Annotated in this window: 47 protein-coding genes and 2 tRNA genes (1 of these 49 running past the window's edge); 16 read left to right on the forward strand and 33 right to left on the reverse strand. The window is 72.4% G+C overall.

What is annotated here, in order from left to right; genetic code table 11:
* Nucleotides 1-901 precede the first annotated feature (901 nt).
* Nucleotides 902-1,294 (forward strand): hypothetical protein, encoded by a 393-nt coding sequence (locus HHX41_RS23130; protein ID WP_182907704.1) that lies wholly within the window; start codon nucleotides 902-904, stop codon nucleotides 1,292-1,294.
* Nucleotides 1,295-1,311: 17 nt separating this feature from the next.
* Here HHX41_RS23130 and HHX41_RS23135 read toward each other — a convergent pair whose 3' ends face one another.
* Nucleotides 1,312-2,907, reverse strand: a complete 1,596-nt coding sequence (locus HHX41_RS23135) for an ABC transporter substrate-binding protein (RefSeq protein WP_182907705.1) — start codon at nucleotides 2,905-2,907, stop codon at nucleotides 1,312-1,314.
* A gap of 174 nt (nucleotides 2,908-3,081) precedes the next feature.
* Here HHX41_RS23135 and HHX41_RS23140 point away from each other — a divergent pair, with 174 nt between their 5' ends.
* Together HHX41_RS23140 and HHX41_RS23145 are read left to right on the forward strand one after the other, a co-directional pair.
* Entirely contained in the window at nucleotides 3,082-5,094 is a 2,013-nt protein-coding gene (locus HHX41_RS23140; RefSeq protein WP_169987083.1) for a nitrate- and nitrite sensing domain-containing protein, read from the forward strand.
* Nucleotides 5,091-5,462 (forward strand): DUF742 domain-containing protein, encoded by a 372-nt coding sequence (locus HHX41_RS23145; RefSeq protein ID WP_310742132.1) that lies wholly within the window; start codon nucleotides 5,091-5,093, stop codon nucleotides 5,460-5,462. Before HHX41_RS23140 ends, HHX41_RS23145 begins: the two co-directional genes overlap by 4 nt.
* A 6-nt stretch (nucleotides 5,463-5,468) precedes the next feature.
* Here the strand turns inward: HHX41_RS23145 and HHX41_RS23150 are convergent, their stop codons facing one another.
* The 20 genes from HHX41_RS23150 to HHX41_RS23245 all read right to left on the reverse strand — a co-directional run bounded on the left by HHX41_RS23150 (nucleotide 5,469) and on the right by HHX41_RS23245 (nucleotide 29,193).
* Entirely contained in the window at nucleotides 5,469-7,178 is a 1,710-nt protein-coding gene (locus tag HHX41_RS23150) for a hydantoinase B/oxoprolinase family protein (RefSeq protein WP_182907706.1), read from the reverse strand.
* Nucleotides 7,175-9,193: a hydantoinase/oxoprolinase family protein gene (locus HHX41_RS23155; protein ID WP_182907707.1), complete on the reverse strand. Its 2,019-nt coding sequence runs from the start codon at nucleotides 9,191-9,193 to the stop codon at nucleotides 7,175-7,177. The genes HHX41_RS23150 and HHX41_RS23155 overlap by 4 nt, the downstream gene beginning before the upstream one ends.
* Before the next feature lie 43 nt (nucleotides 9,194-9,236).
* On the reverse strand, nucleotides 9,237-10,703 hold the full coding sequence (locus HHX41_RS23160) for a helix-turn-helix domain-containing protein (RefSeq protein WP_182907708.1): 1,467 nt from the start codon (nucleotides 10,701-10,703) through the stop codon (nucleotides 9,237-9,239).
* Nucleotides 10,687-11,643, reverse strand: coding sequence for an ABC transporter ATP-binding protein (locus tag HHX41_RS23165; RefSeq protein ID WP_182907709.1), 957 nt, complete (start codon nucleotides 11,641-11,643; stop codon nucleotides 10,687-10,689). Before HHX41_RS23165 ends, HHX41_RS23160 begins: the two co-directional genes overlap by 17 nt.
* Entirely contained in the window at nucleotides 11,640-12,458 is an 819-nt protein-coding gene (locus HHX41_RS23170; protein ID WP_182907710.1) for an ABC transporter ATP-binding protein, read from the reverse strand. Before HHX41_RS23170 ends, HHX41_RS23165 begins: the two co-directional genes overlap by 4 nt.
* Nucleotides 12,455-13,312, reverse strand: coding sequence for an ABC transporter permease (locus HHX41_RS23175; RefSeq protein ID WP_169987092.1), 858 nt, complete (start codon nucleotides 13,310-13,312; stop codon nucleotides 12,455-12,457). The genes HHX41_RS23170 and HHX41_RS23175 overlap by 4 nt, the downstream gene beginning before the upstream one ends.
* Nucleotides 13,309-14,325, reverse strand: coding sequence for an ABC transporter permease (locus tag HHX41_RS23180; RefSeq protein ID WP_169987094.1), 1,017 nt, complete (start codon nucleotides 14,323-14,325; stop codon nucleotides 13,309-13,311). The genes HHX41_RS23175 and HHX41_RS23180 overlap by 4 nt, the downstream gene beginning before the upstream one ends.
* Before the next feature lie 2 nt (nucleotides 14,326-14,327).
* Complete coding sequence (locus HHX41_RS23185; RefSeq protein ID WP_169987096.1) at nucleotides 14,328-15,959, reverse strand: ABC transporter substrate-binding protein; 1,632 nt, start codon at nucleotides 15,957-15,959, stop codon at nucleotides 14,328-14,330.
* Nucleotides 15,960-15,976: 17 nt separating this feature from the next.
* On the reverse strand, nucleotides 15,977-17,524 hold the full coding sequence (locus HHX41_RS23190; protein ID WP_182907711.1) for a hydantoinase/oxoprolinase N-terminal domain-containing protein: 1,548 nt from the start codon (nucleotides 17,522-17,524) through the stop codon (nucleotides 15,977-15,979).
* The gene (locus HHX41_RS23195; RefSeq protein WP_182907712.1) at nucleotides 17,521-18,588 is read right to left on the reverse strand and encodes a DUF917 domain-containing protein; all 1,068 of its coding nucleotides are present in this window, start codon (nucleotides 18,586-18,588) and stop codon (nucleotides 17,521-17,523) included. The genes HHX41_RS23190 and HHX41_RS23195 overlap by 4 nt, the downstream gene beginning before the upstream one ends.
* 118 nt (nucleotides 18,589-18,706) lie before the next feature.
* Nucleotides 18,707-19,966, reverse strand: coding sequence for an FAD-binding oxidoreductase (locus tag HHX41_RS23200; RefSeq protein ID WP_182907713.1), 1,260 nt, complete (start codon nucleotides 19,964-19,966; stop codon nucleotides 18,707-18,709).
* Nucleotides 19,967-20,081: 115 nt separating this feature from the next.
* Nucleotides 20,082-21,611, reverse strand: coding sequence for a CdaR family transcriptional regulator (locus HHX41_RS23205; protein ID WP_182907714.1), 1,530 nt, complete (start codon nucleotides 21,609-21,611; stop codon nucleotides 20,082-20,084).
* Between the two features lie 107 nt (nucleotides 21,612-21,718).
* Nucleotides 21,719-21,795 (reverse strand) — tRNA-Met (locus HHX41_RS23210).
* Between the two features lie 147 nt (nucleotides 21,796-21,942).
* Nucleotides 21,943-22,305, reverse strand: coding sequence for a hypothetical protein (locus tag HHX41_RS23215; RefSeq protein ID WP_182907715.1), 363 nt, complete (start codon nucleotides 22,303-22,305; stop codon nucleotides 21,943-21,945).
* On the reverse strand, nucleotides 22,286-22,948 hold the full coding sequence (locus tag HHX41_RS23220) for a DUF433 domain-containing protein (protein ID WP_310742133.1): 663 nt from the start codon (nucleotides 22,946-22,948) through the stop codon (nucleotides 22,286-22,288). The genes HHX41_RS23215 and HHX41_RS23220 overlap by 20 nt, the downstream gene beginning before the upstream one ends.
* 285 nt (nucleotides 22,949-23,233) lie before the next feature.
* Nucleotides 23,234-23,310 (reverse strand) — tRNA-Met (locus tag HHX41_RS23225).
* 82 nt (nucleotides 23,311-23,392) lie between these two features.
* On the reverse strand, nucleotides 23,393-26,359 hold the full coding sequence (locus HHX41_RS23230; protein ID WP_310742152.1) for a UPF0182 family protein: 2,967 nt from the start codon (nucleotides 26,357-26,359) through the stop codon (nucleotides 23,393-23,395).
* Nucleotides 26,360-26,565: 206 nt separating this feature from the next.
* Nucleotides 26,566-27,612, reverse strand: coding sequence for a PDZ domain-containing protein (locus tag HHX41_RS23235; RefSeq protein ID WP_182907717.1), 1,047 nt, complete (start codon nucleotides 27,610-27,612; stop codon nucleotides 26,566-26,568).
* Nucleotides 27,613-27,640: 28 nt separating this feature from the next.
* Nucleotides 27,641-28,066: a molybdenum cofactor biosynthesis protein MoaE gene (locus HHX41_RS23240; protein WP_169987110.1), complete on the reverse strand. Its 426-nt coding sequence runs from the start codon at nucleotides 28,064-28,066 to the stop codon at nucleotides 27,641-27,643.
* Between the two features lie 56 nt (nucleotides 28,067-28,122).
* A complete protein-coding gene (locus HHX41_RS23245; RefSeq protein WP_310742134.1) occupies nucleotides 28,123-29,193 on the reverse strand; it encodes an NAD-dependent epimerase/dehydratase family protein in 1,071 nt (356 codons plus the stop codon).
* A gap of 82 nt (nucleotides 29,194-29,275) precedes the next feature.
* Between HHX41_RS23245 and HHX41_RS23250 the strand changes: the two genes are divergently transcribed.
* From HHX41_RS23250 to HHX41_RS23260, 3 genes are all read left to right on the forward strand, one after another.
* Nucleotides 29,276-30,556, forward strand: coding sequence for a zinc-dependent metalloprotease (locus HHX41_RS23250; RefSeq protein ID WP_396706168.1), 1,281 nt, complete (start codon nucleotides 29,276-29,278; stop codon nucleotides 30,554-30,556).
* A gap of 30 nt (nucleotides 30,557-30,586) precedes the next feature.
* Nucleotides 30,587-31,129 (forward strand): NUDIX hydrolase, encoded by a 543-nt coding sequence (locus HHX41_RS23255; RefSeq protein ID WP_182907719.1) that lies wholly within the window; start codon nucleotides 30,587-30,589, stop codon nucleotides 31,127-31,129.
* 66 nt (nucleotides 31,130-31,195) lie between these two features.
* Nucleotides 31,196-32,194 (forward strand): endonuclease/exonuclease/phosphatase family protein, encoded by a 999-nt coding sequence (locus tag HHX41_RS23260; protein ID WP_182907720.1) that lies wholly within the window; start codon nucleotides 31,196-31,198, stop codon nucleotides 32,192-32,194.
* 16 nt (nucleotides 32,195-32,210) lie between these two features.
* Here HHX41_RS23260 and HHX41_RS23265 read toward each other — a convergent pair whose 3' ends face one another.
* On the reverse strand, nucleotides 32,211-32,786 hold the full coding sequence (locus tag HHX41_RS23265; RefSeq protein WP_182907721.1) for a DUF2064 domain-containing protein: 576 nt from the start codon (nucleotides 32,784-32,786) through the stop codon (nucleotides 32,211-32,213).
* A complete protein-coding gene (locus HHX41_RS23270; RefSeq protein WP_169987119.1) occupies nucleotides 32,783-33,298 on the reverse strand; it encodes a M48 family metallopeptidase in 516 nt (171 codons plus the stop codon). Before HHX41_RS23270 ends, HHX41_RS23265 begins: the two co-directional genes overlap by 4 nt.
* Before the next feature lie 200 nt (nucleotides 33,299-33,498).
* On the opposite strand from HHX41_RS23270, the gene HHX41_RS23275 reads away from it, so the two are divergent.
* The 3 genes from HHX41_RS23275 (at nucleotide 33,499) to HHX41_RS23285 (ending at nucleotide 37,273) form a co-directional block, all read left to right on the forward strand.
* Nucleotides 33,499-34,587, forward strand: coding sequence for a ThiF family adenylyltransferase (locus tag HHX41_RS23275; RefSeq protein WP_182907722.1), 1,089 nt, complete (start codon nucleotides 33,499-33,501; stop codon nucleotides 34,585-34,587).
* A gap of 245 nt (nucleotides 34,588-34,832) precedes the next feature.
* Nucleotides 34,833-35,732, forward strand: coding sequence for a nitrilase-related carbon-nitrogen hydrolase (locus tag HHX41_RS23280; RefSeq protein ID WP_220504358.1), 900 nt, complete (start codon nucleotides 34,833-34,835; stop codon nucleotides 35,730-35,732).
* A gap of 197 nt (nucleotides 35,733-35,929) precedes the next feature.
* Nucleotides 35,930-37,273, forward strand: a complete 1,344-nt coding sequence (locus HHX41_RS23285) for an AarF/ABC1/UbiB kinase family protein (protein ID WP_169987123.1) — start codon at nucleotides 35,930-35,932, stop codon at nucleotides 37,271-37,273.
* 3 nt (nucleotides 37,274-37,276) lie between these two features.
* Here the strand turns inward: HHX41_RS23285 and HHX41_RS23290 are convergent, their stop codons facing one another.
* From HHX41_RS23290 to HHX41_RS23315, 6 genes are all read right to left on the reverse strand, one after another.
* The gene (locus HHX41_RS23290; protein WP_182907723.1) at nucleotides 37,277-37,753 is read right to left on the reverse strand and encodes a hypothetical protein; all 477 of its coding nucleotides are present in this window, start codon (nucleotides 37,751-37,753) and stop codon (nucleotides 37,277-37,279) included.
* Between the two features lie 251 nt (nucleotides 37,754-38,004).
* Nucleotides 38,005-38,187 (reverse strand): hypothetical protein, encoded by a 183-nt coding sequence (locus HHX41_RS23295; protein ID WP_169987078.1) that lies wholly within the window; start codon nucleotides 38,185-38,187, stop codon nucleotides 38,005-38,007.
* A 40-nt stretch (nucleotides 38,188-38,227) separates the two neighbouring features.
* Complete coding sequence (locus HHX41_RS23300; protein ID WP_079315495.1) at nucleotides 38,228-38,491, reverse strand: WhiB family transcriptional regulator; 264 nt, start codon at nucleotides 38,489-38,491, stop codon at nucleotides 38,228-38,230.
* Between the two features lie 120 nt (nucleotides 38,492-38,611).
* A complete protein-coding gene (locus HHX41_RS23305; RefSeq protein ID WP_169987127.1) occupies nucleotides 38,612-38,893 on the reverse strand; it encodes a hypothetical protein in 282 nt (93 codons plus the stop codon).
* A gap of 119 nt (nucleotides 38,894-39,012) precedes the next feature.
* The gene (locus HHX41_RS23310) at nucleotides 39,013-39,909 is read right to left on the reverse strand and encodes an acyl-CoA thioesterase II (protein ID WP_169987267.1); all 897 of its coding nucleotides are present in this window, start codon (nucleotides 39,907-39,909) and stop codon (nucleotides 39,013-39,015) included.
* Nucleotides 39,910-39,933: 24 nt separating this feature from the next.
* A complete protein-coding gene (locus HHX41_RS23315; RefSeq protein ID WP_396795049.1) occupies nucleotides 39,934-42,003 on the reverse strand; it encodes an ATP-dependent DNA helicase UvrD2 in 2,070 nt (689 codons plus the stop codon).
* A 117-nt stretch (nucleotides 42,004-42,120) separates the two neighbouring features.
* On the opposite strand from HHX41_RS23315, the gene HHX41_RS23320 reads away from it, so the two are divergent.
* Together HHX41_RS23320 and HHX41_RS23325 are read left to right on the forward strand one after the other, a co-directional pair.
* Nucleotides 42,121-43,131 (forward strand): alpha/beta hydrolase, encoded by a 1,011-nt coding sequence (locus tag HHX41_RS23320; protein ID WP_310742136.1) that lies wholly within the window; start codon nucleotides 42,121-42,123, stop codon nucleotides 43,129-43,131.
* Nucleotides 43,132-43,207: 76 nt separating this feature from the next.
* Nucleotides 43,208-43,447 carry a mycoredoxin gene (locus HHX41_RS23325; protein WP_169987133.1) on the forward strand — a complete coding sequence of 80 codons (240 nt, stop codon included), beginning with the start codon at nucleotides 43,208-43,210 and terminating at the stop codon, nucleotides 43,445-43,447.
* A 21-nt stretch (nucleotides 43,448-43,468) separates the two neighbouring features.
* Here HHX41_RS23325 and nudC read toward each other — a convergent pair whose 3' ends face one another.
* The gene (gene nudC, locus HHX41_RS23330; RefSeq protein WP_396706225.1) at nucleotides 43,469-44,368 is read right to left on the reverse strand and encodes an NAD(+) diphosphatase; all 900 of its coding nucleotides are present in this window, start codon (nucleotides 44,366-44,368) and stop codon (nucleotides 43,469-43,471) included.
* A gap of 128 nt (nucleotides 44,369-44,496) precedes the next feature.
* Between nudC and HHX41_RS23335 the strand changes: the two genes are divergently transcribed.
* The 4 genes from HHX41_RS23335 to HHX41_RS23350 are packed head-to-tail and all read left to right on the forward strand — an operon-like array spanning nucleotide 44,497 to nucleotide 50,059.
* On the forward strand, nucleotides 44,497-45,660 hold the full coding sequence (locus tag HHX41_RS23335; protein WP_182907725.1) for an acetyl-CoA carboxylase biotin carboxylase subunit family protein: 1,164 nt from the start codon (nucleotides 44,497-44,499) through the stop codon (nucleotides 45,658-45,660).
* Nucleotides 45,645-47,264, forward strand: a complete 1,620-nt coding sequence (locus HHX41_RS23340; protein ID WP_259401236.1) for an IucA/IucC family protein — start codon at nucleotides 45,645-45,647, stop codon at nucleotides 47,262-47,264. The genes HHX41_RS23335 and HHX41_RS23340 overlap by 16 nt, the downstream gene beginning before the upstream one ends.
* Nucleotides 47,265-47,267: 3 nt before the next feature.
* Nucleotides 47,268-48,908, forward strand: a complete 1,641-nt coding sequence (locus HHX41_RS23345) for an IucA/IucC family siderophore biosynthesis protein (protein ID WP_182907726.1) — start codon at nucleotides 47,268-47,270, stop codon at nucleotides 48,906-48,908.
* Nucleotides 48,905-50,059: a type III PLP-dependent enzyme gene (locus HHX41_RS23350; RefSeq protein WP_259401237.1), complete on the forward strand. Its 1,155-nt coding sequence runs from the start codon at nucleotides 48,905-48,907 to the stop codon at nucleotides 50,057-50,059. The genes HHX41_RS23345 and HHX41_RS23350 overlap by 4 nt, the downstream gene beginning before the upstream one ends.
* A 4-nt stretch (nucleotides 50,060-50,063) precedes the next feature.
* Here the strand turns inward: HHX41_RS23350 and HHX41_RS23355 are convergent, their stop codons facing one another.
* The gene (locus HHX41_RS23355; protein WP_182907727.1) at nucleotides 50,064-50,795 is read right to left on the reverse strand and encodes a hypothetical protein; all 732 of its coding nucleotides are present in this window, start codon (nucleotides 50,793-50,795) and stop codon (nucleotides 50,064-50,066) included.
* A gap of 435 nt (nucleotides 50,796-51,230) precedes the next feature.
* Between HHX41_RS23355 and HHX41_RS23360 the strand changes: the two genes are divergently transcribed.
* On the forward strand, nucleotides 51,231-51,968 hold the full coding sequence (locus HHX41_RS23360; protein WP_182907728.1) for a Uma2 family endonuclease: 738 nt from the start codon (nucleotides 51,231-51,233) through the stop codon (nucleotides 51,966-51,968).
* Here the strand turns inward: HHX41_RS23360 and HHX41_RS23365 are convergent.
* Nucleotides 51,943-55,212 carry an ATP-dependent DNA helicase gene (locus HHX41_RS23365; RefSeq protein ID WP_182907729.1) on the reverse strand — a complete coding sequence of 1,090 codons (3,270 nt, stop codon included), beginning with the start codon at nucleotides 55,210-55,212 and terminating at the stop codon, nucleotides 51,943-51,945. The genes HHX41_RS23360 and HHX41_RS23365 overlap by 26 nt on opposite strands.
* On the reverse strand, nucleotides 55,206-57,671 hold the 3' portion of the coding sequence (locus HHX41_RS23370; protein ID WP_310742137.1) for an ATP-dependent DNA helicase. Its footprint extends 786 nt past the window's final position; only the last 2,466 of its 3,252 coding nucleotides appear in the window; its start codon lies off the right edge, out of view; it ends in the stop codon at nucleotides 55,206-55,208. The genes HHX41_RS23365 and HHX41_RS23370 overlap by 7 nt, the downstream gene beginning before the upstream one ends.

The raw sequence follows: 57,671 nt of genomic DNA on the forward strand, positions 1-57,671 counted from the left end.
TTCAAAGGAATCCGTCACCAACACCGAAGTGCTGTCATGACGGGGTCATGCATGATTTCATGCACTGGCTTTTAGCACACTGTTGAGTTCTCAAGAAACGGACGCGACCACCATCACCCAGAACCCGTCACCAGGCCCTGCACTCCGGGGCGTTTCGCTTCGTTCGTTGTGTCTTAATCCTTCCCGACCCGCTGTTTCTTGTCAAATCCGCCCCACCGGGACCAACTTGACCCGAAACCCGCCAATCGACAGGAATTCGACCACCCCGTTTCCGGGGCAACCCCTCTAACTTACCCGAACCCCCAGCCCGGCGCAAAACCACCGACCCAGACAACCCGGAAAGAGAGAAGGACACCGGCGACCAGCCCGCGCACAGCCAAGACAACCACCGAAGTGATCGAAGAGGAGTGCGCCGAACCGCGCCGACACCACAAGATTACCAGGGTCCGGCACTGCCATGACCCGGTTCGAGTACAACGCCCCCGTCGCCGGCGCTATTCCCGGCGACGCCGGCCTGGGCGGCGCGGCGTCGCCTGTTGCGACACACCGGCCGGCCGCGAGTGTTCCCGCAGGTCACGGCCGGGAGCGCCCTCCGCGTCCGGGGTGCGGCAAAACGTACGAGCGGGCAGGGACAACCAGATCCGGCTCTCAAGCATCTACTTAGCGCCGCGGCGATCACGTCGGCATGGCACGGACTATCGGGGAGGCACGAGGTGAGGGACGAACGCCGTGAGCGGCTGTCGTCCCCGTGCCGCACGACGGCTCTGACAGGCCGTCGTCTTCCCACGCAACCGAACGTCAAGCCACTCGCAATCGCCCCGCGCTACGAACATGATGCGGAAGTCCCCGTACGGCGCCAACCCGGCCGCCCGGACTTCCGTCGCTGGAGGTGGCCATCATCATGCGGTCGGAGTTCGACGACATCCGTGCCCACATCACCGCCGAGCCGCCGCGCCCGGGCGACCTGCTCGAGCTCGCGCACTCCCTGCTCGACGACCTGGAGCTGTTGCGTACGCGCGAGGCGATCCTGCGCTCGCACTACCTCGCGTTGCTGACCGCCGCTCGCGCCTCCGTGGCCGCGGACGGCGCCGGCCATCCGGCGCCGCTCACCTTCCTCCAGCACGAGCTGGCCGAGCACGGGCAGCTTCCCGACGGTGAGCAGGCGCAGCGGATTCTGTCCGACGCCACGGCGGCGCAGGCCATGTTGACCAACCTCGACGAGCCCACGCCCCGGCGGCCCCGCACCGCGCGCGGCCCTCACTGTGGCGGGGTCAGCCGCAGGCTGCGGGGCTGACCCCCGCGGCCTGCGGCTCAGCCGCCGGGGATGAGCTCGTGCACGAAGACGACGTTGGGGTAGGCCGGGTTGTCGGTGAACCCCTGGACGTTGCCCAGATAGGCCCGTTGATAGGTCAGCACCCACGGCACGGCCACCACCGCCTTCTCCTCGATGAGGCTGCGCTGGAGGTCGGCGTACGCCGTCTCGGCAGCGGAGCGATCGTTCGTCCCCAGTGACGGCAGTCGGTCGATCTTGGCGTCGATGTCTTTGTTCTTGAGGTAGGTGAGGTTGAAGGACACCGGCTCGGCGCTGTGGAAGACGTTGAGGAACCACGAATAGGCGTCGGCGTAGTCGGGGTACCAGTACATGACGAAGATGTCCTGGCGCTTGGCCGGGTCCGCGGCCTTGCCCCGGTCCCACTGGTCGTTCCACGGCATGGCCTTGGCGTCGAGCTGGACGTTCAGCTCTGCGAGCGTGCGCTTGAGCCTGCGCACCAGCAGTTCCTCGTCGTCGTCCCCCTCCGCGTAGGTCAGCGTCAGGCGCAGCGGGTTGCCGCCCGGGCCGTACCCCGCCTGGGTGAGCAGCGCGGTGGCCCCGGCGAGGTCCTGCTTTTGGGTCAGGCCGGGAGCGTGACCGAGCAGGCCCTCGGGCACCAGGCCCGAGGCGGGCGCCGCCGCCCCCTTCAGCCCGGAGACCAGGCCGTCGTAGTCGATGGCCTTCTGCACCGCCTTGCGCAGCCGTATGTCGGCGAGGGGTCCGGAGGCGGTGTTGAACAGCACGAGCAGGTTCTGGAACGACGGCACCTGCAGGGTCCGCACGCCCGCGGTCGCCCGGGCCCGGTGGAACAGATCGGGGTTCAGCCGCTGCACGTAGCTCGCCTCGCCGCGCAGCAGCAGCCGGTACGCCCGGTCGGGGTCGGGGGTGACGCGGAACTCGATGTTCCGGTAGTGCGGACCCTCCCAGCCGCCCCAGTAGCGGTCGAAGGCGCGCAGCACCAGTTCCTTCTCGCGCCCCTTCTTCCAGCTCGCCACCGTGTACGGCCCCGAGCCGGCGTCCCGGCCGGCCTGGAACCACTTCTTGAGGTCGCCCGAGCCCGCCGCCTGCGTGTCGTAGATGAACGCCGCGTAGTCGGCGGAGGCGATCAGGTCGAGCGGGGCGGCGTACTTGAGCCGGAACTCCACGGTCAGCGGGTCCTTGACCGTGATCTGCTGCACGGGGTCCCAGATGTAGGCCGCGCCGGCGCCAATCCGCTTGGTGCGCTCGATGGACGCCTTCACCGCGGCGGCGTCCAGCGGCCGTCCGGTGTGGAAGACCACGCCGCCGCGCAGGGTGAACGTCCAGACCTTGCCGTCGGACGACGTCTGCCAGCGCTCGGCCAGGCGGGGCGCCGCGCGCCGCGTCCTGGGGTTGTACTTCGTCAGCGAGTCGTAGATGTTCTCCATCGCGACGACCTCGTTGGAATACGAGCTCGCCGGGTCCCAGTCGGTGACGATGTCGAGATGGTGCAGGTAGACGAAGGTGGAGTCCTTGGCCGACGGCAGGTTCGCGGCCGAGATCTCTCCGGCCTCACCGCCGCCGCAACCTGCCAGGGCCAGCACGGCCAGCACTCCCAGCACGAGGAAACGGCGCATGCGTGCGGGTCCTTTCCGTGTCTCCCATGATCGACGCTACTGCAAGATCACGATTGGACACGATATCTCCCGATAATTGATCACAGGGCCCTCATCCGGCTCGCCTCACTGCTAGTCTCTTGCTCTGTCTCAAAAAGGTCTTATGTGAGGCTTGTTCCTCACTGGCGAGGTGCCATGAGTCCGCGTAGGCGCGACCGGCCGATCCGGTCCCGGCTCATCGGCCTGCTCCTCGTCCCTCTCTTCTCGCTGGTCGTCCTGTGGGTGGTCACCGCCGGCGTCACCATCGGCGAGAGCCTGAGCCTGCGTACGTACAACACCTTGTGGTCCACACTGCGGCGGCCCGCCGACTCCCTGATCGTCGAGCTGCAGGCGGAGCGCCTGGCCACGGCCCGATACCTCGCCGCGCGCCAGAAGAACAGCCGCGACGCCATGGTCCTGCAGCGCCAGCGGACCGACAAGACCAGGGAGAAGGTCCGCACGCTGGCCCTGTCCGACTCGTCCCGGTCGGCCACCACCGCCGCGATGCGCACACAGGTCGACGAGATGCTGGCGGGGCTCAGCCGGATCGACGAGATCCGTGCGGAGATCGACGAGGGGCTGTCGGAGCGTCTGCGCGTCATCGAGACCTACAACCTGGTCAGCGACTCGATCTACCGGATGCACTACAGCCTGGCCCTGATCGACGACATCCCGATCTACCAGCAGTCGCGTGTGGTGATCTCGCTCGGGTACGCCAAGGAGCTGCTGACCCGGGAGCAGGCGCTGGCGGCGGCCACGGGGGCGTCCGGCGGCCTCACCGACGAGGAGCGCAAGCTGTTCACCCAGCTCGTGGGCAACCGCCGGTTCCTCATCGACCAGGGACTGCCCGAGCTGGACGCGGGCCTGCGGCAGCTCCACGTCAACCTGATCACCACCCCGCTCTACCAGCGGCTGCGGCTCCAGGAGGAGCAGATCATCGCGGCGCCCACGATCTCCGCGCGTACGCAGCGGGTGTGGCAGTCGACCTCCGACGACCTGGCCGACTCGTTCCAGAAGGCGCAGACCGAGGCGGCGGCCCTGCTCGCCCAGCGCGCCGCGCCGATCGCCGACTCGATCCTGCGCCGGGCCGTGCTGGTCGGGGGCTTCGGTCTTCTGGCGGTCCTCGCCTCGATCCTGATCTCGCTGCGGGTCGGCGGACGCCTCGCCCGTGAGCTGGCCGATCTGCGGCAGGCCGCGCTCGACCTGGCCAACACGCGGCTGCCGGGAATGCTGGTCAAGCTCAAGCGGGGCGACGACGTGGACGTGGCCACCGAAGCGCCCCCGATCCAGACGGCGGGCGGGACCGCCGAGATCCAGGACGTGGGACGGGCCTTCTCGACCGTGCAGAAGACCGCGGTGGAGGCCGCCATCGGGCAGGCCCGCCTGCAGCGGGGTGTCAGCCAGGTCTTCCTCAACCTGGCGCGGCGCAGCCAGACACTCCTGCATCGGCAGCGGACCCAGCTGCACGGCATGCAGCGCCACACGACCGACCCGGACATGCTGGAGGAGCTGTTCCGGCTCGATCACCTGACGACCCGCATGCGCCGCCACGCCGAGGGCCTGATCATCCTGTCCGGCAACGCCCCCGGCCGCGCCTGGCGCAAACCCGTCCCGATGTACGACGTCGTACGCGGGGCCGCGGCCGAGGTGGAGGACTACGCCCGGGTGAACGTGCTGCCCATGGAGGACCACGGGATCGACGGCGCCGCGGTGGCCGACGTCATCCACCTCATCGCCGAACTGATCGAGAACGCCACCATCTTCTCGCCGCCGCACACGTCCGTGTCGGTACGCGGCGAACTCGTCGGCACGGGCTTCGCGGTCGAGATCGAGGACCGCGGGCTCGGCATGACCAAGGAGCGGCTCGCCGAACTGAACGAGCGTCTGGCCGCTCCGCCGGAGTTCGACATCGCGGACACCGAGCGCATGGGACTGTTCGTCGTCGCGCGCCTGGCCGCGCGGCGGGACATCCGCGTGACCCTGCGGTCCTCGGCCTACGGAGGAACGACCGCCATCGTGCTGCTCCCATCCGCGCTCATGGTCGGCCCCAAGGATCCCGACCTCGCCCGTCTCGCCGCGGGAGAGGTCACCCCGGAGGACATCATCCTCGCCTCGCTGAAACGGGGGCCGCAGGACAACGAGAACACCGGCGAGGAGGACGAAACGTGACGGAGCGCATGCAGGACCAGTGGCTGGACGAGGAGGCCGGGCCGATCGTGCCGGCCTACGCCCTGACCCGCGGACGCGTGCGGCCCTCCAGCCGGGAGATCGACCTCGTCGCGATCGTCACCGCGGTCGGCGGGCCCACGCCGGTGAGCCTCGGTCCCGAGCAGTGGATGATCCTCAGCCTGTGCGCACGCCCGGCGTCGCTGGTCGACATCGCCGCAGCCATCGACCTGCCCCTCGGCGTCGTACGGGTGCTGGTGGGCGACCTCCACGAGCAGGGTCTCGTGAAGGTGCGCCCGCCCGCCAACGTCGCGCGCTTCCCCGCCGAGAAGCTCCTCGGCGAGGTGATCAGCGGCCTGCAGGCCCTGTGAGCGCCCTCACAGCGCGTGGGGATAGTGCCGCCGGGCGTGCTCGCCGGTGATGTAGCCCTCCCGCAGGTCCGCGCGCACGGCCTCGGGGTCGCGCTCACCGGGCGGGCCGTACCCGCCGCCGGAGCCGGTGCGCAGGTGCACGACCGCGCCCTTGGGCAGGAAGATCCGCGTCTTCAGCGAGAAGTCCTCGACGCGCCCGTCGGGATACTCCACGGTGAGCCGGTTGGGCCGGCCGGGCAGGCCGCCCTCCAGGCCCCACGGCGCCAGCGCGGTCCTGGCCAGGCCCGATGTGAGGTACTGGTCCTCCAGCACGCGGAAGGACAGGTCGAGTCCCAGGCCGCCGCGGTGACGGCCCGGGCCGCCGGAGTCCTCGGCCAGGGCGAGCCGCTCGATCCGCCAGGGGTTGCGCGCCTCCCACACCTCGGCGGGGGTGAAGCGGGTGGCCGACTCCGAGATGTACATGAGCGCGCTCGCGCCGTCGGCCGACCGTGAGGCGCCCTGGCCCACCGGGTGCGGCGCGCCGTCCGCCCACGGCTCGCCGGTCGCCTCGCGGTTGCCCCACCACACCAGTGCGTTGATGTCACCGCCGCTGGCGGCCGGCACCGATCCCGGCACGGCCTCGGCCAGCGCCCTGATGATCAGTTCGATGGCGTGGTCGGAGGGGATGCCGTACATGAAGCAGGGCGCGGGCCGTACGGGGTGGAAGAGCGAGCCGAGCCGGGTGACCAGCTCCAGCGGCCGGAAGTGGCCCTCGTTGGGCTGCTCGCCCGCACCCGCGAGGAAGGCCACCGCGATCCTGACGGCCGCCACGGTGGACGGGAGCGGGCAGTTGACCGGCCCGCCGACCTGGTCGGGGCAGTCGGTCAGGTCGACGGTCACCGACGAGCCGTCCACGGCGACCTCCACGCCGAACGGGATCGGCGTGCCGTTCACCCCGTCGGAGTCGATGACGCTGGACGCCCGGTAGACCCCGTCGGGCAGGCGCTCGAACCAGTCGCGCACCAGCGCCTCGCCGTGGGCGTACATCCGGGCGACGCAGCGGCGGAAGGTGTCCAGGCCGTGCCGCCGCACCAGCGCGCCGAGGGCCTCGGCGCCGGTCCGCGCCCCGGCCACCATGGCGTTGATGTCCCCGATGACCATCTCCGGCATCCGGCTGTTGGCCAGGATCATCCGGTAGACGTCGCTGACCAGCCGCCCGGCGTCGTACAGCTTGACGCCGGGGAAGATCGTCCCCTCCTGGTGGACGTCGATCGTGTCGGTGCAGTAGGGGTCCTTGCCGCCGATGTCGAGCCAGTGGGCCTTGATCGCCGAGTAGGCGACGAGCGCGTCCTCGTGGAAGATCGGCACCACCATCGCCGCGTCCTGGGGGTGGGAGCCCGTGCCGTACGGGTCGTTGTAGAGGATGACGTCGCCGGGGCTGAGCGCGGCGGGACCGCCGACGCCCTCGACGGCCTCCCGCACGCAGAAGCCGAGCGTGCCCATGAACGCCGGCAGTGTCGGCGCCTGCGCCAGCATGCACATGTCGGCGTCGTAGAAGGCGACGGCGAAGTCCAGCGCCTCGTAGATGATCGGCGAGAACGCGGTGCGGATCAGCGACTGCTTCATCTGGTCGGCCGCGGCGCTGAGCCCCTGCCGGATGATCTCGGTGGTCACCGGGTCCGCGCCGTCGCCCAGCCCCGGATGCACCTCGGTGTAGCGGGTGCGGACGATGGTCATGGCCGGTCCTTCCGTGTGATCAGGAGGCAGCCGCTCTCGTGCGCCTCCACCGCGAAGCCGGCGTCCACGTAGGCGGTCGCGGTCGGCTCCACCACCAGCAGCGGGCCCTCGGCCACGCCGGTCAGGTCCTCTCGGCGTACGACCGGGGCATCGGTCCAGGCGCCCCGGCGGAACGACCACAGCCGCGTCGTCCCCGCCTCGTCCTCGCCCTCGCCCGCGGACGGGGCCGGCACCAGGGGGCGCTCGTCGTCGAGCACGACCCGGCTGGTCGCCCGTACGGTGACGATCTCCAGCGGGTCGGGCAGGGTGTGGCCGAAGGCCCGGTGGTAGGCCTCGGAGAAGCGGGCGGACACGGCGGTCAGGTCGTCCTCGCCGAGCCGCACGGGGATCGTCAGCGTGTGCTCCTGTCCCCGGTGGCGCAGGTCGAGGTCCACCTCGCGTACGGCTCCGGGCCGCGCGAGCCGTTCGAACAGCGATCGCGTCACGTCGTCGACCGCCGGCAGCGCCGCGTCGTCCAGGGGGCGCACCATCGTGCGGGCGGCCGAGCGTACGACGTCGGTCTGCACCAGGCCGACGGCGGAGAAGTTGCCCGCGTTGGGCGGCACCACCACGGTGTCCACGTCGAGCTCGTCGGCGAGCAGGCAGCCGAACACGGGACCGGCGCCGCCGAAGGCGACGACGGCCGCCCCGCGCGGGTCGACGCCCCGCTCGACCGTCACGCCGCGCACGGCCTGGGCCATGTGCGCGGCGGCGATCCTGACGACGCCCACCGCGACGGCGTCCACGCCGTCGATGCCGGTCGGGGCGGCCAGCGGCGCCAGCGCGCGGGCCGCCTCCTCGGCCGACAGCTCGATGCCGCCGGAGATGCGCCCGCGGGGGATCATGCCCAGGTGCAGGGCGGCGTCGGTCACCGTGGGCTCGGTCCCGCCCCGCCCGTAGCAGGCGGGCCCGGGATCGGCGCCCGCGCTGCGCGGGCCGACCCGCAGCAGGCCGCCCGCGTCGGCGTACGCGACCGAGCCGCCGCCCGCGCCCACCGACCGCACGTCCACCCACGGGCTCTGCAGCGGCAGGCCGACGACCTCGCCCTGGTACAGCAGCGGGAGCCGCCCGTCCTCGATGAGCGCGGTGTCGAAGCTGGTGCCGCCCACGTCGGCGGCGACGGCCGTGCCGAGCCCCAGGGAGTGGCCGAGGGAGGCGGCCAGGCGCGCGGTGGCGGCGGCCCCGGCCACCGGGCCGGACAGGATCGTCTCGAACGGCCGGGCCGCGGCCTCCGTCAGCGCCAGCGCGCCGCCGCCCGACCGGGTCACGAGCAGCTCGCCCGCGAACCCTCTGGCCCGCAGCTCGCGGTCGAGGTTGTGCAGGTAGGGACCCATGCGGTGACGGACGAAGGCGTCCACGACCGTGGTGCAGGTGCGCTCGTACTCCCGGTACTCCCCCGAGACCTCGTGCGACAGCGAGACCGGCCCGGCGAACCCGGCCCGCCTGAGCAGCTCGGCCACCCGCGCCTCGTGCCCGGGGTTGGCGTAGGAGTTCACCAGCACGATCGCGACGGCGTCCACGCCTTCGGCCGCGAACGTCTCGGCGGCCCGCCGCACGTCCTCCGGCTCCAGGTCGCGTACGACCGAGCCGTCGGCGGCCACCCGTTCGGCCACCTCCAGGCGCAGCCGCCGGGGCACGAGCGGCGGCGGCGGGGTCCAGGACAGGTCGTAGGGGTCGTCGCGGTCACCCCGGCGGATCTCCAGCACGTCGCGGAACCCGGCCGTGGTGATCAGGCCGACGGTCGCGCCGCGTCTTTCGAGCAGCGCGTTGAGGCCGACGGTGGTGCCGTGCGCGAAGTGGCGGCAGCGGGCGAGCAGGTCGCGTGGCACGGCCGCGTCGACCGCCGCGAGGACCCCGCGCTCCGGCGCGGCCGGCGTGGTGGGCTGTTTGGCGACCCTGATCTCGCCGGTCGCGGCGTCGTGCAGGACGAGGTCGGTGAAAGTGCCTCCGACGTCCACTCCGATGACCGTTGTCATGCCTGGCAACGTAGATGTGGCCGCGCGCGGCGTCGATGTGCCCTCACAACGACGAGAGCGGCGTTGTTGTGCCCGGGAGACAGTCGTGGCCGAGCACCACGTGGCAGGCGAGCTGGAGCGCGAAGCGGGTCTGCGGGTCGGTCAGGTCGGCGTCGAGGGCCTCGGCGATACGCCTGATCCGGTGGGCCACCGCGTTGGGATGCAGGCTGAGCAGCTCGGCCGCCCGGGTCCGGGAGCCCCAGCAGTCCAGGTACGCCTTGAGGGTGGGCACGGCGTGCGCGCTGAGGGCCCCGAGGCGGTCCAGCGGGGCGAGCATGTCGCGGGCGGCGACCAGCGCGCTCTCGCTGCCGCCCAGCTCCGCGAGGATCGCCTGGACGCCGAGCCGGTCGAACCTGACGACCTGCCCGGCCGCGGCGCGGGCGGCGGCGGCGCGGGCCTGCGAGGCCGTACGGCGCAGCCCGTCGGGGCCCTCCTGGCAGGTGCCCACGCCCACGGCCATGCCCGTGATCGGGGCGTCCGGGCCGCCCGGTGCCGTCTGCTCGTCGGTGGTGAGCACGACGAGCACGCCGTCCTGCCATCGGGTGACCAGCGGCGCCGCGGACAGGCCGGCCGCCCCGCCGGGGCCCGGCAGGCGCGGCAGGATCGTGGCGGCCGTCCTGCGTATCTCGCGCAGCACGGGATCGGCCGCCCCGGCGCTCCCGGAACCCCGGACGGCGTCGGGAGCCGGATCCGCGGCGGGGTCGCGCAGGAAGACCGCGACGTGCCAGCCGTCCACGGGCACGCCCTCGTGGCGGGCGCGGCGGGCGGCGGCCCGGGTGTCCTTGGCGCCGAGCAGGGCCAGCAGCGCGCGTTCGCGGGCCGCCTCCGCCTCCCGCGCGGCCGCCCGCACCCGGCCGAGCGTGGTCGCGACGACCTGGGCGACGATCGCCGCCGCCGGGTCCTCGCCGTCCCAGCACACGTAGCCGTCCGGCCGCCCGCCGACCCGGATCACGGTCGCGTTGGCCGCCGGGTCGGCCAGGTCGGCGACCGCGTACGCGACCCCGACGGAGGCGGACGCCGCGCGCAGGATGTCGTCCTCGCCCGCGCCCTCCATCGCGCCGAGCCCGTCGATCGCCTCCCTCGTACGGCGCAGCAGCAGCCCGGGGTCGGCGCGTACGGCCGCGCTGAGGCCGAGCACGGCGTCCGACAGCGAGTGGTCGGAGGCGCCGGCGAGCAGGGCGACCCCCTCCCGCCTGGCCAGCTCCACGATCTCGGGCGTCGTGCCGGCCGGGCCGGGCAGCACGAGCCCGGCCAGGCGGCCGCGCCCGGCCAGGCGCAGCGCGTCGAGCACGTCGCACGACCGCATGGCGTGGCGGGACAGGATCGCCAGCGCGCCGGGGGCGGCCGAGGCCAACTCGCGCATCTCGTCGACGAGGACGACGCTGTCGACCTCGCGGGCGTCCCACGGGCCGGCGATGAGCGTCAGCCTGCGACCGGCGGGCGTCCTGAGCAGGTCACTGACGCGGCGCATCGCGATCCTCACGGGACACGTGGCCCAGCACCTCCTCCGCGCGGTGGCAGGCCACCCCGCGCCCCTCGACCTCGCGCGCCAGCGGCGCCTCGTCCCGGCAGCGGTCCACGGCGAGGGGGCAGGGCACCCGGAACGGGCAGCCGGACGTGGCCGGCGCCGCCTCGGTCCGCCCGGTCGGGCGCGGGGGCTCGCCGCCCAGGCGTGGCACCGCGTCGCGCAGCGCCCGGGTGTAGGGATGGGCCGGCCGGGTGAGCAGTTCCCGGGTCGGGCCCGACTCGACGACCCGCCCGGCGAACAGCACCGACGACGTACGGCACAGCCGCCCGACGACGCCGAGGTTGTGCGTGATGAGCAGGTAGCCGAGCCCGTGTTCGGCGGCCAGCCGCTCCAGCAGGTCGAGGATCCTGGCCTGCACGGTGACGTCGAGCGCGCTCGTGGGCTCGTCGAGCACCAGCAGCCGCGGCTCCACGGCCAGCGCGCGGGCGACGGCCACCCGCTGCCGCTGGCCGCCGGACATCTCGTGGGGCCTGCGGGCGGCGAGCGCGGGGTCGAGCCCCACGTCGGCGAGGAGCGCGTCCACCCGGTCCCGCCGCTCGGCCCTCGACATGCGGTGGTGGGTGGTCAGCGCCTCGGTGATCGACGCTCCGGCCGTCATGCGGGGGTCGAGCGCCTCGCTGCCGTCCTGGAAGACCGGCTGCACGGCCCGGCGGAACTCCGCCCGGCCCGTCCTGCCGAGTCCGGCGAGGTCGCGCGAGCCGTACCGGACGACGCCGGAGCGCGGGCGCACGAGGCCGAGCAGGGCGCGGGCGAGCGTCGTCTTGCCCGAGCCGCTCTCCCCGATCAGGCCCACCCCGCCCTCGTCGACGGTGAGGCTCACGTCGTGGACCACGGCCGTCGTGCCGTAGGCGAGGGTGACCTTCTCGGCGGCGAGCAGCGTCATAGGTCCTCCCCGGCTTCGGGTAGTGCGGGCCCGACTTCCGGTAGTGCGGGCCCGGCTTCCGGTAGTTCGGGCACTGCGGCGATCAGCTCACGGGTATAGGGGTCGCGCGGCCGCGCGAACACCTCGGCGGCGGGCCCGCTCTCCACCACGGTCCCGTCGCGCATCACCACGACCCGGTCGGCGATCGTGGAGACCAGCGCGAGGTCGTGGGAGACCAGGAGCACGGCGAGCCCGCGCTCGTCGCGCAGCCGGCGCAGCACCGCGACCACCTCGGCCTGCACGGTCACGTCGAGCGCGCTGGTCGGCTCGTCGGCCAGCACGACCTGCGCGCCGAGCGCGAGGGCCAGCGCGATGGCGAACCGCTGGGCCTGGCCGCCGGACACCTGGTGGGGGTGGCGGCGCAGGATCTCCGGGTCGAGCAGCACCGCGCGCACCGCCTCCTCGGCCCGCTCGCGCGCGTCCGCGCCCTTGACGCCGTGGCGGGCGAGCGCGCGGCGCATGAGCGTGCCCAGGCGCATGGTGGGGTTGAGCGCGGCCTGCGGGCTCTGCATGACCAGGGCCGCCCGCGAGCCGCGGATCTCACGCAGCCGGGCGGGGCTCGCCGTGAGCACGTCCACGTCGCCGACGGTGATCCGGCCCGAGACGTCCGCGCCCTGGGTGAGGCCGAGGGTGGCGAGCAGGGTCGTGGTCTTGCCCGACCCGCTCTCCCCGACGATCGCCACGCACTCCCCGGCGCAGACGTCGAGCTCGGGGACCGACGCGATCACCCGGTCGCCGATCCTGACGGCCAGGTCCCTGACGCTCAGCAGGGTCATCGCGCCAGCCTCGCCCTCAGCCCCTCGCCGAGCACGTTGAACGCGAACGCGGTGACCAGGATGGCGAGGCCGGGGAAGGTCACCACCCACCAGTCGGTGGTGAACAGCGTCTGCCCCTGCTGGACCATCAGGCCCCACTCCGGCGTCGGCTCGTGGGCGCCGAGCCCCAGGTACGACAGCGCGGCGGCGGTGAGGATGACCCCGCCGCCGTCCAGCGACAACTGGACCAGCACCGGCGTGAGCGAGTTCGGCAGCACGTGCCGCAGCACGATGAGCGGGGCGGGCACGCCGAGGCAGCGCGCGGAGTCGACGAAGCCCCGGGTGGCCACGGACGCGGCGACCGACGCCGTGAGCCGGGCGTACCACGGCCACCAGGTGACCGCGATCGCCACGATCACGGTGGTCACGCTGGGCTGCAGCACCACGGCGAGCGCCAGCGACAGCAGCAGCGCGGGGAAGGCGAGGAAGACGTCGGTCACCCGCATGATCACGTCGCGGGCCCAGCCGCCGGCGTACCCGGCGACGACGCCGAGCACGACACCGGCCACTCCGGAGACGGCCAGCACCGCGACGGCGATCAGCAGCGAGGTGCGGGCGCCGAACAGGACCCGGCTGAGCACGTCGCGGCCGACCTGGTCGGTGCCGAACCAGTGGGCGCCGCTCGGCGGCAGCAACGCCTCCAGGGGATGCGTGGCCGAGCCGCCGTCCTCCGGATAGGGGGCGATCCACGGCGCGAGCAGCGCCGCCAGCACGACGACCGCCAGCAGCACGGCCCCCGCCACCGCGAGGCGGTCCACGCCCGCCAGGCGCCGCAGGGGCGTACGGCGGAGCGCGGGCAGGGCCGGTGTGGTCATCGGGCCCTCACCCTCGGGTCGACCACGCCCTGGAGGAGGTCCACGGCGAGGTTGGCCACGACGTACAGCACGGCGACCAGCAGCGTCACCCCGGCGATGGCGGGCGTGTCGAGCGAGCGGATCGAGTCGGCGGCGTACCGCCCGAGGCCCGGCCAGTTGAACACGGCCTCCACGAGGAAGCCGTTCACGATCGAGTACGCGAAGACGAGCGCGATCAGCGACAGGACCGGGTTCAGCGCGGGCCGCAGGGCGAACCGGGTGAGCACCGCGGTCTCGCCGAAGCCGAGCGCGCGCTCCAGCCGGGCGTGGTCGCGCGACGACTCCTCGATGAGGGCGGCCCTGGTCATCTGGGCCACGACCCCGGCCGGGTACGCCGCGATCACCAGCGCGGGCAGCACCAGATGCGACAGCGTGCTCGTGAGGATCGGCCAGTTGCCGGTGATCAACGCGTCCACGGCGGTGATGTTGGTGTAGAGGTGCAGGGGGCTGGTCCGGTCGAGCGACGCGTCGTACTCCCCGGCGACGGGGAACCAGCCGAGCCCGCTGGCGAAGACCGTCTGCAGGGCCAGCGCCAGCCAGAACACCGGCACCGACACGGCCAGCATCGACGACAGCCGCACCGACAGGTCGGGCAGGCGGCCCTTGTAGCGCGCGGCGGCGATCCCCAGCGGGATGCCCGCGACCAGCGCGATGATCAGCGCGGCGCCCACGAGTTCCAGTGAGGCCGGGAACGCCTGGAAGAGGTCGTCGCGCACCGGCTGCCGGGTGTGCAGGCTGGTCCCCCAGTCGCCGCCCAGCAGGTCGCGCACGTAGTTCCACAGCTGGACCGGCAGCGGGTCGTCCAGGCCGAACCGCCGCCTGGCCTCGGCCAGCTCGGCCGCCGTCGCCTTCGGCCCGGCGTACGCCACGGCCGGGTCGCCGGGCACCAGGCGCATGACGGCGAAGGTGAGGACGATCACGCCGGCCACGACCAGGACGGCCTGGCCGAGCCGGCGGATCAGGTACCCCGGCATGGTCAGGCGCCGGGCTTCAGGTCGTAGACGAAGACCACGTTGGGGTAGGCCGGGTTGTCCACGTAACCCTGGACCGTCTTGGCGAAGGCCCGCTGGTAGTTCTGCACGTACGGCACCGCCACCGCGGCCTTCTCACTGATGATCGTGTTCTGCAGGCCGGCGTACGCCTTCTCCGCGCCCGCCTGGTCGGTCGCGGTCAGCGCGGGCAGCTCGTCGATCTGCTTGTCGACGGCCTCGTCCTTCAGGTAGGAGAGGTTGAACTGCACGTCCTTCTCACCGTGGAAGACGTTGACGAACCACGAGTAGGCGTCGGCGTAGTCGGGGAACCAGTACATGACGAAGATGTCCTGCCGCTTGGACGGGTCCTTCGCCTTGCCCTGGTCCCACTGCGTGCTCCACTGCAGCGGCTTGGCCGACAGCTTGACGCCGAGCTTGTCGAGCGCCGAGGAGAGCAGCGTGACCAGCAGTTCCTGGTCGGCGTCGCCCTGGGCGTAGGTCAGCGTCAGTTCGAGCCGCTTGCCGCCGGGGCCGTAGCCGGCCTCCTTGAGCAGCGCCTCGGCGCCGGCGAGGTCCTGCTTGGGGGTCATGCCGGGGGTGGCGCCGAGCAGGCCCTCGGGGACCAGCCCGCTGGCCGCCACGCCCGAGCCCTTCAGCGCCGCCACGAGGCCGTCGTAGTCGATGGCCTTCTGCACGGCCTGGCGCAGCTTCACGTCCTTGAGCGGGCCGTCGGCGGTGTTGAGCAGCACGAGCAGGTTCTGGAACGACGGCGTCTGCGAGGTCTGCACCGTGTCCGTGCCGCCCGCCTGGCCGAACAGCTGCGCGTTGAGCCGCTGGACGAACGTCACCTCGCCGCGCTGCAGGAGCTGCCAGGCGGTGGTCAGCTCGGGCGTGACCCGGAAGGCGACCTTCTTGTAGTGCGGGCCGTTCCAGCCGCCCCAGTAGCCGTCGAACGCCGTGAGCGTGAGCTCGGTCTCCTTGCCCTTCTGCCAGCTTTCGATGGTGTACGGCCCGGAGCCCGCGTCGTGTCCCTCGCCGAACCACTTCTTCAGGTCGCCCGAGGCGGCCGTGGTGTCGTAGATGTACGACGCGTAACCGGCCGAGGAGATCAGGTCGAGCGGAGCGGGGTACTTGAGCGTGAACTCCAGCGTCGTGGCGTCCTTGGCCTCGATCTTGTCGACCGCGCCCCAGATGTAGGCCGCTCCCTGGCCCTCCTTCATCGTGCGCTCGATCGCGGCCTTGGCCGCGGCGGCGTCCACCGGCTTGCCGGTGTGGAACTTCGCGCCCTCGCGCAGCGTGAACGTCCACTTCTTGCCGTCGGGCGAGGATGTCCACGAGGAGGCCAGCCGGGGCTCGGTCTTCTTCGTCTGCGGGTTGTAGCGGGTCAGCGACTCGTAGATGTTCTGCATCGCGATGATCTCGTTGGAATACGAGCTCGCGGGGTCCCAGTCGGTGACGACGTCCAGGTTGGGGACGTACACGAACGTGCTGTCGGCCGCGCCTCCGGCCGGAGCCGTCGTCGAGCCCGGCTGAGGGGAGTCTTCCGCGCCGCGGACCTTCCCGCCCGCGCAGGCCGCGGCGGTGAGGGTCACGGCGGCCACGGCTCCCGCGGCGAGAAGACGCTTGTGCCAGCGCATGTGAGGGGGTTCCTTTCCTATCCGGCCTGCCGGGCGAGGGGGCCGGCGGCCTTGACGTGCAGGCGCACAGCGGGCTCAGGAAGGTAGCTGAGAGGGATCTCGCTGAGCTCGACGATCTGGACGGATGCGGGGTCGGCCCCGGCGGCGACGGCCCGCGCGGCCGCCTCCTCCTTGGCGTTGTCGATCAATGTAGCCCTGGAGCTCCCACCTCCAGAAGCGGAAACGATCGTTTCGAACCTGCCGCCGGCGAGCGCGATGGCCGCGCCCACCGCGTTCGCGACCTCCGCGTGCGCCGGGCGGATCACCTCACGCACCCCGGGCACCTCCGCGGCCAGCAGGAACGCGCCGCCGCCGACCGCCACGAGTGGCCGGTCCACCCTGCCGAGCGTCACCCGGTCCACCGCGTCCGCCACCGCCTCGTCCGCTCGCCGTACGGCCCGGGCCAGCCGTTCGCGCCACTCCCCGGGCACCGGGTGGGTGCCGACGCCTCCCCGCCCGGCCGCCACGGCGGCGTCGGTCATCGTGGGGGTGGAGCCACCGAAGACGAGCGCCTCCGTGCCGATCCGGTAGCCGACCGAGCGCGGCTCGGCCCCGACGATCGTGCCGCCGCCGAGCGCGATGGACAGGATGTCGGGCATCCGGAAGTTGGTCGCGACCCCGCCGATCTCGACCGCCGCGGCCGACTCCCGGGGGAAGCCGCCCGCGAGCACGCCGAGGTCGGTGGAGGTGCCGCCGACGTCCGCCACGATCGCGTCCGTCACCCCCGACAGGTACGCCGCGCCGCGCAGCGAGTTGGCCGGCCCGGAGCCGATGGTCAGCACCGGGTAGCGGGCCGCGTAGTCGACGGCCATCAGCGTGCCGTCGTTCTGCGCGAAGTACGTCTCGACCTCCAGGCCCCTCGCCGCCAGGGCCTCGCGCAGCGCGGCGGTGACGTCGCGCGCCACGCCGTACAAGGCGGCGTTGAGGACGGTCGCGTTCTCGCGTTCGAGCAGGCCGAGCGAGCCGATCTCGTGGCTGAGGCTCACCGGCACGTCGCCGATCTCCGCGCGGATGACCTCGGCGACCCGGTTCTCCTGGTCGGCGCTCGCCGGACTGAAGACGCCGGTGACGGCGATCGCGTCGGCGGGCGTGGCGGCCACGAACCTCCTGACCGCGTCCACGTCGAGAGGCGCGATCTCACGGCCGTCGACGAAGTATCCGCCGCGGACGATCGCGGTGCCCGCCGCCACGGTGTCACGCAGGTCGTCCGGCCACTCGCTCAGCGGCGGCACCGACGTGGTCGCCGGGGCGCCGAGGCGCAGCACGGCGACCCGGCCGAGCGCGCGCCGCTCCAGGATGGCGTTGGTCGCGTGGGTCGTGCCGAGCATGACCCGCTTCACGCGCTTTTCCAGGCCCGGCTCGGGCAGCTCGGCGAGGACCGCGTCGAGCGCCGCGCGCAGGCCCTCGGTCACGTCCGGGCTGGTGGGCCGCTTGGCGGCGGCCAGCACCCGGTCGTCGTCGTCCAGGACCACCGCGTCGGTGTTGGTGCCGCCCACGTCGATGCCGACCCGCAACGCAAGGCTCATGCGATCTTCTCCACGGGCCGGTAGTCCATGTCGTAGCCGAAGGCGCGCGGGCCCGCCGTCTCCAGGCCCTTCCGCGTACGCCACAAGGGGTCGCAGGGCCAGGCCAGCACGGTCACCCGCTGGCCGTACCGCAGCCCCTCGGTCTGGATCGCCGTGGCCGTCTGCGTGTCGACCACCGTGATCAGGTCGGGCACCATGGCCCGGACCCGGCCGTCCTCGACGGCGACGAGGTTCTCGTTCTGGATCTCCAGCCGCAGCGTCCTGCCCCGGTCGCCGCCGGTGCCCTCGATCGTCGCCGTGCCCCGGGCGAAGCCGCCGGTGGTCCTCCGCTCCAGGTCGGCCAGCTTGCCGTTGATCAGCCGTACCGCGCCGAGCTCGGCGGTCAGGGCGGCGAGGGGGTCCGCGGCGCCCTCGGTCGCCCGCCCGACCGCGATCGCCCGGCTCACCGTGCCCTCGATCACCGCGCCCGCGCACTCCCGCGCGGTCAGCACGTAGTCGGCCATCAGGGCGCTCGACCCCGCGGCCACGCAGACCGCGCGGGCGATCTGCTCCGACCACAGGCCGTCGACCGGCCGGATCGTCACCACGTTGCCGACGACGTCGGCCATGACGACGAGGTTGGCGGGGATTCCGGCCACGTACATCGAGACCATCTGGACCTCTGGGAAGGCCCGGCCCATCGCGTCCGCGTCGAGCAGCGGCAGCCCGAGCCGGGCCGCCCAGGCCACGGGAGCCACGCCGTTGCCCCCGCCGATCTCCGAGGACATCACCGCGGCGGGCGGCCGGCCCAAGATCCGCTCGATCTCCCCGGCGATCCTGACCGGCTCGTCCGTGCCGTGGACCATCTCGTTACTCACCGTCGGGGCGCCGATCCCGGACAGCGGCAGCACGAGGGCGTCGCCGGGCAACTCGTCCAGGGCGACGAGCGGCACGTCACCGTGCTCGCGGATCGCGCGCCGCGCGGCGATGGCTCCGGGGCGGACGTCGCCCCCGCCACCGGTGCCGAGCACGGCGCAGCCGCGGGCCAGGGCGGAGACGTCCTCCAGCGTGATGCGGGCCTGCATGCGGGGAGCCTTCACCACCGGACGGCCGCCCCTCAATGTCGCCCTGCGACAGTAATCGCCTATTTGTTGTGGCGCCGCGACAAACCGTCAGCTTTGTCGCGGCACCGCGACGGAGCCGTCAGCGCAGGGGATCGCACTCCCGCAGGGCGGCGGGCTGCTTGCCGGTGGTGATCTGCTCGGCGAGGAGCCGTCCGGTGACCGGGCCCTGAGCCATACCCCACATGCCGTGCCCGCCTGCCACGTAGATCCCCGGAGCGTTCGTCGCACCGACCAGCGCCCGCCCGTCGGTCGTGACCGGCCGCGGACCGACCCAGACGTCGGTGCGTTCCTCCCAGCGCACGCCCTTGAGCAGGGGGCGGGCGGAGGCGATGATCGCCTTGAGCCGGGCCTCGACGATCGGGGCGTCCGGGTCGCGGAACTCCATGGTGCCCGCCACGCGCAGCCCACCCTGGTAGGGCGTGCAGGCCACCCGCACGTCCGGCAGGTAGATCGGGCCGGGGACGGGGTGGTCCACCGGCACGGTGAACGAGTAGCCGCGGCCGGCCTGCACCGGGACGCGTACGCCCCAGCGGCCCGCCAGCCGGGACAGCCAGGCGCCGGTGGCCAGCACCGCCGCGTCGGCGGACAGGACGGCGCCGTCACGGGCCACCACGACGACCTTCTTGTTGTCGGTGCGCACGTCCGCGACCTCGAAGGTCTCCACGGTCGCGCCTCGGGCGACGACGGCCTCGCCCAGGGCGTGCACGAAGCGGCCGGGGTCGACGTAGCGCTGCCCGTTGATCCGCACCCCCGCGCCCAGGGCGCCGGAGGCGAGCGGCATCGCCTCGGCCAACTGCGCGGCGTTCAGGACGTCGTGGTCCACCCGCTGCCCGGCGGCGGCCATTCTGCGCAGCTCGTGGAGCAGGCCCGCGGCCTGGCGCGGCGTGCGGAATCCGGCGGTGATCGGCGCGTCCTCGACGGGCGCGGCCACGCCGTTCGCGGCGAGCACCTCGTACGCCTCGATGCACTCCTCGTTGAGCGGCAGGCCGGCACGGACCGCCCGGGTCCACGACGACCACCGGCAGTTGGCGGCGAATCGGGTCAGGAACGCCCACAGGCCCGGATCGACGGTCGCCGGGACGTGCAGCGGCGCGGCCGGGTTCACCAGCGAGCGCAGGCCGTAACGCAGCACGGAGGGCTCGTTCAGCGGGATGGCCAGGCCGGGCGCGATCCAGCCCGCGTTGCCCCACGACGCGCCGGCGGCCACGCCCCGGCGGTCGACCACGGTGACCTCCACACCGCGTTCCTGCAGGAACCACGCGGTGGACAGGCCCACGATCCCCGCCCCCACGACGATCACCGACCCCGGCCATTCGTTCACGCGCTCGGCGCCGGACATATCCCACCTCCACACAGGCGACTGCTCTCCCGTTCAGGATGGCCCGTACGGCGTCGCGGACCGTTGTAGGAGCCACACAATCGCGACGCTCCTGTTGTGGGGTGCTGACAACCTCCTAGTCGTCCTCCGCGGCGAGAGTGATGACCATGGCGAGGCGCTTGCGTGGGTCGTCGAGGTGCAGCGGGGTCACCTCGCTCATCCTGCGCAGCCGGTTGCGCACCGTGTTGGCGTGCACGCCGAGCCGTTCGGCGGCGACCGCGAGATCGCCCTGGGCCTCCAGCCACGCCCGCAACGTCGCCACGTAGTGGGTGTCGTGGAGTGCGTCGTGGCGGCGCAGCGCGCTCACCGGCCCGCGTGCGGGGGTGCGGCCCGCGCGCGCCGCGGCACGCAACCGCTGGAGCAGGATGTCGTCCCAGGACTCGTCGTACGCGGGCGGACCGGCGTGCGAGGTGTCCCTCTCATGCAGCGCCAGGCACTCCTCCGCCTCCTGCCGGGCGGCCGGCAGGTCCGCCGGCTGCGCCGCCGCGCCGATCCCGGCCGCGACGCGCACCCGCGACGGCAGCCCGGCCGCCAGGATGGCCACCCAATCCCGTGCCGCCGCCGCCCCCGCGTCCGGCAGGACGGTGTAGAGCGTGTCGCCCAGCAGCGCGCTTCTCCCGGGCCTGGACCACCCGAAGCCGGTGGTGGCCCGTTCGAAGGCCAGCAGGAGCATGGCGTGCGGCTCCTCGGTGGTGTGCGTGCGCACCGCCACGACCCGCATCTCCCGCGCGGCCAGCCCCAGCCGACTGACCACGGTCGCGGCGTCGGCGGTGCCCTCGAGCAGCCGGACGACCAGGTCGGACTCCACCTGCCGTTCCAGGTCCGCGCTCGCCCGGGAGCGGAGCAGGTGCAACGCGACGGTGCGCGCGCCGTTCGCGAGCGCGGTGTGCCGCGTCCCGGTCAGGGGGCTGCCGCACGTCACCCATACGGACCCGAGCAGCTCGCGACCGGCCCGCACCGCCACCGCCATCCGCCCGGTCATGCCGTGCCGCGGATCCGGTTCGACGAACATCGGCTCGTCCGTCGCCGCCAGCCGGGCGAACACCCCACGCTCGCGGAAGACCTCCCGCAGCCGCTCCGGGACCTGCCGCACCAGGATCGTCTCCAGCCGGGCCGGGTCGCCCGCCTGCTGCGAGCGGGAGTAGGCGAGCACCCGCGAGAGCGGGTCCTCGATGGTCACGGCGCCTCCGACGGCGTCGGCCAGGCTGTCGGCCAGCGCGAACAGGTCCGTGGGCCCGCGCCCCGACTCGGTCTCCCGCCCTTCGAGTACCAGTCCGTAGACCACGCCGACGAGGTGGCTCCACGAGACCGCGGGATCGACCAGCATCACCGCCACGTCGTTGCTCTCGCCGGCCACGGTCGCCTCGCGCGCGGTCTCGGCGCCCGCGCGCACCAGGACCACCGTGGCCTGCGCCGCGACCGCCCACCGCACCGCCTCGGTCACCGATCCGGCTCCCACGGCCACGAGCACGTCGCCGGTGACCCGGCCGTCGGTCGCGTCCGGTATCGCCACGCTGCGCAGCCGCGCCGTACGCCTGTCGGGCCGGCCGCACAGCCGCACGCCGTACGCGCCCAGCACGTTGACCAGGCGATCCAGCGTGATCATGGGCAACTCCTGTCCGAGACCCGGTGGCGGTGCCCGTCCCGCACGCGGCCCCTCCGGGAAACGCCGAAGGCCCGGTCTCCGTTTCCGGAGGCCGGGCCTTCGTCTCTTGGTAGCGGGGACAGGATTTGAACCTGCGACCTCTGGGTTATGAGCCCAGCGAGCTACCGAACTGCTCCACCCCGCGTCGTTGTGTTTGTTAGCTTACCCCCACCGGGGACCAGTGCCAAATCGGTTTCCTCTCGAACGTGACAGCAGGAGCGGCACATCGTCGAGGACCGGAGCCCTGACCTGTCCGGCCAGCAGCCCGCGCCCTCAGCGGTCGGATTGTGCTTCAGTCCGTGGAGTAGGAGATCCAGAACTTCGGCGGATCCGCCAAAGGGTCGATCAATTGATAGCGGGCTTTCGGTGTCGGGTCGATGCTGCGCAGAGTGATCAGCCTCTGGTCGTTCGCCTCCTGCAACACGGCCAAGGCACCGGGGAGACCCGCAGCGACTGTCGCGATGGCAATCCCCATCCCTGCCAGGCCATGGTGCTTGTGTGGATACTCAACTCGATGCAGGCCCGAAGCCGCGATCGCCGCCACCTCCCGCGGACGTTGCATCTGCCGCCCGTCGTTTGTCACAACATTCAGAACGAAGGCGGTGAGGGCCTGGTAGAGCGGCTTGGGGACGTTCTCATCCAGCAGCAGCCTCACGCGGTCCTCTCGGGGGGTCGTAGCTGTCGACGTAATCGGCGAAATCCGCGGCCTGCAGCGCGGCCGTCGCGGTGACGCTGGGGTAGTAGACAGGAATCCGATCAGCCGGAACGCCGTCCCGGAGGAGCGCGGCGACCTCGTCATAAGGCACCCGCGTGCCCTCGATCACCGGGATTCCACCCCTGACCGCCGGATCCACCGTGACGTGGTCACGCGGGCGCAGGAGGTCGGGAATATGGCGACCGTCTCGATAGAACGGGCGCAGGACGTCCACCATCTCGTGAATGACGATGTTCTTCTTACTGCGGACCAGATCGACGGCCTGAGCCGGCTCCACCAAGTAGATGCTGCTGCCGTCGGCCACGAGGCGGTACTCCGAAAGGTGCTCACGCTCTCCCAGATCATCGCGGAGCGTGTCCAACGCCCTTCTGATCTTCTGCAGCGAAGCGTCGTTGCGCAGCTTGACGCAGGTTCGCAACGCCATGACGTCCCTGAAGGAGTACAGGACGGGACGGACAGTGGAGATTTCGGGAACCAGCAGAGCCCCACGACCCGAACCGGCCTTCCGCCAGTGGGCGAGCTGGCGAAGCGTGGCACCCGACAGCGCCGCGGCGAGCTTCGGACTGTAGGACAACCGCTTCACCTCCTCCTACCGGGCATGCGGACGTTGCACGGCCCATCATGGTAAAGATCTCCCCGATGTTCCCGGTGTTCCCGGCGTCCTATGCAGCCGATCATCGCCCCTGTTCAGAGGCCCGGGCATATCCACTCAGGTGGCGCGGTGATCGTGAACCATCGCCCTGACAAGCCGGTCCAGCATGGTCGTCGTGAACACGCCGATTCGGCGCCTAACGGCTTGCACCATGGCCGGTTACCGGCCATCGAACATGAAGAAGCCCTCGAACCCATGGGTTCGAGGGCTTCCATTTGGTAGCGGGGACAGGATTTGAACCTGCGACCTCTGGGTTATGAGCCCAGCGAGCTACCGAGCTGCTCCACCCCGCGTCGGCTCTACGAGGTTATCCCGGTATCGGGCGGGAGGCAAACCGGAGCCCCGCGCCGTGTGGGGCGCGGGGCTCCGGAGGGTTCAGCCGCTCGGTGCGGGGCTGGGAGTCGCACTGGCCGGTGGACTCCCACCCGGGCTGGCGCCGGCGCTCGGACTCGTGCTCGGGGCCGGAGACGCCGTCGAGGCGGGCGTCTCACCCTTCACCTTCGCCAGGTCGTCCAGCGCCTTCTTGAGCGAGGTCTGCGCGTCGCCGTACGCCTTCCAGTCGGGCGGGTTCGCCGACAGCGCCTTCTGCGAGTCCTCGTACGCCCGCTGGGCCCGGTCGAGCGCCGACGTCAGCGCCGAGACGTTCTCCGGCGGCGTGACCTGGCCGGGCGGCTGGTTCGCCGTCTGGTCGGGTCTCTGTTCCGGCGGCCTGGCCACCGTGCCGCCGAACACCTGCTCCAGCGCGTCGCTCAGCGTGGCGCCGAAGCCGACCTTCTCGCCGTACAGCACGAGCACCCGGCGCAGGGTCGGGTACTTGCCCGAGGTTTCCGCACGCGGCTGGATGTAGACCGGCTCGACGTACAGGAGCCCGCCGCCGAACGGCAGCGTGAGCAGGTTGCCGTACAGCACGTCGGTGCCGCCGCCGCGCAGCAGGTTCAGCTCGGTCGACACCGTGGTGTTCGACTCGAACAGGTTCTGCGCCTGTGGCGGACCCTGGATGGCCGTCGTGCTCGGCAGCTGGAGGATCTCCAGTGGCGGGTTCGGCGTGGCGGCCGTCGCGTCGACCGCCATGAACGCCGCCATGTTCTGCCGCTGGTTGGGCACGAACGTGGTCGTGAGCGAGAAGCGCTCGGTGTCGCTGCCCGGCATCTTCATCGTCACGTAGTACGGCGGCTGCTTGCTCTTGCCGGTCGCCGGGTCCTCCGGGACCTTCCAGAAGTCCTGGCCGCTGAAGAACGCGTTGGCGTCGGTGACGTGGTAGGAGGTCAGGATCTCCCGCTGCGCCTTGAACAGGTCGGCCGGGTAGCGCAGGTGGGCGCGCAGCCCCTGGCTGATCTGCGAGGCCGGCTTGACGACCCCGCCGAAGGCCTTCTGCCAGGTCTTCAGCACCGGGTCGGACTCGTCCCAGGCGTACAGGGTCACGGTGCCGTCGTAGGCGTCCACGGTGGCCTTGACCGAGTTGCGGATGTAGTTGACCTCGTCCCTGGGCACCTGCGGCACGCCGAGCCTGCTGCTCTGGACGTCGGTGGTCAGCGACTCCAGGCTCTTGCGCTCCGAGTAGGGGTAGGAGTCGGAGGTCGTGTACGCGTCCACGATCCACACGATCCGCCCGTCCACCACGGACGGGTACGGGTCGCGGTCCAGCGTGAGGAACGGCGCGACCTGCTGGATGCGCTGCACCGGCTCACGGTTGTAGAGAATGCGGGACTCGTCGTTGATGTTCGAGTTGAGCAGCAGGTTGGTCTCGCCGTACTTCACCGCGTAGAGCAGCCGGCGGAAGAAGTTCCCGACGGAGACGCCGCCCTTGCCCTCGTAGGTGCTGTTGACCTGGCCGGTGTTGTTCGGCTGGTCGGCGCCCGCCTGACCCTGCTGGGGGTAGTCCAGCTCGATGGGCCTGGCCGAGCCGGGCCCGCCGACGATCGAGTAGTCGGGTGAGTTCTCACCGAAGTAGATGCGGGGCTCGTAGTCGCCGAGGTCCCCGACCGGCGGGATGTCGCGCTCGCTGAACTCCGGCAGGCCGCTGCTGTCCACCTTGTTGCCCGGCGCGGCGACGAAGCCGAAGCCGTGCGTGTAGACCAGGTGGTCGTTGATCCAGTTGCGCTGCCCGTCCGGCGGGCGGCCGATCTCGCGGACCGCCACCACCGTGTCGCGCGGCTTGCCGTCGACGGAGTACCTGTCGATGTCGAGCTGCTCGGGGAACTGGTAGTAGCCGCGGATCTGCTGCTTCTGCTGGAACGTCGGCGACAGCAGGCTGGGGTCGAGCAGGCGCATGCCGGGGATGGCCGACGCCTCGGTCTGCAGCACGGAGGCGTCGGCGTCGGTCTTGGCGCTGTACTCCGTGACCTTCGCCGTATCGACTCCGTACGCTTTTCGAGTCGCGTCGATGTTGCGCTGGATGTACGCCTGCTCCTTGCTCTGCTGGTTCGGCTTGACCTGGAACTGCTCGACCAGCGAGGGATACACGGTGCCGATCAGGACGGCCGACAGCACGAGCAGCCCGAACGCCACGCCGGGGAACATCCCGCCGGGCCGGATGACACCGGCGAAGAAGATCAGCGCGCAGATGAGGGAGATGACCGCGAGGATCCCCTTGGCCGGGAGCACCGCGTGCACGTCGGTGTACGACGCGCCGAACGTCTTCCCGCGGTCGGAGAAGACCAGGCTGTACCTGTCGAGCCAGTAGGCCGCGGCCTTGAGCAGGACGAACACGCCGAGCAGCACCGACAGGTGCGCCCTGGCGGCCCGGGTGGCGTGCACCCCACCGGGCGAGGAGATCCGGAACCCGCCGTACAGGTAGTGCACGACCACGGCCGCGATGATCGACAGGATCACGGCCGTGAACAGGAAGTTCAGCAGCATCCGCAGGAACGGAATCGTGAACACGAAGAACGACAGGTCGATGCCGAACTGCGCGTCCTTCTCGTTGAAGGGCGTCCGGTTCACGAACTTCAGCCAGGTCCCCCACTGCCCGGCCGTGGACGACCCCGTGAACAGGGCCAGCACGGCCATGCCGACCAGGAAGACCATCCGCCGGTGCGGATCGAGTGCGACCCGGTAGCGGTCGGCGCCCTGCGGCGCCCCGAACATGCCCGGCCCGAACATCGGCCGGGTGCGGTGCGCGAGCACCATGTTGCCGCCCACGATGACGATCATCAGGGCGGCGCCCACGACGAACAGCACCACCTGGGTGAGCAGCAGCGTGGAGAACACCGAGGAGAAGCTCACCGAGTCGTACCAGAGGTAGTCGGTGTAGATTCCCGAGAAGATCAGCAGTAACACGACGATCGCCACGACGGCGATAAGTACGGGTATCAGAAGGCGCGGCCGTCGGGGCAAGCGCACCGCCCGTCCGGCTCCGGGGCTCCGGAAGCTCAACGCTCAACCCCTTGTCTCGGATTGTGTAGGGCCAGGATTGTCAGAGGGCAACGGTCCGTGCTAGGAAACCTACACTGCGAGGAGCGCGGTCGTGGTAACGGATCTGATCGTTATCACGATGCCGCTCACAGCCAAGACCGGCAGGTCACAGGCCACGCGCCCCCCGCGTACGCTCAGGCGGCCGGGCAGGAGGGGACCTCGCCCGAGCGGCCGCGCAGGGAGTCGATCGCCTTGATCGCGCCGTCCAGCGTCTCGACCCGCACCAGGCGCAGCCCGGAGGGCACGGCCTTGACGGCGGCCGCGCAGTTGCCCGCGGGCGTGAGGAAGACCGTGGCGCCGGCCCGGCGCGCGCCGACCATCTTCTGCTCGATCCCGCCGATCGGGCCGACGTTGCCGGCCGGGTCGATCGTCCCGGTGCCGGCGATCGACATGCCCCCGGTGAGCGCCCCGGGTGTCAGCTTGTCGTAGATGCCCAGTGAGAACATCAGTCCGGCGCTCGGCCCGCCGACCTCGCCGACGCTGATGTCGACCTTGAACGGGAACCGGTAGCTCGCCCGCATCTGCACGCCGACCCTGGCCTTGCCGTCCTTGCCCGCCACCGTGCCGACCGGCACCTCGGTCGAGGCGCCGCCTCGCCGCACGGTGAACGTCACCGGCTCTCCCGGCTTGTGGCGTTGCACGGACGCCGCGACGGACCCGAGCTCGCCCACCGCGGCGCCGTCCACCGCCGTGATCTCGTCTCCGGGCTTGAGCTTCCCGTCGGCCGGCGTCCCCTTGTCGGTCTGCGCGATCGTGACCACTTTCTCGATGGGGATCTTCAGCGCGTTCAGCGCGGCGGCGGTGGCCGACTGCTGCGAGTCGGTCATCTCCTGGACGTTCTGCTCCTCGACCTGCTCGGCCGAGGTCGACTTCGGGAACAGCGTCTCCTCCGGCACCACGGCGATCGTCGGGTCGAGCCAGCCGCGCAGCGCGGTGATCAGGTCGAGACGGTTGTCCGGCCCGCCCTGGTAGGCCACGGTGACCAGGCTCAGCCTGCCCTGTGTGGGGTAGGTCTCGCGGCCCGAGATCGCGATGACCGGTTTGCCCTTGACGTCCCCGATCGTGTTCTCGGTGGGGCCCGGGCTCAGCACGACGTACGGCACGGGGAGCATGGCGCCGATCACGGCCAACGCGAGCGCGAGGAAACCCGCGACCAGAAGGGTCAGAGCGCGTCGGGACATGGACGAACTCTATGCGTTCCGCGTCGCGCTAATCGCAGGCGCCGACCCACTCGGCGCCCCCGTCGGCGAACACCTGGTGCTTCCAGATGGGCACCTCGTGCTTGAGGTCGTCGATCAGTCTGCGGCAGGCCTCGAACGCCTCGCCGCGGTGCGGGCAGGCGGCCGCCACGACGACGGCGATCTCCCCCAGGCGCAGGTCGCCCACCCGGTGGACGGCCGCCAGCGCCGTCACCCGGTGGTCGGCCGCCACCTTCTCCGCGACCCTGCGCAACTGCTCCTCGGCGGACGGGTGCGCCGAATACGACAGGAGCGTCACCGGCCTGCCGCCGTCCTGCTCGCGCACCGTGCCGACGAACACCGCCGTGCCTCCCGCCGCGTGGTCCTCCACCGCGCCCAGCACCTCGTCCACGGACAGCGGGGTGTCGCGAATGCCCAGCAATCGGATGACGTCCACGGTCCGAGGTTAGTGCCTGAGCAGGATCAGATGCGGCGCAGTCAGGTGCGGCGCAGTCAGGTGCGGCGCTTGCGGCGAGCGGCGCGGACGATCGCGGCCGTGCCTATCACCGCGACGGTCGCGCCCGCGGCGGTGATCGTGGCCTCCTTGCCCGACAGGCGGCGGCCGACGACGGCGTGCCTGCCCGCGGACAGTTCGAGCAGTTCACGCAGGACCGCCTCGTTGGTCCAGGCCGCCTTCCAGCCCGCCTCCCGCAGCGCCACGCCGTCGACCACCCAGGGATAGACGACGTAGTGGAGGTCGGTCGCGGCGGTCGGCGTGATGCCGAGCCGGTGCAGCCGCTGCGCGGTGCCGAACGTCACACCCGCGGGCAGCTCGAACCGCTTCAGGCCGGAGATCTCCTCCACCTGCTCCATCTCCAGCCAGCCCTCCGAGCCGACCGCCACGACCCCGCCGACCCTGCCCAGGGCGGCGGCCTCCAGCGCGGAGACCAGGTCGTCGACGTGGCAGAACTGCCAGCGCGGCAGGCAGCCCTTCACCACCAGCAGCCGGGGCGCCTCGAAGTGGCGGGTGATGACCGTGTCGACGCCCGGCCCGACCAGGGCGGCGGGCCGAAGCACGGTCACCTCCAGGCCCGGGTGCGCCCGCAGCGACCGCCGTACCAGCGCCTCGATCTCCAGGTGGTCGCCCACCAGGCCGGTGTCGGGCTCGGCCGCGACCGGGGCGTCCTCGGGCAGGGGCACCGGGTTGTCGGCGGCGGCGCCGTACACCATGGCGCTCGTCACGAGCACGACCCGCCGCACCCGGGCCGCGGCGCAGGCCGTGAGCACGGTCTGGGCGGCGCGCAGGTTGTAGCGGCGGCGCTCGGCGGGATCGGTGTCGAGCGACTCGTCCGTGCCGAGATGCACCAGGACGTCCACATCGGAGATCCGGTTCGCCAAGAGCGGATCACGAATGTCGAGGACCCGCCAGGTGACGTCCGGGACGTCGCCGCGTTGTTCGTCGATGGCCACCACACGGCGGAAATCCGCAGACGAGGCCACCTTCGCGAGGAACGCCCGGCCGAGACCGGAGGCGGCGCCGGTGACGGCGACGACGGGGGGACGCAGGCGTTTCGAGGTAGGCACGAGGTCCTCACTTTGCACTGATCCGCCCCACGGCGGATAACGTGGCGGATGTGGACTCCTCCATCCTGCACGAGGTGGCGCGGTGACTGACCTGCCAGGTCGCGAAAACGACCCCAACGACAATCCGTTCGCCATGTTCGGCAGCCCGGAGCAGATCGCCGCGGCCATGCGGCAGTTCGCCGACATGCTGTCCGCCTCCCCGGAGGCCGGGCCCGTCAACTGGGACATGGCGAAGAACATCGCACGGCACGCCGTGGTCGCCGAGGGCGATCCGAGCGTCATGGAGGGCGAGCGACGCCAGATCGTCGAGGCCCTCAACCTGGCCGACCTGTGGCTCAACGAGGTGACCACGCTGCCGAGCGGCGTGAGCGTCCCGCAGGCCTGGAGCCGGTCGGAGTGGATCGAGAAGACGATCCCGGTCTGGAAGCAGCTGTGCGATCCCGTCGCCGCCCAGATGGTGGAGACGATGGGCGGCACGCTCGGCGGGGCGGGCCTGCCCCCCGAGGCACAGGCCATGGCCGGGCCGCTCATGGGCATGCTCAGGCAGATGGGCAGCATGATGGTCGGCCAGCAGATCGGCCAGGCCCTCGGCTCGCTCGCCCGCGAGGTGGTCGGCTCCTCCGACATCGGCCTGCCCCTGTCCGACACCGCCGCCCTGCTGCCCGGGGGCGTCGCCGCCTTCAGCAGCGGCCTGGAGACGCCCTCGGACGAGATCCGGCTCTACCTGGCGCTGCGCGAGGCGGCGCACCACCGGCTCTTCCAGCACGTCCCGTGGCTGCGGGCGCACCTGCTCGGCACGGTCGAGGAGTACGCCCAGGGCATCACGGTGGACGTGTCCGCCCTGCAGGACAAGCTGCAGGGGCTCGACCTCAGCGACCCGGAGCGGATCCAGGAGGTCCTGGGGGGCGGCGAGCTGCTCAAGCCCGAGGAGACCGAGCGGCAGAAGGCCGCGCTCACCCGCCTGGAGACCGCGCTCGCGCTGGTCGAGGGCTGGGTGGCCACGGTGGTCGACGCCGCCGCCCAGGGCAAGCTCCCGTCCGCCGTGGCCCTGGCCGAGACGCTACGGCGCCGCCGTGCCACGGGTGGCCCGGCCGAGCGGACCTTCGCCACGCTGGTGGGCCTCGAGCTGCGCCCGAGACGGCTGCGTGAGGCGGCAGCCCTGTGGAAGGCCCTGGGCGACGAGCGCGGGATCGAGGGCCGGGACGCCGTCTGGGGTCACCCCGACCTGATGCCGACGGCGGACGACCTGGACAACCCCGAGTCGTTCGTGAAGGGCGAGGCCGAGTTCGACCTGTCCGCCTTGGACGAGCCCGGAGAGCCCGGGGAGCCCGGAGAGCGGGGCCCGGAGGAGACCGGCAAGTAGGAGTCCGCCGGCTGTCGGTAGGCTGCGCCGGTGAGCCTGCACCGTGACGCGCACGCCGTACTGGCCGGATGGGTCGCGCCCACCCCCGAGGAGGAGGGGCTCCGCGAGGAGTTCCTGAGGCACCTGCGCGACCACGACGACGCGATGTGGCGCGAGTGCGCTCCCGGCCACCTCACGGCGACGACGGCCGTGCTGTCGCACGACGGCGAACGGGTGCTGCTGACCCTGCACCCCAAGGCCGGGATGTGGCTGCCGATGGGCGGGCACTGCGAGAGGTCCGACACCACGCTCGCGCAGGTCGCCCTGCGCGAGGCCACCGAGGAGTCGGGCATCCCCGGGCTGGTCCTGCTGGACGGGCCGCTCGCCCTCGACCGGCACAAGGTCTGGTGCCACCCGCCGCACAGCTGGCATCTCGACGTCGAGTACGGCGCGGTCGCGCCGCCGGGGGCCGAGGCGGTGATCAGCGAGGAGTCCCTCGACCTGCGCTGGTTCCCGGTGGAGGAGATTCCGGAGCTGAGCGACGAGGCCACCCGGCGCCTGGCCCGCCGCGCCCGGTCCCTGTGCCGCGCCTGACTTCTGCACCGTTCGTGCACGTCTCCCTCACACCGCGTCGCACAACCGGTGGCTAGGGTCACCCCCATGACGAAGCTGGACGTGGGCGGCGAGATCGTCTCTCCCCCGCGCCGCGGGCTGCGGGTCTCCCCGCGCCTGGCGTGGGTCGCGGCGGCGCCGTTCGCGCTCTGGGCCGCGGCCCGGCTCGCCGGCGTCGATCGCATCGGGGGAGCCGCCGTCGCGCTGATGACGGGCACACCGCACGTCGCGGCCGCGTCGCTCGCGGCGGTCCTGGTCGCGCTGGCCGCCCGCCGCCCGGCCGTGATCGCGGTGGCGGTGGCGTCGTCGGTCCTGCTGGCGGCCGTGGTCCTGCCCCGCGCGGCCGAAACGGCCCCCACGGCCACCGGGCCGTCGCTGCGGATCCTCACGGTCAACCTCTTCTTCGGCAGCGGCGACGCCGCGACCGTGGTGGACCTCGTACGCGGGCTCGAACCGGACGTGCTCACCACCCAGGAGCTCACTCCCGAGGCCGTCGGGGCGCTGGACGCGGCGGGCCTGGGGAGGCTCCTGCCGTACCGGCACCTGGAGGACGGGCCCGGGCCCTCGGGCAGCGGGATATACGCGCGCCATCCCCTGACGAAGGCGCCCGGCTTCGCGCCCGAGGGCGGTCACAACATGCCGAGGGCTCGCCTCGCCCTGCCGTCCGGGCCGCCTGTGGAGATCGTCGACGTGCACACGCTCGCGCCGCTGAGCAATGGTGACGTCGCCCAGTGGACCGCCGAGCTGGCGGCGCTCCCGGCCGCTTCCCCCGGCGTCGTACGCGTCCTGGCCGGTGACTTCAACGCGAGCCTCGACCACTCGGCCCTGCGCGCGGTGCTCGGGCGGGGTTACGCGGACGCGGCCGACGCGACCGGCGACGGCCTGACCACCACCTGGCCGGCGAACCGGCGGTACCCGCCGTTGATCACGATCGACCATGTGATGTACGACCGGAGGGCGTCGGCCGTGCGGACCGGGGTCCACACAGTCCCGGGCAGCGACCACCGGGCGTTGTTCGCCGAGCTTCGCCTGCCCGGACGCCTGTGACCCCTACGAGCAGGACTCAGGTCAGCAGGGCCCGGGTGTTGTCCCAGCCTTCGAGGCCGGGGTCGAGGCGGGCCACGTCCTGCGGCTTCCTGAGCCGGTGCCAGCCGGGACCCGTGGCGACCATGCGGGGACCGGGCGCCCTGCGGCGCATCGCCGCGACGACGTCGGGCTCGTCGAGATCCGGCGCGGCCCAGCCGGAGACCGGCAGCCGCGCCGCCACGGCGACCGCGCCGCCGCCCTCCGCCGGGCAGACCGCGAGGTGCGCCCGGCCGAGTTCCCGGAAGAGCTTCCCGATCAGCAGGGGCGGCAGGTCGGGGGCGTCGGCACCGACGACCACCGCCTCCTCCCCCGGTGGAAGCGCCGCGAACGCTTCGGCGGGAGAGGCGATGGGCAGGACGGGCGTGCCCGGCCAGGCGATGTCCTCGAGCCCCGGCACTCCGGCCGACAGGATCACCGGCCGCACCAGTTCGAGCCCGGCGACCATCTCGTAGGTGTCCTCGGCGATCGCCGTCAGGAACGCGGCCGGATCGACGCCGGGCGGAGCCGCGTCCGCCATGCCCGGCGTGACCAGCACCGCGGCGATCCGGGTCAACACTCCTCCGGGGCGCCGTTGGCCGCCATCGAGAAGCCCTCCAGGAAGCCCCGCGCGCGTTCCGCCCGGGGGTAGCGCTCGACGAGGGCCCAGAACCGCGGGCCGTGACTCGGCACGAGCAGGTGGACGAGCTCGTGCATGATGACGTAGTCGACGACCCAGGCCGGCATGCCCCGCAGCCGGGCCGACAGCCTGATCGTGCCGTGGTCTGGCGTGCACGAACCCCATCTGTGGAGCTGGTTCTCCACCCACCGCACGCTGGCCGGCATGGCCTTGCCGTCGAGGTAGCGCGCGGAGAGCTCTGTCGCCCGTTCGAGCAGGTCGTCGTCGCTCGGGCGTCTTCGCTGCTCCTTGGCCGCTAGGCGGTCGAGCATGCGGCGTACCCATTGCTCCTCGTCGGTCGTGCTCAGACCGGCCGGAAGCAGCACGATGGTCTTGTCTCCATCGCGGTACGCGGAAACGGTTCGCCGCCGTCGTGCGCTCCGACGAACCTCGACTGTCTCGGGGGGCACATATGAAAGGTAGCCGACACGCGCCGAATTCCACAGGGGGTGATACACGTTCTCCCTGGTCAATCGGGCGAACGTGACCTTGCGGGCGTGAAAACTACGGGGTTGCGGATATTCACCAACCACGAACACCCCGGTAATTATCCACAGCCCCGCTGGTTCCGGCGCCCGGCCCGGCCGGTGTATGGCATGGTCTGGCGACTATGAGACCTCGTCTGAAGCCCGTCCTGCGCCGGATCGAGCGGGACGGCCGCACGCTGCAGTTCGGCGTCCATCCGCTGCGGGCCGTCGTGCTGACCGGTGTCGAGCCGCCCGTGCGCCGCCTGATCGACGGCCTGGACGGCACCCGCACCCTCCGGCAGGCGGTGGCCGGGAGCGGCCTCGACGAGTCCGCCGCCCAGGAGGTGGTCGCCCGGCTCGCCGCGCACGGCCTGATCGAGGACGCCGCGGCCCGGCCGGAGCCCCTGGCGGACCTGACTCTGGCCGATCGGGACCGCCTCCGTCCCGACCTGGACAGGCTGTCGCTGACCGCCGCCGACGGCGGCATGAGCGCCCTGTCCGCGCGCAGGGCGGCGCGGGTTCGCGTGTACGGCGCGGGCCGGGTCGGCGCCCGGGTCGTCAGCCTGCTCGCCGCCGCCGGAGTGGGCCACATCTGCGTGGTCGATCCCGGCACGGCCACCGCGGGCGACGTGGTCCCGGGCGGAATCGGCCGCGCGGAGACGGGGATGACCCGCGAGGAGGCCGCCGTGCTCGCGGCCCGGCGGATGTCCCCCGCCGTCAACGCCTGGCCCGGCCGGGCCGCCTCCCGCCTGTCCGACGGCGGTGTGCGCCCGGATCTCGTGATCCTCGCGCCCGCCGCCCCGCTCGACGCCACGCTGGTCCACGAGATCGTGACCGAGGGGGTGGCGCACCTGCTCGTCTGCGCGTTCGAGGGCCACGGCTCGGTGGGGCCCTTCGTCGTCCCCGGGCTCACCCCCTGCCTGCGCTGCCTCGATCTCACCCGCCGTGACCGGGACCCGTCCTGGCCCCTCGTGGGCGCCCGGCTCGGGGGTTATCCGGCGGGCGAGATCGCCTGCGACGTCGTGCTGTCCTGTCTCGTGGCCGCGCAGGCGGCGGGTCAGGCTCTGGCCTATCTCGACGAGGGACGCGTGCCGGAGGGCCTGCTGGAGGTGTCGCCCGGATGGCGCTGGCGGCACCGCGCCTGCGAGCCGCACCCCGACTGCGGCTGCGTCCGCAGCGACCTGATCGGCGCAGCCGTGATCGCGCCGCGCGCTCCCGGGCAGGCGGCGTGAACCACCGCCCGGCCGGCGCGCACGCCGCGCCGGGGCCGGCACCTCGTCGACCCCTCATACGGCGCAGACGTCCCTGACCACCTCCAGGAAATTGCGGATCACGGCGGTGCGACGCTCTCCGTTCCAGGCGACGCCCATCCGCCAGACCGCGGCCGGGTGGTCGATCGGGTGATCGTCACCGTCGGTACGACGCCGTGCCCCGCGGCCCACCCCGGGAGATCCGCCGCGGCGGAAGGCGGAGGACCGTGCCGCTCGGTCGCGGCGAGCGCGAGCCGGTCGGTGCCGATCGTCAGGTGCTGCCACTCGTCACCGACGGGGAGCCGGACGAAGCCCACGTCATCGCCTTCCCGGAGATGTGCGTGCTGGGCTACTGGCACCTGCGCCGGCACACCGCCGGGCGGCTGCGGGAGTTGGCCGAGCCACTGACAGGACCATCGGTCGGCTTCGTGCGCGCCCTGGCGGTCGAGCACGGCATGGCTGTGGGAGCGGGCTTCCTGGAGATCGACGAGAAGGGCCGGCTGTTCAACAGCTACGCGGTCTGCCTGCCGGACGGGCGTGTCCATCACCACCGGAAGCTGCACGCGTTCGAGCACGAGGCCATCGGCAGCGGTGACTCCTACACCGTCTTCGACACGCCCTGGGGCTTCCGCGCGGGCGTCCTCATCTGTCGGGACAACAACCTGGTGGAGAACGTCCGGGCGACCGCGCTGCTGGGCGCCTCGGTGCTGCTCGCGCCGCACCAGACCGGTGGCACCGCCTCTCGCAGTCCCCACGGCATGCGGCCGATCCCGCCGGAGCTGTGGCGGCGCAGGAGCAGCGATCCGGAGGCGATCGAGGCCGAGCTGCGCGGGCCGAACGGACACGAGTGGCTGATGCGGTGGCTGCCCGCGCGCGCCCACGACAACGGCCTGTTCATCCTGTTCAGCAACGGGATCGGCCAGGACGACGACGAGGTCCGCACAGGCAACGCCATGATCCTCGACCCGTACGGCAGGGTCGTCGAGGAGACCTCGGCGGCCGGAGCTGTACGGCATCCTCACCCGGCGCTTCGGGGACGAGCGGGACCGCAGGACCGCCCGGTTCGCCGAGGAGCCCATGCCGGTCAGCGCACCCCCGGACGTACGGACCGGCCCGGTTCCGCCTGAGCCGGCCGCGCGCCGCGCACGGCCGCCATGCGGCCCGTCACGCGTCTCACCGGCGGGTACTCGTGTCACAACAGCATTGGTGTGACCAATGTCATACGCGGCCTATTTCCCCGAAAGGCTCGCGACCGCCGAAGCCCGGGCGGCCGGGCGATCGGAAATTGTGGTTGAAAGCGCCCTTCATCGCCGACAATGGTCGTGTGAGTGACCTTCCCCACCGTGCCGTGACCCGCTCGGCAAAGCTCGCGACACTCCCCCTCGGGTTCGCCGGCCGCACCGCGCTCGGACTGGGCAGGCGGCTCGGTGGCGCCTCCGCGGAGATCGTCACCCAGGAGATCCAGCGGCGTACGGCCGACCAGATCTTCAAGGTGCTCGGCGAGCTCAAGGGCGGGGCCATGAAGCTCGGGCAGGCCCTGTCGATCTTCGAGGCCGCGCTGCCACCCGAGATCGCCGGGCCCTACCGGGCGACGCTGACGCGCCTGCAGGAGGCCGCGCCGCCGCTTCCGGCCGCCACCGTCCACCGGGTCCTGACCGAGCAACTGGGCGACGACTGGCGGGAGAACTTCCTGGAGTTCGACGACCGGCCGAGCGCCGCGGCGTCCATCGGGCAGGTGCACCGCGCCGTGTGGCACGACGGCCGCCCGGTCGCCGTGAAGATCCAGTATCCGGGGGCGGGCAAGGCCCTGATCTCCGACTTCAACCAGCTCGCGCGGCTCGGCAAGCTCTTCGGCGCCATGTTGCCCGGTCTGGACATCAAGCCGGTCCTGGCCGAGCTCAAGGAGCGGGTCGCCGAGGAGCTCGACTACCTCAAGGAGGCCGAGGCCCAGCACGCGTTCGCCGAGGAGTTCCGCGACGACCCGGACTTCCACGTGCCCGCCGTGATCGCGGCCAACGAGCAGATCCTCGTCACCGAGTGGATGACGGGAACCCCGCTCTCCAAGATCATCACCGATGGCACGCAGGAGGAGCGCAACCACGCCGGCCTGCTGTTCGTCCGCTTCCTGTTCTGCTCTCCGGCCCGGGTCGGAATGCTGCACGCCGACCCCCACCCGGGCAACTTCCGGCTGATGGAGGACGGACGGCTCGGCGTGCTGGACTTCGGCGCGGTCAACCGCATGCCCGGCGGCTACCCCGTCGTGTTCGGCAGGCTCACGCGCATCTTCAACCAGGGCGACATGGACACGGTCGTGCGCGGGCTGCGCGATGAGGGGTTCATCCGCCCGCACATCGAGATCAATCCCGACGCCCTGCGGGCCTTCCTCGCGCCGTACGTCGAGCCGACCCGGGTCGAGGAGTTCGCCTTCAGCAGGGAGTGGCTGCGGCAGCAGGCGGCGACCGTGGCCGACCTGCGGTCGAACAACGTGGTCCGCCAGCTCAACCTGCCCGCGTCCTACGTGCTGATCCACCGCGTGCACGCGGCCGGCGTCGGCGTGCTGTGCCAGCTCGGCGCCACCGCCCGCTTCCGCGACGAGGTCGTGCGCTGGGTGCCCGGCTTCGGCGACGAGGCGGGCGAGTCGGAGGACAGCGCGCTCACCCTGACCTGAGCGTCATCTGCCTGCGCCGCCCCGGCTCTCCACCGCCTTCAGGGTCTGGTTGATCACGCAGCGGTTGATCCCCTTCCTGCAGTTGCCGTTGAGCGTGTTGGTGAAGACGCTGACGCTCGACACCTGCTGGACGCCGGCGAAGGTGACGGCGCTGTTGGCCGCGGGCGCGTTCACGTTGTGCCGGCCCGCCGATATCTGTTTGACCGGGCTTTTGATGGCGGGCGCGTTCGAGGTGTCGGTTCCCCCGCTGATCTGGGTCGCTCCGTCACCATGACCGTCACCATGACCCTCACCGTGGCCGTGGCCGTTGGCATGGCGGGCCCGGAACGCTCCGGGCGTCGGTGCGGCCTCGGCTCCCGGTGCGGCCGGCCCCCACAGTCCGATCACGAAAGCGGCCACGAGGCCGATCCCGAGCGCGGTGGCGGCAGGCCCTCGCGCGCCCGCCGCGTGATCAAGCGCACCTGACGTCCGCTCGCCCATCCAAGTCCCACCCACCGCTCGCGCGTCGCTCCGCCTGCCCCGTACGGCCGTACGGCCCGGGGCGCTCCGGCTCATACCCCGCGATCGCGGGGGTCTCTCGCGGCAGACGATCTTCTGTGCGTCCGGTGATCGCTTCTTTACCGGTTCGGGGTGGCGACCGGGCGACCCACAGCACGACGATGGGCGGTCCCGCCGGGGACCGCCCATCTGAACGAGCTGTCGGACGATTTGGTGCGGTGGACGCTATCGCGTCACATGCGCGCCAGCGCGGAGCTCAGCCGCCGGGACGCGCGCTCGGCCTGCCGGCGTGCTCTCTGCACGCTCCTGATCCGGCCGGCCAGCCGCTCCTGCGCCGCCTCCTCGTGCAGGGTCCGTATTCGCTCGTGCGCCAGTTCTTGATTCAGATACATGGCGGTGGTCGGGGAGATGCTCATCTGGATCGGTTCCTTCCGGGAAAATCGCTGGAATTGCTGGTCAGGCGGCGACGGGAGACTTGCGCGGGCGCCCACGGGGACGCTTGCGGGGTACGACGACCCCCCTCAGGATGAGCTCCCCGCCCCAGACGCCCCACGGCTCCTCGCGCTCCAGCGCGCGGGCCAGGCAGGCCTTCTGGATCGGGCAGCCGCCGCAGAGCGCCTTGGCGAACTCCACGTCCTCGGGGGACTCGGCGAACCACAGGTCGGGGTCGGTACGACAGGGGATTTCGGCTTCGATCAGGTCCATGACCGGGGCCGCCATCTGCGTCACCTCTTCGAGTGTTTGGTCTGGGTGTCCTCGTTTTGGGGTGTGGATTCGTGGCCGACAAACAAGAAGGCCGCGGATCCTGGTGCGGATCCGCGGCCCGGAGATGGAGACCGGTCAGGGTATGACTGGTCCTCTCCAGGCGTCGTGCGGACCCTGCGCACCGCCGCGAGCGGCGGTGCGGATCTGCTCATCGCTCATCGGCCGGTTCACGTAGACCGGACGGTGGGCGGGGTTGCCGTGGCTGGCCGGGCGGGCGAACGCGCCGAAGGCGGCCGAGCCCGCGACTCCGGTGATCAGAGCCTGGGCAGGAGCGGCCTCGCCACGCCGCAGTTTCGTCGGCATGACAATGGCGGCCGGGCATGCGGAGGCGAGCCACAGCGTGCGGGATGTCGTCATGTTCCTCACTGGACTCACCTCCATTTCAGTGCGATCGCCGGACCGAAGCGTCCGGCTGACTTGTCCAAGACCCTAAACCGCCGTGGCAGGGCGGGCAACCTATTTTCTACCTGCGATTTTCACGACTTCGTGACATCGGGATGGAGCGCGGGCGACACCCGCACCAAGCATTCCTGAACCACGGATACGGCCAGGTCTCCGGCGGCGGTGAACATCTGCCCGCGGGCGAGCCCGCGTGCCGCCCCGGACCAGGGCGACTCCTGGGCGTAGAGCAGCCAGTCGTCGGCCCGGAAGGGCCGGTGGAACCACATGGCGTGGTCCAGCGAGGCGCCGGACACCGCCGAGGACCCCCAGGCGAGGCCGTGGGCCAGCAGCACGGTGTCCACCAGCGTGAAGTCGCTGGCGTAGGCCGCGAGCACGACGTGCAGCAGCGGGTCGTCGGGCAGGTCGGCGTCGTACCGGAACCAGACGTTGTTCTCGGCGGTCACCAGGGCGGGGTCGTGGGCGGCCTCCCAGGTCAGCGCGTTCACGTACCGCGCGTCGACCGGGCGCGGCTTGGCCAGCAGCTCGCGCCAGCCCGGCTCGTCGCCCACGATGTCGAGCATCCGCTTCTGGAAGGTCGGCAGGGTCTCGGGGGCCGGCACCTCCGGCATGCGGGCGGCCTGGTGGCTCACGCCCGGCTCGTCGATGTGGAACGACACCGACATCGAGAAGATGGCCTTGCCGTGCTGGATGGCCGTGATGCGCCGGGTGGTGAACGACCGCCCGTCGCGCACCCGCTCCACGTTGTAGACGATCGGGACGGCCGGGTCCCCGGGCCGGATGAAGTAGGCGTGCAGCGAGTGGACCATCCGGTCGGACGGCACCGTACGGCCGGCCGCCACGAGGGCCTGCGCCGCCACCTGGCCGCCGAAGACCCGCTGGATGCGCTCCTCCGGGCTGCGCCCCCGGAAGATGTCGAGCTCGATCTGTTCGAGATCGAGCAGGTCCAGCAGCTCCTTCAGGGCCGAGTTCACGGGAGCCTCCAGCACGCGCGGGTATTACTCGTCGGTAACACTATCGGCAACACTGTCGGCGCCGCGGCAGAGCTCGAGGACCGCGTCGCCGTACCGCTCAAGTTTGACGCGTCCGATTCCGGCGATCGAGAGCAGGTCCTCCTCGGAGGTGGGCCCCCGCTCGGCGATGGCCTGGAGGGTGACGTCCGTGAAGACGACGTACGCCGGCACCTTGGCCTCCTTCGCCGCCGCGGTGCGCCACGCCTTGAGCCGTTCGAGCAGGGCCTCGTCGTAGTCCGCCGGACAGGTCGCGCAGCGGCCGAGCTTCTGCTCCGCGGCGGCGGCGAGCGTCCGGCCGCAGATCCGGCAGTGCAGCGGCGCCGCCGACCGCTTCGCCCGTCCGCCGGCCCCTCCCCCGGGCCGCTCGGACCGGGCCGGGCCCGCCGTACGGGGGGACAGCCCGTCGAGGAAGCGCGACGGCCTGCGGGCGCGGCGGCCCCCCGGCGAGCGCGCGAGCGCCCACGACAGGTGCAGGTGCTCGCGGGCCCGGGTGATCCCGACGTACAGCAGCCGCCGTTCCTCCTCGACCTGGTCCGGCGTCTCCGCGTAGACGATCGGGACCATGCCGTCGGTGAGGCCGACGAGGAAGACCGCGTCCCACTCCAGGCCCTTGGCGGCGTGCAGGGACGCGAGCGTCACGCCCTCGACCGGCGGCGCGTGCTGCTCCATCGCCCTGCGCTCCAGCTCGCCGACGAAGCGGGGAAGGTCGGCGCCCTCGGCCCCCATGTCCTCGGCCAGGTCGGCGAGCGCCTTGAGCGACTCCCACTTCTCCCTGGCCTTGCCGCCCCCGGGCGGCTCGGCGGTCAGCCCGATCCCCGACAGGATCGCGTGCACGGCGGGCGCGAGCGGCTCGTCGCCCGCCGACCGGGCCGCGCCGCGCAGCAGCACCACGGCCTGGCGCACCTCGGGCCGCTCGAAGAACCGCTCCGCCCCGCGCAGCAGGTACGGCACGCCGGCGTCGGTGAAGGCCTGCTCGTACGCCTCGGACTGGGCGTTGACCCGGAACAGCACGGCGATCTCGCGGGTGGGCACGCCGTCCGCCATCAGCTTCTTGACCGTGAGCGCGACGCCGAGCGCCTCGGCCTGCTCGTCGTCGTACTCGGTGAAGGCCGGCTCGGGTCCGTCCGGCCGCTGGGCGACCAGTTCCAGCCGGTGGGGCGAGCGCGCCATGACGCGGTTGGCCAGCGTGACCACCTGCGGGGTCGAGCGGTAGTCGCGCACCAGCCTGATCACGGCGGCCGAGGGGTGCTCGACGGCGAAGTTGGTCAGATAGTGGGGCGTCGCGCCGGTGAACGAGTAGATGGTCTGGTTGGGGTCGCCCACCACGCACACGTCGTCACGCCCGCCGAGCCAGGTGTCGAGCAGCAGCTTCTGCAGCGGGTTGACGTCCTGGAACTCGTCGACCACGAAGTAGCGGTACTGCTGGCGGATCTGGGTCGCGACCTCGCGGTGCTCGGTCATCACCGCCGCCGTGAGCTCGAGGATCGTCTCGAAGTCGATGAGGTTGCGCTGGCGGCGCAGGCTCTCGTAGCCCTCGTACAGCCGCGCCACCTCCTCGGGCGCGATCGGCGGGGTGCGGCGGGCCTTGACGGCGGCGGCCGGGTAGTCCTCGGGACCGACCTGGGTGACCTTCGCCCACTCGATCTCGCTGGCGACGTCGCGCAGCTCGCCGCGGTCGGGGTTCCTGCGCAGGCGCCGGGCCGCCTCCACGAGCAGCGGCAGCTTCGACTCGACCACCTGCGGCGGGTCGCCGCCGACCACCCTGGGCCAGAAGTAGCTGAGCTGGCGCAGGGCCGCCGCATGGAAGGTCCGGGCCTGCACGCCGGGCGCTCCGAGCCCGCGCAGCCGCTGCTTCAGCTCCCCCGCCGCGCGGGTCGTGAAGGTCACGGCGAGCACGCCCTGCGGCTCGACGACCCCGGTCTGCACGGCATAGGCGATGCGGTGCGTGATGGCGCGGGTCTTGCCGGTCCCCGCCCCGGCGAGCACGCACACCGGTCCGCGCACCGCCTGGGCGACCTCGCGCTGCTCGGGATCCAGACCCTCGAGGACGTCCAAGGAGCGGCTCCTGACATGCGTTGCGGACGTTGTTACTGGCATCATCCTTCCAGCAGCCGACCGAGCGTGTCCCGGCGACCGGTCGGCGCACGACGCAACATCGGGGAGGAACACGCCGTGGCCACCGCGGTCCGAACTGCTATAGGCATGGGCACCGCCGCCCTCGCCGCCCTCATACTCGCTCCGCCCGCCGCCCAGGCGGCCGCGGCGGGCGACCCCGTCCGCCGCCCCTCCGCTTCCCCCGCCCCGTCCCCCACGACCTCCGCGAGCCCGTCGCCCTCGCCGTCCCCGTCGGCCTCCCCCTCGCCGTCGGCCACGCCCTACGGCCCGAGGGTCCGCACCTACGCGTACGGCTCGCACGCGCGCCAGATCATGGACGTGTGGTGGCACACCGCCGGTCCGCGCCGCCCGATCGTGTTCGTGATCCACGGCGGCTGGTGGTCCGGGGGCGACAAGAAGTACATGACCTCGATCACCCGCAGCTACTCCGAGCTCGGCTACACCGTCGTCAACCTCGACTACCGACTGTCGGGCGACGCGGCCTGGCCGGCCCAGCGCACCGACGTCATGTCCGCCGTCAACGCCGTGCGCAGGCACGCGGCGATGTTCAACGCCGACCCCAATCGCTATGTGCTGCTCGGCTTCTCCGCCGGCGGCCACCTCGCCACCGCCGTCGGCGCGTACGGCGACGGGCGGCCGGGCCTGCGCGGGGTCGTCGGGATCTCCCCGCCCGTCTCGCCGCTGTCGGCGTTCGCGGACGGCAGCGCGTTCGGCAGCAAGGAGCAGCAGAAGCTGCGCAAGGCGGCCATAAAGCTGGCCGGCGGCTGCGTGCCCGCCAAGTGCCCGCGCGTCTGGTCGAGCATGGAGGTGCCGTTCCACGCCTCGGCCGGCGACCCGCCCATGCTCACCATCCACTCGTCTGAGGAGTTCGTCCCGCCGTACCAGAGCGAGATGCTCAAGGAGTCGCTGCAGACCGTCGGGGTTCCGATGATCGTCAAGACGATGGCCGGCACCCAGCACAGCGCGCCGCTCTACCGGGAGCCGGGAGTGGCCGAGAGCGTCCAGGCCTGGATCACCGCCAGGCTGGGTCGCGTCGCGCCGCCCGCGGCGTCCTCGCCACAGCAGTAGGCGGGAACACCCGGCGCGCCGGCGATGTTGCCATGACTGCTCTCGGCAACAGTGATGCGCACGAAAGGGACGACAGATGGCGCTGACGGTTTACACCACGAGCTGGTGCGGCCCCTGCAAGCGGCTCAAGGGCCAGCTCACGCGGGAGGGCATCCCCTTCAGCGAGGTCGACATCGAGCGTCATCCGGACGCCGCCGAGTTCGTCGCGAGTGTGAACAACGGCAACCAGGTCGTTCCCACCGTGGTGACGGACTGCCACACCATGACCAACCCCTCGGTCGCCGAGGTGAAGCGGCACCTCGCAGGCGCCTGCTAGTGCCGCGGGAGGGGCACTAGATCACCAGCCGGTGTCGGGGATCGGCGCGCCGTACCAGGTCTCGATCAGCCGCCGGGCGATCGAGACCTGGCCGGGCAGGACCAGCTCGCCCGAGCGCACCTGGATCTCCAGCTCCTCCCGGGACAGCCAGCGGGCCTCGGCGATCTCCTCCCGGTCGGGGCGCAGGTCGGTGGTGACGGCGCGGGCGAAGAAGCCCAGCATCAGGCTGCGCGGGAACGGCCAGGGCTGGCTGCCGAGGTAACGCGGCGCGGTGACGGCGACGCCCACCTCCTCCAGGACCTCGCGGACCACGGCGTGCTCCAGCGACTCCCCCGGCTCGACGAACCCGGCGAGCACCGACATCCGGCCTTGCGGCCATTGCGGGCCGCGCGCCAGCAGGATCCGGCCCTCGTCGTCGTGCACCAGCATGATCACCGCGGGGTCGACACGCGGGAAGTGCTGGCTGCCGTCCCGCGGGCACACCCGCATGTGGCCCGACGCGGTGACGTCCGTACGGCTGCCGCACCGCGGGCAGTACTCGTGGCTCGCGTGCCACGCCTCGAGGGCCACCGCGTAGACGAGCAGCCCGGCGTCGCGGTCGTCGAGCAGCACCGCGGCCTCCCTGAGGCCCGCGACGTCGCCCTCGGGCAGGGTGGCGTTGACCGCGAAGTAGGCCACGCCGTCCTCGTCCACGCCCAGCAGGTAACGCGTGCCCTCCGGCGCCTCGGCCGGCGAGGTGAGCACCAGGGCCGCGCCGTCGCTGAAGCGGCGCACCACCGTGCGGCCGTCGTGGATGAGGAAGACTCTCGTCTTGTCCGCCTCCCACGCCCGCCGCAGCCAGTCCTCGTCGCCGCGCAGGGCCGCCGAGCGGTCGATGGCGCTCCTCGCCAGGAGCAGGGGCCCGAGCAGTCCGTCCGCGATTTCCACGCCGTCATCCTTCCACCGCCGCCGCCCCGGCAATCTCCCCTCCCGTGGCGTTCACCCGTCGAATGACCGACGTTCGGGACTAGGATGCTCTCACTTAGGTTAGCCTTACCTACGGAGGGCCGGTGCGGCTGTACCTCACCACGCTCAACCCGACCGATTCCGTGACCGGCGGGTTCCTTCCCGCCGCGGCCGCGCTGGGCTGGGACGTGACGATACTCACCGACCAACCTGATCGGTATCCGGGGCACGACGTCGTGGCGGCGGACGTCCGCGATCCCCGGGCCGTCATCGACGCCGTGGCCGCCCATCACCGGCCCGATGTGATCTTCTCCAACTCCGACCACCTCCAGGCCGCCACCGCGCTCGCCGCCGAGTATTTCGGCCTGCCGGGCAAGGACTGGCGGGCCTGTGTCACCGCCAAGAACAAGGCGCTGACCCGTCGCGCCCTCTCCGCCGTCGAACCGGTCAGGTCCGTACGGATCCCTCCCGGCGCGGACCTTCCCGAGGGCCTGCCGTACCCGGTCGTGGTCAAGCCCGCGCTGGGCGTGGCCAGCGAGGACGTCGTGCTGGTGGACGGGCGGGAGGCGCTGGCCGACGCCGTCGCGGCGATCAGGCGGCGGCGCCCGGAGGATGTCCTGGTCGCGGAGGAGTTCCTCGAAGGGCCGCTCCGCACGCTGGAGACGCTGGGCGACGGCGCCTCCCGGCGGGTCGTCGGCGGGTTCGCCACCACGCTCGGCCCGCTGCCGCACTTCGTGGAGGAGCGCCTCGACTGGCGGCCTCCGGACCCGGACCACCTGCCCCACCTGACCGCGGCGCTCGACGCGGCGGGGGTCGGCTTCGGGATGTGCCACACCGAGTACGCCGTAACCCGGGACGGCCCCCGCGTCATCGAGATCAACTATCGGCTGATCGGCGACAACTGCGACTTCCTGCTGGCGGACCTCCTCGGCGTACCTCTGCACCAGTGGATCCTGCGCGTCCACGCGGGCGAGCCGCTCTCCGCCTTCGGCCTCGACGCCCTTCGCGCCGCGTACGGGGCCGTGGTCAGCCTCGTGGCCGAGCGGTCCGGCACGGTGACCGCCGCGCCGCCGGACCTCTGCCCGCCTCGTACGGACGACGGCGTGCGTCTGTGGCACCGGGCACTGCGTGAGATCGGCGATCATGTCGAGGTGACGGGGACCAACCGCGACTACCTCGGCCTGCTCCGCGCCGCCGGCCCGGACCGCGCGAGCGTCGACGCCGCCATCGACGCCTTCAAGAAGGAGCATCCTTGGGTGCTCACATGATCCGCCCGGCTCGCGATCACCGGGAGGCCACGGACCGGGAGCGCTACCTGGCCGCGCGGGTGCTGAACGCGCTGCTGCGAGAGGACTACGCCGGGATCTCCGCCAGGGTCACCCACGACAGGGACGGGGTCGCGATCGTCCTCGCCTCCGGACGGCGGGTCGGGCTCGCGGCGGGCGACCCGTTCCAGGACTTCGCGACCGCGCCGCACGAGCGCCTGCGCCTGGCGGAGGTGCTGGAGACGCTGGAGGCCGTCGCCCACCCCGCCGACACCGAGGGGGTCGCCGCCTTCGAGCGGGAGTGCGACGAGGCCCTCGCGGCCCTGGAGGCCCACCACCGCATGCGCGGCGAGGTGGCCCGGCGGCTGCGCGGGCGTCACGGCCTCATCCGGTACGAGTCGCTGGCCGCCGCGGTGGATCACCCGCTCTATCCGACGGCCCGCTGCCGCCTGGGGGTCTCCCCGGCCGGCCTGGCGGCCCACGCCCCGGAGTTCGCCCCCGAGTTCCGTATGCGGTGGACGGCGGCGCCGCGCGAGCGGGTGACGCTCTCCCGGCCGGACCTGCCCGGCTGGTGGCCCGTGCCCGGGGACGTCGGGCTGCCGGCCGATCTGGCCCGGACGCACGTGCTCTTCCCCGTCCACCCGCTGACGGAGCCGCTGGTGGCCGGGCTGCCCGGCCTGCTTCCCGGGCGGGAGCCGTACCTGACCGTGCGGCCGACCCTGTCCACCCGTACGGTCGAGGCCGGCGAACGCGTCCACCTCAAGGTGCCGCTGGCGGCCAGCACGCTGGGCCTGCGCAACCGCCGGTCGATCAAGCCGGGCACGTTGAGAGACGGCGCGCTGGCCGAGTCGCTGCTGCGCCGGATCCTGGCGCGCGAGCCCGGCCTGCGCGTCGCGCTCGCCGACGAGCAGACCTACGGGCACGCGGAGCACGAATACCTGGGCTGGCTCGTCCGCCGGTTGCCCGAAGGGGAGATCGTCCCGGTCGCGGCCCTGCTCGCGCCGCTGCCCGCCTCGGGTGACCGGCTCGTCCTGCACGAGGTGGCCGAGCGCCATCACGGCGGCGACGCGGAGGCGTTGCTGCGCGACTACCTCGCGGTGCTGCTGGAGTGGAACGTCACGCTCTTCGTCCGGTACGGCGTCGCGCTGGAGGCCCACCAGCAGAACCTGGCGCTGCTGTTCGGCGACGGGCCCATGCGGCTGCTGGTCAAGGACGACGACGGGCTGCTGGCCTCGCCGCGGCGGCTGCACGCGGCCGGGATCGAGGCGCCCGGCTTCGGCGACGAGCGCATGCTGGCCGACGACCCGTACGCCCTCGCCGACGTCTTCGTGACGATCACCCTGCATCTGGCCGCCATGGCCGTGGCCCACGGCGCGCTGCCCGGCTCCGGCGCCACGCTGGTCGCACGGGCCCTGAGGGCCGCGCTCGAGCCGTACGGGGACGACCCGATGGCCCGGCTGCTGCGGGCCCGCACGCTGGAGGCCGCCCGCCTCACCGGCAAGTCGATGGTCGTCGCCGGGACGCTCGTGGCCAAGGACCGCACCGGGGCCCGGGACGTCAACAAGTTCTACGGCACGACCGGCCCCAACTATCTGAGGGGTGCCTGAGCCATGGACCGCCTCCTGCTGGACCCGCACGCCGCCCCGGCCGAGGAGGCGGCGCTCGGGGCACTGCTGCGCTGCTGGCTGCGCGAGGTCGGCGGCCCGCGCGGCGACGTGCGCGCCACCGGGCCCCACCTGACGCTCCGCGTGGCGGGCACACCCGTGCGCGTACGCGTCCGCGGCGGCATCGCGCTGCGCTTCGACGGCCCGCCCGAGCAGCTGGCGGAGGGGCGGTGGCGGCCCCTGGACCTGCCCTCGCTCGTCGCGCTGGTGGAAGCGGAGCTGGACGGCGGCAACGAGGAGTTCGCCGCCCAGGTCCGCGCGGGACGCGAGGCGGTCGCGGCGATCCTCGCCGCCCGCGCGCGGGCCGTCCCGCCCGCCGACCCGTGGCTCGCCTCAGAGCAGGCGCTGGTGGCCGGGCACCCGTTCCACCCGGCGCCCAAGGCCCGCGAGGGCGACGGCTGGCTGGACTACGCGCCGGAGACGCACGCGCGGTTCGCCCCACGGCTGCTCGGCGTGCGCGCCGACCTGGTGGCCCAGGAGGGCGACACGACGGCTCTCGACGCGTTCGGCGGCGCGCCGGAGGGATACGTCGCGCTGCCCGCCCACCCCTGGCAGCTCGACCTGCTCGCCGCCGACCTGCGCGGGCCGCTCGCGGACGGGCGGCTGGTCGACCTCGGGCCCGGTCCCCGCGCGGTCGTGCCCACGTCGTCGGTCAGGACGGTCTACGACCCCGGCAGCGGCATGTGCCTGAAGTTCAGCCTGGACGTGCGGATCACCAACTGCGTGCGGAAGAACGCGTGGTACGAGCTGTCCGGCGCGGTCGAGCTGACCCGGCGGCTCGGCCCCGTCTTCGACCGGCTGGCCCGGCGCTTCCCCGGCACGCGGTGGCTGCCCGAGCCCGGCTACCGGTCGGCCGCCCTCGGCACCCGGCTGCTCGAAGGGCTCGGGGTGATCGTCCGTACCGGTCCGTGGGCGGTGTGCGGGCCGGGGACCACGCCGGTCCTCGCCGGCGCCCTGGCCGCCGGCGCGGACGGCGTCCCCGAGGCCGTCCTGGCCCGCCGCGCGGCCGACCCGGTCGCGTGGTGGGAGGCCTACGTCGAGCGCGTGGCGTATCCGGTGCTCGACGCCTTCTTCCGCCACGGTGTAGCGCTCGAAGCGCACGTGCAGAACGTGCTGGTCGGCTTCGACGCCGGCGGGTGGCCCGTCGAGGCGGTCTTCCGCGACCTGGAGGGCACCAAGCTGATCGCCGGCCGGCACGACCTGACCGGCCTGCCGGGCGCGGTGGCGGGCCCCCTGTCGTACGACGCCGCGCGCGGCTGGAACCGGGTCGCCTACTGCCTGTTCGTCAACCACCTTGCGGAGGTCGCCGCCACGGTGGCCGACAGGGCGGCCGCCACGGTGGCCGACACGGCCGACGGCGTCCTGCGCGCGCTGTGGGCGGCCGCCCGGGAGACTTTGGGCCGCTACGTGGAGGACCACGCCGCCGGCCCGGCCGAACCGCTGACGCGGCTGCTGGCCGGGGCGCCGCTGCCTGCCAAGGCCAACCTGGGCGTGCGCTGGGCGAGGGCGGCCGACCGGACCGCCGGATACGTGCCCGTCCCGAACCCGCTCGGCGTGGAGTGCGTGGCGGAAGGAGAGCGCCGATGAGCATCGAGATGCCGGTGGGCATGGCTCAGGTGGACGTGGTTCCGGTGGGCGTGGTTCCGGCGGGCGTGGTTCCGGCGGGCGTGCGGAAGGTCGCCGAGTCGCTGGACGACATCCCGGCCTACGTCTACGACCTGGCCGGGCTCGCCCGCCACGCCGCCGGCGTACGGGCCGCCCTGGCGGGAACGGAGATCTGCTACGCCGTCAAGGCCAATCCCGACCCGGAGGTGCTGCGCGCGCTCGCGCCGCACGTGGACGGCTTCGAGGTCTCCTCGGGCGGCGAGTTCGCCCACGTCAGGGCGGTGCTGCCGGAGATGCCGTTGAGCTTCGGCGGGCCGGGGAAGACCGGCGCGGAGCTGGCCCTCGCCCCCTCGGCGTACCGCTGGCACGTCGAGAGCCCGGCCGAGCTGCGGCGGATGCGGGAACCGGCGGACGTGCTGCTGCGGGTCAACCTCGACGTAGACGTCACCGGCGCGGCCCTCACCATGGGCGGCGGCGCCACGCCGTTCGGCATGGACCCCGGCGGGATCGCCGAATGCCTGGCCCTGCTCGGGTCCTCGCCGGTGCGGCTGCGCGGCCTCCACGCCCACCTCGCGAGCGGCCTGGCCGCGCCCGGCCTGCTCGCGCTCGCCGAGGCCGTCCTGACGTACGGCAGGAGCCTCGGCCTGCGCGAGTTCAACCTGGGCGGCGGCATGGCCGTCTCCTACACCCGGCCCCGCGATCGGTTCGACTGGGCGGCGTACGGCGCGGGCCTGCGGGGGCTGGCACTGCCGGGCGAGACGCTGCGCGTGGAGCCGGGACGCGCCCTGACGGCCTATTGCGGGTGGTACCTCACCACCGTGCTCGACGTGAAACGCGTCCACGGGGAGCGCTTCGCCGTCCTGTCCGGCGGCACACACCACCTGCGGACCCCCGTGACGAAGGGACACGACCAGCCGTTCGCCGTGCTCCCGGGGGGTGGGGAGGGCGAGGACGGGCCGGTGACCCTGGCGGGACGACTGTGCACCCCCAAGGACGTCTTCGCCCACCGCGTCACCGCCTCACTCGCCGTCGGCGACGTCGTCGCCTTCGCCATGGCCGGGGCGTACGCGTGGAACATCTCGCACCACGACTTCCTCATGCACCCGAAGCCGGCGTTCCACTACCTGGGGTGAAGGGCTACCAGGACAGCGTGAGCGTGCCGTCGAGGACCTTGGCGGAGTTGGCGAGGCGGGCCTGGTTGAGCGCCTCGACGACGCCGAGCCGTGCGCGGTTCCGGTCGATGACCCGCCTCTCGGCCTCGACGAAGACCGTGCGGCGCACGTCGGAGTAGCCCGTCTCGGCCCGGCATCGCGCGTCCGCGACCGCCGTGTCGATCTCGGCCCGCGTGCCGCGCGGCTTGGGGGTGTGGCCGATCGAGTCGTCGTTGACGGTCGAAGCCCAGCGGGGGTCTCCGAGGGCCTGGTCGGTGCTCCGGTAGTCGAAGCCCTCCGACCTCATGCAGTCGCTCCACTCGCGCTCGGCCGCCGCGATCCGGGGGTCCTCGAGGGCGAGGTCGGTCGCGCTGTCGACATAGCGCGGGACCTCGTCGTCGTCGAACCTCTTGCCGGCGTCGGCCGGGCCCACGCCCCGCGCTCCCCGGTTCAGCAGGGCGTCCGCCTTGGCCATGCACCCCCCGGGCGGCACCGTCCGTCCGTGGAACCGCCGGACCTTCCCTTCCAGCACGTAGAACTCCTCGTCCGTCACGGAGTACGACGGAATGCCGGTCATCTCATCCGGATTTCGCCTCTCCCCCAGATATCCCGATTCGGCGGAGTGGCGGGGATCGAGCCACCGGAGAAGATCGACGTTGCGCAGGTCGGTCACCGGTTCGACGGCGGGCAATCGGAAGTCGATTCCGACATGCCGCATGCATTCCTCCATCAGCATGAACCGGGCTCGTATCACCTGGGCACGATCCTTCGCACCGAGACTGTAGGCGTCCAGAGGGAGGGTGAGGTCCGGAGGATCCACCGCCGCCGAACATCCGGTCACCACCGCGACACAGGCCGCCGCCATCGCCATCCGCAAACCCGGCATAGGCCATTCATAGCCGATCATGAACAGCCTGCGTCAGTGAAAGAGGTAATCACTCTCGCGAAAAAGTCCGATCCCGTCGCGAGACATTTGCTGCAGGTGCGTCGCCTATGACCGATTCACAGAGCCGGTTTTCCCCTTCCCGGTAGGGCTTTCCTTCACCTCGTCACCCCTACCGAGGAATTTCCCTCCCATCAATCCGCTGTTACTTTCCGTGGCGATCCGGAAACGATCCGTACCATCAATGGAGGAGCAGGAGAGGATGGCGACATGGCCCTCACCAAGCCGACCAAGCGCGACAGGCACGACCGCCCGGTCCCACAGAAGCAGGACGATCCCGTCCCGGACGATCTCGTCTCGGACGAGTACGAGCCCCCAGAGGCCGGGAAGCCCGAGGAGCCCCAAGAGCTCGCTGACGAGGTGCTGCACCTGTGCATGCAACTCAACGACGCCGGTTACCGGGCGGAGATTCGTCTCGGGCAGGTCGTCGTGAGCCCGTGGATGAGTGAGGAGACCAACGAGATCATCGACCGGGTCTCAAAGCTCCTGCTGCCCTTGGGGATGGCGAAGGGCTGGCGCTTCTTCTGCAACTGGGCGGTCCACATCCCGCCGATGCTCGACCATCGGCTACCCGACCTGCTCGTCCTACCTCGGAAGGCCGAGCGGCTCGATCGGATGCGGGTGCACGGGCGCAGCGTCCTGCTGCTCGTGGAGGTGTGCTCTCCCGGCACCCAAAAGGTCGACTGGCAGGAGAAGCCGCTCGACTACGCGCGGGCGGGCGTGCCGCTCTACCTGATCGTGGACCCCGTGACATCTCCGCGAAGGGTGACGCTGATGAGCGATCCCCTCTCCGACCTGAAGCCCCTCGACTACCACCGGCAGGCGTACCGGCAGATCGTCACGGCGGAGGAGGGCGAGGCCCTGGAGCTGCCCTGGCCCTTCGGGATCAAGATCGAGACGAGCGCGCTCTTCGATCAGGTGGTCAGCCCTCAGGAACCCGCTGAATGAGCGTGGTGAGGCCGTCCGCGTCGAGGAGGTCCACGGGGCGGACGGTCTCGTTCGAGCGGACGTAGTGGAAGGCCGCCCCGACCTTCTCCAGCGGCACCCCGGCCAGCGCGGCCCAGGCCACCCGGTAGGCCGCGAGCTGCACCGACGCGGTCTCGGCGGCCCTGCCCTGCGGCCGTTCGCCGGTCTTCCAGTCGATCACCACGTAGCCGTCGCCCTCGCGGAAGACCGCGTCCATCCGGCCGCGCAGCAGGCGGTCGCCGATCATGGTCTCGAACGGGACCTCCAGGTCGACCGGCTCACGCGCGGCCCACTCGCTCTCCTCGAACCGCTCCTGCAGCTCGGCGAGCTGGACCTCGGTCTCCGACAGCTCGTCGTCGGCGGCGCCGGGCAGCTCCAGGTCGTCGATCAGGCGCTGCTGGCCCCAGCGCGACTCCAGCCAGCGGTGGAAGGTGGTGCCCCTGCGGGCCAGCGGCGCGGGCTTGCGCGGCACCGGCCGCCGCACCTGCCGGGCGAACGCCGCCGGGTCCTGGGCCAGCGTGACCAGCGACGACACCGACAGCCGCGACGGCAGCTCCACGACCGCCCCGGCCCGCCGGCGGTTCGTCTCCCGCTCACGCAGCAGCAGGTCGGTGTCGCGCGCCCAGGCCCGCATCCGCTCCCAGTCCCGAATTTTGAGCAGGACCTGGTCGTCGGCCGCCGCGGAGGCGACGCCGGTCATCGCCTCCTCGACGAGGCGGGCGCCGTCCTCGACGGCGGCAGGCACCTCGATCGACGGCCAGTCGGCCGAGGCGGGCTCGGCGAGCAGCGGATTCACGGCGTCTTCCGTGTCCTCCGCCTCGCCGGCCCAGCCCGCGACCTCGGCCCCGGCGTCCCGGATCTCCTCCAGGAAGCGGGACGGCGCGAGCGGCCTGGACGAGGTGCCCCAGCGGTAGCCGCTGGCGATCAGTAGGTAGTGCGCCCGGGTCACGGCGACGTACGCCAGGCGCCGCTCCTCCATCAGGTCTCGGTCGCGGCAGCGCTCGTCGAACTCGGCCAGCGCCTCCTTCTCCAGCCCGGCAAGGGCCGGCAGGTCCGCCGCGTCGCCGCGCAGTGGGTACGGCAGCTTGCGGGGGTTCTCCGTCCAGCGTGAGTTCGTCACCGGCGCCGCGGGGAACAGCGTGCCCTTCGTCGGCGCTCCGTCCTTCGTCGTGAGCTCCGACAGCCCCGGCACGATCACGACCGGCCACTCCAGGCCCTTCGACGCGTGCACCGTCATCAGCTTGACCGTGTTGCTGTCGCCGACGCGCCCCGCGTCCAGCCCGAACTCTTCGCTCTCCGCCGCCTTGAGGTAGGCCAGGAACGCGCCGAGCGTCGGGTCCTCGGAGTCGCCGGCGAACCGGGCCGTGGCGTCGAGGAAGGCATCCAGATCGGCCCGGGCGGCCAGCGGACTTCCGCCGCGAGCGGCCACCTCGACATCGAGCCCGAGCCTGCGTTCGATCTCGCTGACGAGGTCGGGCAGCGGCTGCCCGGTGCGGGAGCGCAGCAGGCGCAGCTCGCGGGCGAGCACGGGCAGCCGCTCCCCTGCGGCCGGGGAGAAGTCCGCCAGCCAGTCCGGCCGGTCCGGCAACTCGTCCAGCGCGTCGATCAGGCTCCCACGCTCCTCGGCGAGGTCGGCGACGACCTGGTCGAGCGGGTCCTGCGGCCGCGGCTCGCCTCGGCCGCCGCGAAGCTCCCTGTTCAGTTCGCGGGCCCTGTCGCCGAGCAACTTCAGGTCGGCCGGCCCGATCCGCCAGCGCGGCCCGGCGAGCAGCCGGACCAGCGCGTCACCGGCGGTGGGGTCGTAGAGGACCCGCAGCGTCGCCACGATGTCGGCGACCTCGGGCACGATCAGCAGGCCGCCGAGCCCGACGACCTCGACCGGGATGTTCCTCTTCTCCAGCTCCCGGCGCAGCGCGGGGAACTGGGACCGCTTGCGCGCCAGGATCGCGACGTCCTGCGGCTGCAGGACAGGGCCACGCCTGCTCCGCTCACCCTCGCTCCAGGGCAGGCCGTCGGGGGCGTGCCCGCTCCCGAGCAGGTCCCCGATCTGTCCGGCGATCCACGCCGCCTCGTCCTCGGCCGTACGGTGGAACGCGCACCGCACCCGCCCGCGGCCCGCTCGGTTGCCGCCCGGCACCAGCACCGGGACCTGCCGGGCCTCCCGGCGCAGGGGCGTCTGGATCCGGGCCGCCACGTCGAGCACGCGCTGGCCGTTGCGGAAACTGACCGACAGCTGCCGCACCGGCGCGGGCTCCCCGGAGGCCGTGGGGAAGTCGCGGGGAAACCGGGACAGATTGCCGGCCGACGCGCCGCGCCAGCCGTAGATCGACTGGCAGGGGTCGCCGACCGCGGTCACCGGGTGGCCCCCGCCGTACAGAGAGCGCAGCAGCACGAGCTGGGCGTGGCTGGTGTCCTGGTACTCGTCCAGCAGGACGACCGCGAACCGGGACCGCTCCGACATCCCGACCTCCGGATGCCGGGAGGCGATCCGCGCGGCCAGCGCCATCTGGTCGCCGTAGTCGATGACCTCACGGCTCCGCTTCAGCCGCTCGTACGCCTCGACCATCGGCAGCAACTGCTCGCGTACGGCCTGGGTCTCCACCGGCTTGCGCTGGTCCTTCACGATCCGCCCGGTGAGCGAGGCCAGGCGCTCGCGCAGCCAGTCGCCGACCTCACGCACGTTCTCGGGGCCGCACAGGTGCTCGGCCATCTCCCCGGCCAGCTCCAGCACCGCGGCCGTGACGGTGGTGGGGGCGTAGTCGACCCGGTCCATCGGCCCGTCGTACCGCCCGACCACCCGCGCCGCCATCTGCCAGGCGACGGCGGGGGTGACGAGCCGCATGGTGGGCTCCAGCCCCTCCCGCAGCGCGTGGTCGGTCACCAGCCGGGCCGCGTACGCATGGTAGGTCGAGATCGTCGGCTCGGAGTCGAGCACCTGCGGGTCCTCGACGACACCGGCCTCCGCCAGCCCGGCCAGCCGCTGACGTACCCGCTCGGCCAGCTCGGCGGCCGCCTTGCGGGTGAAGGTGAGGCCGAGGATCTGCTCGGGCCTGGCCACGCCGTTGGCCACGAGCCAGACCACCCGTCCGGCCATCGTCTCGCTCTTGCCGGACCCCGCGCCCGCCACGACCACCATCGGCTCCGTGGGCGCCTCGATGACCACCGCCTGCTCGGGGGTGGGAGTGCGGATGTCCAGCCGTTCGGCGAGCTGCCCCGGCGTCAGCACACCTGGCCCCCCTTGTCGTTCACCGGGCAGGCGATTCTGGCCGCGCACGTGCGGCAGCCGTCGTTGACCGTGGCCTGGAACACCTTCGCCGACATGCCCGTCGCCACGGTTTTCACCAGTTCTTCGGCCCACCCGGGCTCCGGGTCGTCCGCGAGCGCCCCCTGCACCTGCTCCTTGGCCTCCTTGGTCCCCGCCGCCTTGCCCACGTGCAGGAGCGAGGCGCCGCCCGGCTCGGTCAGGCCGAGCTTCTCGAACGCCTTCAGCGTCGTGGCCAGCTGGTACACCCCGAGCTGCGGGTGCCGGCCGATCTCGCCGTCCTTCGGTTTGGAGGTGCCGGTCTTGATGTCCACGATGACCGCCCGGCCGTTCTCGTCGCGCTCGACCCGATCGACCCGGCCCTTGATGCGTACGCCGATCTCCGGCATCTCGACGGTGAACGCCTCCTCGGTCCTGACGAGATCGCGGTCGTTGTTCTTGTGCCACTGCACGAACCGTTCGACCATCTGCTCGGCGACGAGGCGCTGCTTGCGGTTGAACCACACGCCGCCGAAGTCCAGTTGGTCCCAGACATCGTCCAGCCGCCCGAACAGGTCGCTGCCGTCCTGCGTCGCCAGCACGGCGATCGCGTGGACCACGGTCCCGAGGCTCTGGACGACGCTGGTGTCGCGCGCACCCACCGCCGTCTCCAACACCCACCGCAGCCCGCACCTGGTGAAGCTCTCCACCGCCGAGGGCGAGATCTGCACCATGTCGTCCGGCCAGCCCAGCGGCCGGTCGTCGCTGATCGGGGTCAGCGCGTACCACTCGCCGGGGTTCGCGCCGGGCACCCCTGCCGCGGCGAGCCGGGCGAGGTGCGCGGCGGCGGCCCGGCGCAGCGACTCGGACCTCTGTGGGTCGCACACGACGGAACGCAGGTCCGCCACGAGCGCGGACATGCTCAGCCACCGGGCCCGGTCGTCGGTGGTGGCCGGGGCGACACCCTGCGGCAGCAGCTCGGTAAGGAACCGGGAGGGCCGTTCGTCGGTGTCCTCGCCGCCGACGGCGGTGACGACGAGCCTCCTGCGGGCGCGGGTCGCCGCGACGTAGAACAGCCGCCGCTCCTCGGCGAGCAGCTTGGAGGTGATGGTCGCGGCCGTCACCTTCTCGGTGGCCGCCTCGGTGCCCGCGACGAGTTCGACGAGGGCCTCGGTGCCGAGGAGCGAGCCGCGCAGGCGCAGGTCGGGCCACAGGCCCTCCTGCACGCCCGCGACCACCACCACGTCCCACTCCAGGCCCTTCGACCGGTGCGCGGTCAGGATCCGTACGGCCTCGCCCTCGGGGGCGGACTCGGCGAGCGTGTCGCCGGCGATCTCCTGGGAGGTCAGGTCGTCGAGGAAGACCTCGACCCCGGCCTTGGGCAGCCGGTCGGCGAAGCGGGCCACGTGGTCGAACAGGGCGACGACGGCGTCGAGGTCGCGGTCGGCCTGCGCTCCTCGCGCCCCGCCCGCGAGGCTGGCCTCCGTCCAGCGCTCCGCGAGTCCGCTGGCCTGCCAGATCTCCCACAGCGTCTCCTCCGCGCCCCGGCCGTGCCGTACGGCCTCGCGGGCGATCGCGATGAGCCGCGCGAGGCGTTCGGCCGGGGCCGCCACATGCTGCTCCAGGTCGACGCGTTCCCGGACGTCCAGCAGTGCGGCGACCAGCAGCTCGTCCGAGGGCCGCGCCGTCCGGGCGGCGGCCTCCGGACCGGCGACGCCGGACGCCGGTTGCTCGGAAAGCCGCTCGGTGTTCTCGGACTGCCCGGAATGCTCGGAATGCTCGGAATCCTTCGAGAGCGAGTCGTGCTCGGCGATCCGCAGGGCGCGGCGCAGCCGGCGTACGCCGATCATGTCGGTGCCGCCGAGCGGGCCGGTCAGCAACTCTTCGGCGGTCGCCACGTCGAGCGCTTCGAGCGCGGCGGGCGGGACGGGCTTCTTGTCGCGGGCCGCGAGCGACGCGGCGATCCGCAGCAGCGTGATCAGCGGCCGGACGCCGGGCTCCTGCACCAGCGGAAGCTCGTCGCCCGCGACCACCACGGGCACCCCGGCGGAGACCAGCGCCCGCCGCAGCAGCGGCACCTGCCGGACGGCGCTGCGCACCAGCACCGCCATGCGCGACCACGGCACCCCGTCGATCAGGTGCGCCCGCCGCAGCGTGTCCGCGACCACCGCGGCCTCCTGGGTGGCGCTGCCGGCCACCAGGACCTTCACCTCGCCGGGGTCGGCGTCCTCGACCGGAATCAGGTCGCGGTGGCCGCCCGCCCTGTTCTCATGACCCGGTACGGCCGGGAGGCGCTGGGCGACGCGGCGGGAGGCCTCCAGCAGGGCCGGGCCGCTGCGGCGGCACACGCGCAGCGCGACCACCGGGGCCGGATCGCCGTGCGGCGTCCTGAACCGGTCGGGGAACCGCATGATGCCCTGCACGTCGGCGCCGCGGAAGCCGTA

Origin of the sequence: Microbispora sp. H13382 (genome assembly GCF_014161445.1) — a bacterium.
GTDB lineage: Bacteria > Actinomycetota > Actinomycetes > Streptosporangiales > Streptosporangiaceae > Microbispora.

Bases quoted from the DNA above. Each gene is read 5' to 3' on its own strand.
- HHX41_RS23175 (WP_169987092.1), bottom strand. From the start codon at position 13,312: ATGACCACACCGGCCCTGCCCGCGCTCCGCCGTACGCCCCTGCGGCGC.
- HHX41_RS23345 (WP_182907726.1), top strand. From the start codon at position 47,268: ATGGACCGCCTCCTGCTGGACCCGCACGCCGCCCCGGCCGAGGAGGCG.
- HHX41_RS23275 (WP_182907722.1), top strand. From the start codon at position 33,499: ATGAGACCTCGTCTGAAGCCCGTCCTGCGCCGGATCGAGCGGGACGGC.
- HHX41_RS23155 (WP_182907707.1), bottom strand. From the start codon at position 9,193: ATGACAACGGTCATCGGAGTGGACGTCGGAGGCACTTTCACCGACCTC.
- HHX41_RS23185 (WP_169987096.1), bottom strand. From the start codon at position 15,959: ATGCGCTGGCACAAGCGTCTTCTCGCCGCGGGAGCCGTGGCCGCCGTG.
- HHX41_RS23130 (WP_182907704.1), top strand. From the start codon at position 902: ATGCGGTCGGAGTTCGACGACATCCGTGCCCACATCACCGCCGAGCCG.
- HHX41_RS23205 (WP_182907714.1), bottom strand. From the start codon at position 21,611: ATGATCACGCTGGATCGCCTGGTCAACGTGCTGGGCGCGTACGGCGTG.
- HHX41_RS23260 (WP_182907720.1), top strand. From the start codon at position 31,196: ATGACGAAGCTGGACGTGGGCGGCGAGATCGTCTCTCCCCCGCGCCGC.
- HHX41_RS23305 (WP_169987127.1), bottom strand. From the start codon at position 38,893: ATGACGACATCCCGCACGCTGTGGCTCGCCTCCGCATGCCCGGCCGCC.
- HHX41_RS23160 (WP_182907708.1), bottom strand. From the start codon at position 10,703: ATGCGCCGCGTCAGTGACCTGCTCAGGACGCCCGCCGGTCGCAGGCTG.
- HHX41_RS23180 (WP_169987094.1), bottom strand. From the start codon at position 14,325: ATGCCGGGGTACCTGATCCGCCGGCTCGGCCAGGCCGTCCTGGTCGTG.
- HHX41_RS23170 (WP_182907710.1), bottom strand. From the start codon at position 12,458: ATGACCCTGCTGAGCGTCAGGGACCTGGCCGTCAGGATCGGCGACCGG.
- HHX41_RS23355 (WP_182907727.1), bottom strand. From the start codon at position 50,795: ATGCGGCATGTCGGAATCGACTTCCGATTGCCCGCCGTCGAACCGGTG.
- HHX41_RS23235 (WP_182907717.1), bottom strand. From the start codon at position 27,612: ATGTCCCGACGCGCTCTGACCCTTCTGGTCGCGGGTTTCCTCGCGCTC.
- HHX41_RS23295 (WP_169987078.1), bottom strand. From the start codon at position 38,187: ATGAGCATCTCCCCGACCACCGCCATGTATCTGAATCAAGAACTGGCG.
- HHX41_RS23135 (WP_182907705.1), bottom strand. From the start codon at position 2,907: ATGCGCCGTTTCCTCGTGCTGGGAGTGCTGGCCGTGCTGGCCCTGGCA.
- HHX41_RS23325 (WP_169987133.1), top strand. From the start codon at position 43,208: ATGGCGCTGACGGTTTACACCACGAGCTGGTGCGGCCCCTGCAAGCGG.
- HHX41_RS23190 (WP_182907711.1), bottom strand. From the start codon at position 17,524: ATGAGCCTTGCGTTGCGGGTCGGCATCGACGTGGGCGGCACCAACACC.
- HHX41_RS23140 (WP_169987083.1), top strand. From the start codon at position 3,082: ATGAGTCCGCGTAGGCGCGACCGGCCGATCCGGTCCCGGCTCATCGGC.
- HHX41_RS23290 (WP_182907723.1), bottom strand. From the start codon at position 37,753: ATGGGCGAGCGGACGTCAGGTGCGCTTGATCACGCGGCGGGCGCGCGA.
- HHX41_RS23150 (WP_182907706.1), bottom strand. From the start codon at position 7,178: ATGACCATCGTCCGCACCCGCTACACCGAGGTGCATCCGGGGCTGGGC.
- HHX41_RS23165 (WP_182907709.1), bottom strand. From the start codon at position 11,643: ATGACGCTGCTCGCCGCCGAGAAGGTCACCCTCGCCTACGGCACGACG.
- HHX41_RS23195 (WP_182907712.1), bottom strand. From the start codon at position 18,588: ATGCAGGCCCGCATCACGCTGGAGGACGTCTCCGCCCTGGCCCGCGGC.
- HHX41_RS23350 (WP_259401237.1), top strand. From the start codon at position 48,905: ATGAGCATCGAGATGCCGGTGGGCATGGCTCAGGTGGACGTGGTTCCG.
- HHX41_RS23200 (WP_182907713.1), bottom strand. From the start codon at position 19,966: ATGTCCGGCGCCGAGCGCGTGAACGAATGGCCGGGGTCGGTGATCGTC.
- HHX41_RS23360 (WP_182907728.1), top strand. From the start codon at position 51,231: ATGGCCCTCACCAAGCCGACCAAGCGCGACAGGCACGACCGCCCGGTC.
- HHX41_RS23300 (WP_079315495.1), bottom strand. From the start codon at position 38,491: ATGGCGGCCCCGGTCATGGACCTGATCGAAGCCGAAATCCCCTGTCGT.